Genomic DNA, 56723 nt, shown 5'->3' on the forward strand with positions numbered 1-56723 from the left:
GACCACCCGGCCGGGCGGGAACTCGTCGCGGATGATGCCGAAGCTCAGCGGGAACAGCGCGCCGCCGAGGCCCTGGATCACCCGGGCGACGATGAGCACGGCGATGTTGGGCGCGAGGGCCGCGAGCAGGCAGCCGGCGGCGATCGCGGCCAGCGCCACGAGCAGCGTGCGGTCCTTGCCGATCATGTCGCCGATGCGGCCGAGGAGCGGCGTGGCGACGGACGCGGCGAGCAGCCACGCGGTCAGCACCCACGTCACCGTGCCGGCACTGGTGTGCAGGTCCCGCTGCACGACCGGGAGGACCGGGCTGACCAGCGACTGCAGCATCGAGAACGCCGCGGTCGACGCGGCGAGCACGCCGAAGGTCAGGCGGTACGACGACCTGGTAACTTGAGGCATGCCTCCACAATAGTGGAGGCGAGCCTCCGATAAGGCGGAGATGCGGCGTGCGTCACAGTTTCCGCCCGGCACATCACCCCGGCGCACAGGACCGGACACCCGGCGTGACCCGGGCATCGGTCGCGAGTCCACAACGCAATGAGCCGGACGTCTGAAACCGGTTTTCAGTGCTGTCCCCGAAGATCCCCATGTGTCACGCTCGCCCCCACACCGTCGACACTCCCGCGGAGGCAGATTTTGAGCGGCAATCTCGACGTCGCGCTGAAGAGCGCGATGAACATCGACGGCGCGATCGCCGTCGCGCTCGTTGACTACACCAGCGGCATGACCCTGGGCACGCTCGGGGGCGGGCCCGAGTTCGACATCACCGTGGCCGCGGCCGGCAACACGGACGTCGTGCGGGCCAAGCTGCGCACCATCGAGATGCTCGGGCTCCCCGACCGGGTCGAGGACATCCTGATCACGCTCGACACCCAGTACCACCTCATCCGGCCGCTCGGCTCGGCCGGCGGGCGCGGGCTGTTCCTCTACCTGGCCCTGGCGAAGTCCCGCGCCAACCTGGCGCTGGCCCGCCACCACCTGCGCGGCATCGAAGAGGGCCTGCAGCTGTGACTCTCTTCGGTACTGCGACGCAGGCCGACGGGCTGCCGAAGCGCGACGGGCGGGCGGAGCAGGACTGGGCCGAGTCGGCCACCCCGCCGCTCGGCACCCGGATCGAACCCCTGGCCGCCGCGTTCTCGGCGGTCCGGTCCGAACTGGCCGACCTGCGGCTGCGCGTGCCGGGGGTGCGCGGCTCCGCGGTCGGCGGCGTCGACGGGCTGCTCATCACCCACGATCTGCCCTCCAGCCTGGAGCCGCACGACCTGGCCGCGCTCGCCGCGACCACGTACGGCCTGGGCCGGCAGACCGCGCTGGCGCTCGGCCAGAGCCCGTTCCGCGACGCCACGCTGCGCAGCGAGGGCGGGTACCTCACCGTGTACGCGATCGGCGACCGCGCCCTGCTGGCCGTGCTGGGCGACGACGGCATCAACGTGGCCCGCCTGCACCTCGAGGCCCGCCCCGCGGTGATCCGCCTGGCCGCCGCGCTGCCCTGAGCGAAGCCACGCCGCCGTGCGACCCGGCCGGAGGGCCACGCGGCGGCGATTGGCCCGGTGACGGGGGCCGGGCCCGGTGCATGATGACCGCGTGATCGATTTCGCGGACCTCACCACCCCGCTCGTCGCCGACGCCTGCGTCCGCCTGGACGTGCCCCTGCGGGTGGCGCCCGCCGGGGTGCGGCCGGTCGTGCCCGGCACCGGCCTCGCCGGCCCGGTGCGGCCGGCGAGGCACTACGGCAGCGTCGACGTGTTCCTCGAGGCGTACCGCGACGCCCGCCCCGGCGACGTGCTCGTCATCGACAACGGCGGCCGCGCCGACGAGGCCTGCATCGGCGACCTCACCGTCCTCGAGGCGGCCGCGTCCGGCCTGGCCGGGCTGGTCGTGTGGGGGCTGCACCGCGACACCGCCGAGCTGGTCCAGATCGGCGTGCCGGTGTTCAGCTACGGCGCGCTGCCCGCCGGGCCGCTGCGGGCCGACGAGCGCGAGCCCGAGGCGCTGCGCAGCGCGCGGTTCGGGGCCCACCGGGTCGGCGCGGACGACGTCGTGTTCGCCGACGACGACGGGGTACTCTTCGTCGCCGCCGACCGGGCCGGCGAGGTGCTGGACACCGCCCGGGCGATCCGCGCCACCGAGCGCGAGCAGGCCCGCCGCATCCGGGCCGGGGAGACCCTGGCCCAGCAGACCCGGTTCGCGGACTACCTGGCCCGCCGGGCCGCCGACCCGCGGTACACCTTCCGCAACCACCTGCGCCGGGTCGGCGGGGCCATCGAGGAGTAAGCGCAGGGCAGGACAAAGGGTTTACCGCCGTTGACGGGCACGTGCGTCGATGTGACATTGCCAATCACATTGACGGGCGGCTACGCGCGCAGCCCACGACAGCCGCGCGTACCCCAACGAAGGGAAACCCCATGCGCAAGAGACGGACCCTCGCAGTCGGCGCGGCCATCCTCGCCGTCGCCGCGAGCGTCGTCGCCGGTCCGGCCCCCGCCCAGGCGCTCTCGGTCACCGGCCTGGGCGCGACGATCGCGCTGAACAACTGCTCGGGCTCGCTCGTCCGGTGGCCGCAGTCGGTCGACTCCGACCGGGCGATGCTGCTCACCAACGGGCACTGCTACGAGAACGGCTTCATCAACGCCGGCCAGGTCCTGCAGAACCGCACCAGCAGCCGCACCGGCACCCTGCTCAGCGACTCGGGCGCCTCCCTCGGCACCGTCCGCGCCGACCAGCTCATCTACGGCACCATGACCGGCACCGACGTGGCGCTGTACCGCCTCACCGACACGTTCGCCCAGATCAAGTCGAAGTTCAGCAACACCACCGCGCTGACCGTCGCCGCCACCCACCCGGCCGACGGCACCGCGATGACGATCCCGTCCAGCTACTGGAAGCAGGTCTGGACCTGCAACGTCAACGGCTTCGTGTACCAGCTGCGCGAGGACCAGTGGAGCTGGAAGGACTCGATCCGCTACAACACCGGCTGCCAGACCACCCACGGCACGTCCGGCTCGCCGATCATCCGCTCGTCGGACCGGCAGATCATCGGCATCAACAACACCGGCAACGACGACGGCGCCCGCTGCACGCTGAACAACCCGTGCGAGGTCGACGCCAACGGCAACATCACCGTCACCCAGGGCCAGTCCTACGGTGAGCAGACCTACTGGTTCACCACCTGCCTGAACTCGTCGCGGACCATCGACCTGACCGTCCCCGGCTGCCTGCTCACCGGGGCCAGCGCGCCGGGCAACACGGTCACCGTCACCAACCCGGGCGCCCAGACCGCGACCGTCGGCACCGCGAAGTCGCTGCAGATCAGCGCCACCGACTCGGCGCCGGGCCAGACGCTGACCTACGCGGCGACCGGCCTGCCCGCCGGCCTGACCATCAACGCGAGCACCGGCCTGATCTCCGGCACGCCGACCACCGCCGGCACGACCAGCAGCACGGTGACCGCGACCGACACCACCGGCACCAGCGGCGCCGCCACGTTCTCCTGGACCGTCGGCGGCGGGGGCGGCGGCTGCGGCGGCCAGCTGGTCACCAACCCCGGCTTCGAGTCCGGCACCACCGGCTGGTCCGGCACCACCGGCACGATCGGCCAGTGGGCGTCGCAGGGCCAGGCCGCGCACGGCGGCACCTACAGCTCCTGGCTGCTCGGCTACGGCTCGACGCACACGGAGAGCGTGTCCCAGCCGGTCACCATCCCGGCCGGCTGCACGGCGACGCTGACCTTCTGGGTGCACATCGACTCGGCCGAGACGACCACCAGCACCGCCTACGACAAGCTGACCGTGACCGCCGGCTCGACCACCCTGGTCACCCTGTCCAACCTCAACAAGGCCAGCGGCTACGTCCAGAAGTCCTACAGCCTGACCTCGCTCGCCGGGCAGACCGTAGCCCTGAAGTGGAACGGCACCGAGGACTCGTCCCTGCAGACGTCCTTCGTCATCGACGACGTCGCGGTCACGCTGTCGTAAGAACCGAATTGCCTGGCTCGGGCCGCGTCACCAACTGACCGTTGCTCCCGCCAGACACCGGGCCGGGGCCTGCCCTGAACGGGCGGCCCCGGCCCTGCCAGGCCCGCGGTGCCAAGAACTAAGAATCCTGCGCCTTGCCCGACGTCAGCCGGGCGATGACGAGGGCGACCAGGATGATGACGCCGTAGATCGCCATGAACCACTGCGCGGTGACGCCGGCGAGGGTCAGGATGTTGGTGACCAGGCCGAGCACCAGCACCCCGCACAGGGCGCCGAACATGGTGCCCTTGCCGCCGTCCATGCTGACGCCGCCGATGACCGCCGCGGCGAACACGTTGAAGATCATCTGGTTGCCCTGGCTGGCGGCGATCGAGCCGAGCCGACCGGTCATGAGCAGCCCGGCGAGCGCCGCGAGCAACCCGGCGATCATGAAGACCCCGAACATCACCCGGTCGGTGCGGACGCCGGCGGCCCGGGCGGCGTCGACGTTGCCGCCGATGGCGTAGACGGCGCGGCCGTGGCGGAAATAGCCGAGCACCGCGATGCCGGCCGCGAACAGCACCCCGCACAGCCAGACCGACGCCGGCAGGCCCAACCAGATGGCACTGCCCAGATACGTCACCGACAGCGGCAGGTCGAACAGGCTCTGCCCGCCGGTGATGCCGATCTGCAGACCCCGCAGCGTGGTCAGCATGCCGAGCGTCACGATGAACGCCGACAGCCCGAACCGCAGGATCAGCACGCCGTTGAGCGCGCCGACGAGCACCCCGACGAGCAGGCAGATCGGCACGGCGAGGGCGCTGGACCACTCGGTGCCGATGCCGTGGCTCGCGGCGGGGATGACCAGCGCCACGCCGAGCGCCGGGGCGAGCCCCACGGTCGATTCCAGCGACAGGTCGAACCGGCCGCCGATGAGGATGAGCGTCTCGGCGAGCACCAGCAGCGACAGCTCGCTCTGCTGCTGCAACACGTTGATGAGATTCGCGCTGGTCAGAAACACGGGGTCGACGAGCGCGCCGACGATCAGCAGCAGAATGATCACCGGCACGAGGGTGAAGTCCCGCAATCGGGCCAGCCGCGGCACCGGGCGGCGCCGCGCCGAGGTGGTCGACTCGATTGTGGTGGTCATCGGGATCCTTCCGTGGATGCTCCCGCCTTCCGGCGGGGGAGGAAACGGAACCCCTGCGGAGCGGAACAGCGAAAGCCGATCCGCCGCCAGGGCGGACGGGCGTCCACCCGTGTGGCACCGCAAGGTTCAGTGGTTGGGTTGCTAGGTTGTGCGTCGTGGCCAGGGTCGTGCAGCGGGCGTTCAAGTACCGCTGTTATCCGACGGAGGCGCAGGCCGCACAGCTGGCGCGGACGTTCGGGTGTGTCCGCAAGGTGTACAACTTGGCGTTGGCCACGCGGACGGAGGCGTGGTCGCTGCGCCGGGAGCGGGTCGGCTACAACGCGACCTCGGCCATGCTCACTGCGTGGAAGCAGACCGAGGAGCTGGCGTATCTCAACGAGGTCTCGTGCGTGCCGTTGCAGCAAGCGCTGCGACACCTGCAGGTGGCGTTCACGAACTTCTTCGCCAAGCGTGCCCGGTACCCGAGGTTCAAGAGCAAGAAGGAGTCGCGACGGTCGGCCGAGTACACCACCAGCGCGTTTCGGTGGCGCGACGGCAAACTCATCCTGGCCAAGATGGCCGGGCCGCTGGACATCGTGTGGTCGCGTCCACTGCCGGCGGGTGCGTCGCCGTCCACTGTGACCGTGTCGCAGGATGCGGCCGGGCGCTGGTTTGTGTCCCTGCGTTGCGAGGACGTGGTCGCTGAGGCTCCCGCCACCACCGCTGCGGTCGGGGTCGATGCCGGGCTGGACAGCCTGCTGACCCTGTCCACCGGGGAGAAGGTGACCAACCCGCGGCACGAACGTCGTGATCGGGCACGGTTGGTCCGTGCCCAGCGGGAACTGGCCCGCAAACAGCCAGGCTCCGCGAACCGGGCCAAGGCCCGGCGCAAAGTCGCCCGCGTCCATGCCCGCATCAGCGACCGCCGGCGGGACCACCTGCACAAGCTGTCCACTCGGCTCGTTCGTGAGAACCAAGCGATCGTGATCGAGAACCTGACCGTGCGGAACATGGTCAAAAACCACAGCCTCGCCCGTGCCATCAGCGACGCGGCGTGGCGGCAGTTCCGCACCATGCTGGAGTACAAAGCCGCCTGGTACGGCCGCGAGGTGATCGCCGTCGGTCGCTGGTTGCCGTCCTCCAAGCTGTGCTCGGCCTGCGGTGCGCTGGCCGGGCAGTTGCCGCTGAACGTGCGGTCGTGGACGTGCCGGTGCGGCACCACCCACGACCGGGACGTGAACGCGGCCCGCAACATTCTGGCCGAGGGGCTCTCGGTTGCTGCCTGTGGAGCTGGTGTAAGACCTCAACGGGAGTCCTCCCGGACGGGGCGGTCGGCGGTGAAGCAGGAACCCACTGGGGCGACCCAGGGTCTCCCCTCCCATGAGGGGAGGGGAGAATGTCAAGCGGGGACTCCTTCGACGGCGGCGACCACGTCCGTGTCGCTCCAGCCTGCCTGCAGCTCGGCGGTGACCCGCCCGTGGAACATGACGAGGACCCGGTCGCAGTGGCGCAGGTCGTCGAGCTCGTCGGAGACCATGAGCACGCCGGTGCCCGCGTCCGCGGCGGCCCGCACCGCCCCGAGCAGCGACTCCTTGGAGCGCACGTCGACCCCGGCGGTCGGGTTGATCAGCACCAGCACCTTCGGATCGGTGCTGAGCGCCCGGGCCAGCACGACCTTCTGCGCGTTGCCGCCGGACAGGCTGTTCACCGGCGCGTCGGGGCCCTCGGTGCGGATGTCGTAGCGGTCGATGTAGGACTGGGTGACCGCCCGCCGCCGCCCGGGTGCGATGGCGCCGGCCGGGCCGAGCCGGTCGGCGATCGGCATGGTCGCGTTCTCTGCCACCGACAGCAGCGGCACCAGGCCCTCCCGGTGCCGGTCCTGCGGCACCAGGCCGATCCCGGCCTTGAGCGCCGCCGGCACGCTGCCGGCGGCGACCCTCGTGCCGCCGGCGGTGACGGTGCCGACGCTCGCCCGGCGCAGCCCGCCGACGGTCTCGGCCAGGGACACCTTGCCGCTGCTGCCGGAGCCGGTGACGCCGACGATCTCGCCGGCCCGCACCTCGAGCGACACCGGGTCGTAGGCGCCGTCGAGCCCGAGGCCGTCCAGGCGCAGCGCGGCGCCGGCGGAGGCCGGCCGCGGGGGCCGGGGCGCGACCGAGGTCAGCCCGACCGCCTCGCCGGTCATCGCCGCGACGAGCTCGTCGTGCCCGATGCCGGCCACGGGCCGGGTGAGCACGTGCCGGGCGTCGCGCAGGACGGTGACGGTGTCGCACACGTCGTACACCTCCTGCAGATGATGGGAAATGAAGACCATCGTCACGCCGGAGCCGGCCAGCGCGCGCAGCCGCGTGAAGAGCCGCTCGATCGCCGTGCCGTCCAGCCGGGCGGTCGGCTCGTCGAGGATGATGAACCGGGCCCCCTGCGACAGGGCGCGGGCGATCTCGACGAGCTGCCGCTGCTCGACGTCGAGGTCGCCGGCCAGGGTGGCCGGGTCGACGCCGACGCCGTATTCCTCCAGCACCTCCCCGGCCCGCCGGCGCAGCGCCGGCCAGCGGATCGGGCCGAGGACGGCCTGCCGGTTGAGGAAGAGGTTCTCGGCGACGGTGAGCGCCGGGATGATCGTGGAGCGCTGGAAGACGCAGGCGACCCGCTGCCGCCAGGCGGCGCGGTCGGACGTCGGCGGCGCCGGCTCGCCGAAGAAGCGGATCTCGCCGCCGTCCGGCCGGTGCAGGCCGGTCAGCAGCGACACCAGCGTCGACTTGCCGGCGCCGTTGCGCCCGACGAGCGCGTGCGTCTCGCCGGGCGCGATGCGCATGGTGACCTCGGACAGTGCCGTGGTGGCGCCGAAGCGTTTGGACACGCCGAGCGCCGCCACGGCCGGTTCAGCAGCGGACATCATTTGCCGATCTGGTTTCCCCACAACGCCGTGTCGTCGACGTTGTCCTTGGTGACCAGCGGGGCGGGCAGCTGGTCCTCGAGCACGCCGGCGCGGACCTGCACGATGGTGCTGTCGTGGTCGGTCTTGCCGGGCTGGAACGTCTTGCCCTCCACGGCCGCCTTGGCGTAGAAGAGCGCGTACTTCGCGTAGAGGTCGGCGGGCTGGGAGACGGTGGCGTCGATCTCGCCCTTGCGGATCGAGTCGAACTCCTGCGGGATGCCGTCGTTGGACACGATGAAGATGTGCTTCGGGTCGCTCGGCGGCACGATGAGGTTCTTGGAGCGCAGCAGCTGCAGCGTCGGGGCCAGGAACACGCCGCCGGCCTGCATGTAGATGCCGTTGATGTCCGGGTGCTGGGCGAGGCGGGTCTGCAGGGCGGCCGAGGCCTTGGTGCCCTCCCAGTCGGTCGGCTCGGCGAAGACCGTGATCCCCGGGTACTTCTGCTGCATGCACTCGGCGAAGGCCTCCGAGCGGTCCCGGCCGTTGACCGAGGACAGCGCCCCCTGGAACTCGACCACCTTGCCCTTGCCGCCGAGCTTCTGGCCGAGGAACTCGCAGGCCTGCTGCCCGTAGGCGCGGTTGTCGGCGCGCACCACCATGTAGACGTTGCCCTTGTCGGGCCGGGTGTCGACGGTGACCACGGGGATCTGCTTCTGCTCCAGGGTGGTGAGGGTGGTCGCGATCGCGCCGGTGTCCTGCGGCGCCATCACGATCGCCTTCGCGCCCTGGCTCGTCAATGCCTGGGTGTTCGCGACCAGCTTGGCGATGTCGTTCTGGGAGTTGGTCGGCGTCATCAGGTTGATGCCGCTCTCCTTGGCGTACTGCGGGATGTACTTCGCGTAGGAGTTCCAGAAGTCGGAGTCGGCCCGGGGCAGGTCGACGGCGATCGGCGCGCCGGCCCCGCCGGAGGCGCCCGAGCCCGGCGAGTCGGTGGAGCTGCAGGCGGCGAGCGAGACGACGAGCGCGGCGGCGCAGAGCGGAGGTAGCAGTCTCAGTCTCATCACAGGTCCTCAGGGGGTGTCGGAGGTGTTCCAGATGGGGCCGTCCGGAAACGCGTAGCGGGCGCGGCTCTCCGCCCGCATGGTGGAGCTGAACCCGGGGGCGAGCGGCGCGAGGTAGCGGCCCCCGCGCAGCCGGACCGGGTCGGTGAAGTGCTCGTGCAGGTGGTCCACGTACTCGATGACGCGGTTGCGCATCGAGCGGGACACGGCCACGTAGTCGAACATCGACAGGTGCTGGACCAGCTCGCACAGGCCGACCCCGCCCGCGTGCGGGCAGACCGGCACGCCGAACTTGGCGGCCAGCAGCAGGATCGCCACGTTCTCGTTCACCCCGGCGACGCGGGCGGCGTCGAGCTGGACGAACGAGACCGCCTTGAGCTGCAGCAGCTGCTTGAACACGACCCGGTTCTGTACGTGCTCGCCGGTGGCGACCGGGACCGGGGCGATGCGGCGGGCGATCTCGGCGTGCCCGACCACGTCGTCGGGCGAGGTGGGCTCCTCGACCCACCAGGGGTGGTACGGCGCGAGGGCGCGGACCCACTCCACCGCGGTGTCCACGTCCCAGCGCTGGTTGGCGTCCACGGCGATGCGCACGTGCGGCCCGCACACCTCGCGGGCGATGCGCATCCGGCGCAGGTCGTCGTCGAGGTCGGCGCCGACCTTGAGCTTGATCTGGGTGAAGCCGTCGGCCACCGCCTGCCGGCACAGCCGGGTGAGCTTGTCGTCGTCGTAGCCCAGCCAGCCGGGCGAGGTGGCGTAGGCCGGGTAGCCCTCCGCGAGCAGCGTCGCGATCCGCTCGTCGCGGCCCTCGGCGCCGGGGCGCAGCAGCTCCAGGGCCTCGGCCCGGGTGAGCGCGTCGGTGAGGTAGCGGAAGTCGACCAGGTCGACGAGCTCCTCCGGCGGCATCGAGGAGAGCAGCTGCCACAGCGGCAGTCCGGCCCGCTTGGCCTTGAGGTCCCACAGGGCGTTGACCACGGCCGAGATCGCCATGTGCATGACGCCCTTCTCCGGGCCGAGCCAGCGCAGCTGCGAGTCGTGCACCAGCTCCCGCCACAGCCCGCCGAGGTCGTCGAGCACCTCCTTCACCGGCCGGCCGACCAGATACGGCCGCAGGGCCACGATCGCGGCGGTCTGCACCTCGTTGCCCCGGCCGATGGTGAAGGCGAACCCGTGCCCCTCGTGGCCGTCGACCGCGTCGGTGCGCAGCACGACGTAGGCGGCGGAGTAGTCGGGGTCGGGGTTCATCGCGTCGGAGCCGTCGAGCTGCCGGGACGTAGGGAACCGCACGTCGTAGGTGTCCAGCGACACGAACCGGTTGCTCATCGGCCCCGCCCTCGGTTGATCGTTGCGAATACATCCGATGTTTAGCAGGCGCTCGTGCCGGGGCGCAAGGGTTTTGTCCAGACGGGCAGAAGTACGGCACCCTCTTGACGCGGCGATACCTCGGATGTTCACTATCGTCTCTGAGGGTTGTCCATGGTTCGATGGCGGAGCCGCCGCCGGGACCTTCGGGCGCCGCCCCGCCGCCGTGACGCCGACGCGACGGCAGGGCAATGTGCCGGCCGCGGGGCGCCCCGCGGCCGGCACGCTTGTCTGCCGTGTTACTGGGTGAGCAGGTCGAACTTCTCCCAGGGCCCGATCGCGTCCCGGTTGGCGATCAGCGCCGCGGCACCGCCGTTCTCCGCCGTCACGTACTTGCCGTTGACCGTCGCCTGGAGGCTGGCGCTGCCGTCGGCGTTGCGGATCAGCCGGAACGTCTCCCACGAGCCGGCCGTGTCACGGTTGGCGATGAGCGGGTTGGCCCCGGCGTTCTCGGCGCACACGTACTTGCCGTTCACCCGCGCCTTGAGGGCCACGTTGCCCCCGCCGAGGTCGGCCACGTCGTAGGTCTCCGCCGGGCCCACCGTCGTCGCCTGGGCGATCAGCGGGTTCGCCCCGGCGGTGACGTACAAGGCGTTGGCCTGCGCGCGCAGCGCCGACCCGCCGCCGCCCCCGCCGGTCGTGGCCACCCGCAGCGACGAGATCGCGTCGTTGTTGCCGGTGTTGAGCATGTTCGGGTTGTCGGCGGTGAAGGTCCACGACGTCCCGGTGAAGCCGCTGCCGGCGTACCCGGTCACCGTGTACCCCGACGGCACCCGGATCGACGAGATGCTGTCGTTGGCGATGCCGGCCGCCTGCAGTTGCGCCAGGTCGTAGTTGCCGGCCGGCAGCGTCACCTGGGAGCCGCCGTAGTTGATGTCGGAGTAGAACGTCGGGCCGGTGCCGCCGGTGCCGCCGCCCGGGCCGGTGCCGAGGGTGGAGGCGGTGCCGGACAGCGACTTGACGCCGGTGTTGGCCGAGCCGGTGAGCGTCGTGTGGGTGTACGAGCTCAGCGGCTTCGCCGTGCGCTCCACGACGTAGACCGTGTTGGCGGCGGTGGCGAAGGTGACCTCGCCGGCCGTGGTCGTGGTCAGGATCGCGTTGTCGGCGGCGCGGCGGACCTGGATCTGCGCGGTGCCCCACGGGTTCACCACCCGGGCCTGCTTGCCGTAGAGCGACTTGAGGCCGACGTACTTGGTCTCGTTGCCCTCCCGCTCCGCGGAGACCAGGAAGCCGTCCTTGGCCAGCAGCGTGAACCGGCCGGTGAAGTTCGCGTCGTTCGGCGCGGCCGGGAACACCCGGATCTTGTCGTTGTAGGACTGCAGCAGCGACTCGTTCGTCGCCGCCAGGTGCACGCCGAGGTACTCGAACACGCCGTTGGTGTTGTTGGTCATGCCGTTGGGGTAGTTCTGGTACCGCTGCAGCATGAGCTTCATCCCGCTCAGCGCCTGGTCGCCCAGGCCCAGCCGGGCCGCCTGGACGGCGTCGTTGGCCCACACGTTGCTGTAGGGGTTGGGCCGGGTGTTCCAGCTGTTCAGTGCGGTCTGGTAGTCGCTCGCCCCGATGCCGGTCAGGTCGTAGGGCCAGATCAGCTCGGCGGTGACGTTCTCGCCGTTGCGCTGCTGCACCGCCGGCGGGTCGTAGGCGAGCCACGCGCCGTTGCTCACCTTGTACGGCTCGATGTTGTCGAGCACCTGCTGCCAGCCGGCCCGCAGGCCGGCGTCGAGGCCGAGCTGGTTGCTGACCGCGATGGTGAGCGGGAAGATCAGCCGGACCGCGGCCAGGTCGGTGATCGCGTTCTTGACGTCCCAGTAGGTCTCGTGCGCGTTGGAGCTGGCCATGAAGTAGCGGCCGGTGGACGCGTCGCGGGACAGCTTGGCCTGGTAGAACTTCACCACCTCGCGCATGTAGGGGTAGGCGGTGTTCTGCAGGTAGGCGGTGTCGTTGGTGTACCGGTACTGCAGGTACATGTTGTAGGCAGCCTCGGTGCCGGTCGAGTAGATGTCGTTGACGTAGTCGCTGCCGACCGTGCCGCGGGCGTTGCCGTCCCAGCCCATCGTCTCCGGCGTCCACAGGCCGTCGATGCCGTAGCGGGTCTGCGTGTAGGCCTTCAGCGCGGTGAAGTTGCGGCTGTAGAGCCGGTTCTCGGTGGCGAAGAGGTCGGCGTGGTTCGAGGCGAGCATCGAGTTGTACACGTCGCGCTGGTTCCAGTACCAGTACCCGTTGCTCCACTTGGTGTTGTCCTGCGTCGCGCGGAACACGCCGTTGATGAAGTGGAACGGGTAGTTGCCGGAGCCGCCGGCGGCGATCATGTACGTGGCCAGGTAGTACACGTTCTCCAGGTAGTCGCCCGTGCCGGCGGCGCCGGAGTACTGCACGAACGACCTGGCCCAGAAGGCGTGCCAGAAGTTCTTGTAGCTGGTCAGGTTGGCCGCGTAGCCGGTGTTCCTGGCGGCGGTCAGCTGGCTGCGGGCCTGCGCCACGGAGTCCTGGCCGGGCGAGTTGATCCGGCTCGCGGCGGTGAACCAGATCGTGTAGCTCGCCGACGGCGTGATGTTCAGCCGCACCTGCGTGCCGTTCACCACCTGCGTGCTGTACGAGGCGCCCTCGACCGTGGCGGCGAACGTGTAGCCGAAGCCGTTCGGGTCGGCGATGCCCCGGCTGAACCCGGCTACGCTCGCGTCGCTGAACGTGTTCACGGTCTTCCAGGTGGTCAGGTTCGGCACGTCGCCGCTGTTGGTCACCGAGTTCGGGTCCCACATGCTCAGGTTCAGCGCGGTGGTGCCCAGCCCGGTGCGGGAGTCCTCGACGTGGATGCCCATCACCTCCGAGCCCGGCACGCCGAGCACGGTGACGGTGCGGTTGCTGTCGTACTTCGTGGTCAGCGTCCCGTCGTAGAGCGACAGGCGCTGCTGGTAGGTGGAGTACCCGGTGTCCAGCCCGGGGCTGGTGTTGAGGTTGACCAGCCCGGCGGCGTAGGCGGACTGCTCGGACAGGTCCACGTTGGACACCTGCATGGTGATGCCGCTCTGGTTCCACACCATGGCGCCGGTCCTGCCGTTGCCGACGGTGAGGCCGTACAGCGGGTTGGTCTGCGGGGCGTTGTAGACGATGTCGTGCTTGGACAGGTAGCCGGCGTAGTTCACGTCGAGCGCGCCGGTGCTCGGGTTGAAGGCCTGGTCGGTGGTCGAGGCGGCGGCGCTGCCGCCGTGCGCGACGGCGACGAGCGTGCCCAGCACGGCGGTGGCGGCCGCCAGCAGGGCCAGTCGGCGGGGCTTGCCCACGGTTGCATCTCCTTCTGCGGGTCGCGCGGCGACGCCCGCGGCCCCCGCCCGCCGACCGCGGGGCCGCGGACGTCGTCCGCTGTACGTGACAAGCAGTCAACATGGGACGATTGCGTTCGTCAATGCCGGGCGATGCCGGTTATGTCGCGTTGTCCCGCGAATACATGGGATGACTAACGTGGCCGGGCCGGTATCCGCCGGAGTGGCACGCGCCGCTGGCGAATCACGACCCGCGTAGCGGTGCCTGCGTGACGGCGTCCGCGGGATCCTGGGCCATACCGGCCTGTCCGCGACAGAAAGTCTCCGTGATCATGCCGCCCCTGCTACTGACACCACGGTTTTTCATGATCACGGAGTGTTGATGTACACCCGAGTACGCAAAGTCTCCAGGATCATGAAAAACCGGTGCCGCGGCCAGGGTGAGCATCATGATCACGGAGACTTCTGTCCGCCCCGGCCATGTCTGCCGGAGCTCGACGCGTGATACATCCGGAATGTCCGACCGCGCCGCGCCGCACACCGTCGGCCCTCCGCCCGCGCGGCCTGCGATGGCCCCGGTCCGCCCCACTCCGCCCCCGGTGAGTGCGCCCTGGGTGAGTGCGCCCTGGGCGGCCGCGCGCCCTGGGGGCCGTGCGGCCGGGCGGCCGCGCGGCCGGGTGAGCGGGTCAGTCGCCGAAGGCGGCGCCGGTCTCCAGCAGCGACTTGAGGTCGCTGAGCACCCAGGCCCAGCCGCCGCCCGCGCCCATGTCCTCGAACTCGCCGGCCAGCACGCGGGCCAGGTTCGGCGCGCCGGCCAGCTCGTGCGTGACGGTCAGCGAGGTGACGCCGTCCTTGCCCTCCTTCAGTTCGTAGGTCAGCCGGGTGAAGCCCTCCGCGGCCGTCCCCGGGTCCATGAGCATGCGGAAGGTCTGCACCAGCCGGTGCGGCGGATCGGCCTCGAGCACCTCGCCGTCGACGCCGACCTCGGGCGCCCCGGCGGCGATCATGCCCGGGTTGGACAGCCCGCGGACCGCGCCGCCGGGGCGCAGGTCCAGCTCGGTGGTGCCGCGGTAGCCGTAGCGGCTGTTCCACTCCGGGGAGGTGATCGCCTCCCAGATCCGCTCCGGGGTCGCCTTGATGTAGACCTTGTAAACCTGCGTGCCGCTCATGTGTCGCGCTCCAATTCGGCTTTGAGTTCGAGCAGTGCCGCCGCGTTGTCCGAGGTGTACTTGTCGATCCACCGGTCGTGGATCTGGCGGATCGGCACCGCGTTGAGAAAGTGCAGCTTCTCCCGGCCGTTGCGCCGGGTGACCACGAGACCGGCCGCTTCGAGCACCTTGAGGTGCTTCATCACCCCGAAGCGGGTCATCTCCAGCTCCGACTCGAGCTCGGTGAGCGTGCGGCCGTCACGCGTGAAGAGCAGGTCGAGCAGGAACCGCCGGGTCGGATCGGCCAGCGCCTTGAAGACCCGGTCGTCGTCCTCCACGCCCCGAGCTTATGTGACCAAAAAGTCACGTGTCAAGCCGGTCACCTGCCGGAACGAATCTCCGGCCGTCGTACTGTTGGGCGAATGGGCGTGGTCGCGCGCGAGGCGCGGCGGCGGTGGGCCGTCGTCGCGGCCGGCATCGCCGCGCTCGTCGCCGTGCCGCTGGTGGCCGCCTTCGCGCCGGTCACCGCCCCGCGGGTGGCGCCGGCCGTGCTGCGCGAGCGGATCCTGGCCGCCGCGCGGGGCGCCTACCAGGGCTACGCCGAGAGCCGCGGCTCCCTGGTCCTGCCCGACCTGCCGCAGCTCGGCGACCTCTCCGGGCTGCTGGGCGGTAGCACCAGCATGCGCGTCTGGCGGGCCGGCCCGGCCGCGTGGCGGGTCGCGGTGCTGGACCCGGCGGGGGAGCGGGACTGGTTCCGCACCGCGGGCGGCACCTACACCTGGGACTACGGCCGCAACCTGTGGACCGAGACGGTCGGCGACCCGGCGCTGCGCCCGCCCCAGCCCTCCGACCTGGTGCCGCCCGAGCTGGCCCGGCGCCTGATCGCCGACGCCGGGCCCGGCGCGGCCCTGCGGGCGCTGCCCGCCCGCCGCGTCGCCGGGATCGCCGCCGCCGGGCTGCGGGTGACGCCCGCCGACCCGGACACCACGATCGGCCGGCTCGACGTCTGGGCCGACCCGCGCACCGGGCTGCCGCTGCTGGTCGACGTGGCCGGCGCGTTCACCACCCGGTTCCTGGAGGTCAGCGCGGCGCCGCCGGGCGGTGACGTGCTCGTGCCGCAGGCCGCCGGGTCGGCCGGGTTCACCTCGACCACCCAGTCGGAGGTGACCGCGGCGCTGAACACCGTCGCCCGGGCGAACCTGCCGGGGGCCCTCGCCGGGCGGCCCCGGGCGCCGTCGCCGGTGAGCGCCGTCGCCGTGTACGGCACGGGCCTGTCCCGGTTCGTGGTGGTCGCCGTGCCCGGGCGGCTCGGCGAGCGCACGGTGAGCGCCCTGCGCGACGCGGGCGGCACGCCGGTGGCGGGCGGCTACCTGCTGCGCTCCGCCGTGCTCACCGTCGTGGTCACCCGGCCCGGGCGGCGCGCCTACCTGGTCACCGGATTCGCCTCGCCGGCCCTGCTCACCGCGGCCGCCGCGGAGCTGCGATGAAGCCGCGCGGGGCAGGGGCTGCGACGAAGCGGCGGCAGAGCTGCGACGGAGCCGCGCGGCGGAGCTGCGACGGAGCCGCGCGGCGGAGCTGCGACGCGCGGCGGAGCTACGACGAAGCTGCGCGGCAAAGCTGCGACGAAGCCGCGCGGCGGAGCTGTGACGAAGCCGAAGCCGCGGGGGAGCTGCGATGATCGAGACCGCCGGGCTGACGAAACGCTACGGCCGGGTGCTCGCCGTCGACGGCGTGGACCTGGCGGTGCCGGAGGGCGCGCGGTACGGGCTGCTGGGGCCCAACGGATCGGGCAAGACCACGCTCATCCGGATGCTGCTCGGCCTGGTCTTCGCCACCAGCGGGCGGATCTCGATCCTCGGCCGGCCGGTGCCGCGCCGGCTGCACGAGGTGCTCCCCGACGTCGGCGCCATGGTCGAGGGCCCGGCGGCCTACGGCCACCTGTCCGGCCGGGCCAACCTGCGGCTGATCGACGGCGCCGGGAAGTCGGTGCGGGCCACCCGCCGCCGGCGCATCGAGGACACCCTGGAGCGGGTCGGGCTCGGCGGGGTCGACGCCCGCCCGGTGCGCACGTACTCGCTCGGCATGCGCCAGCGGCTGGGGCTGGCCGCGGCGCTGCTGCGCGCCCCGCGGCTGCTGGTCCTCGACGAGCCGACCAACGGCCTGGACCCGCAGGGCATCCACGAGATCCGCGAGCTGCTGCGGGAGGTCAGCGCGGCCGGCACGACGCTGCTGCTGTCCAGCCACCTGCTGGCCGAGGTCGAGCAGCTGTGCACCTGGGTCGGGATCATGGACCGGGGCCGGCTGGTCGGGCAGGACGAGCTCGCCGCGCTGCGGGCACCGACCGGCCGGGTGGTGCTGCGCAGCCCCGACGCGGAGCGGGTGGTCGCGCTGCTGGACGGGCGGGTCGTGGACCGCGACGGCGACCGGCTCGCCGTGCGCCACCCCGACGCGGCCGAGCTCAACGCCCAGCTGGTGCGGGCCGGCCTGCGGGTGGCCGAGATCGCCACCGAGCGGCGCACCCTCGAGCAGGTGGTCCTGGAGCGGACCGGGGCGGGCAGCGACCGGGTGGTGCGGGGATGATCCGGGTAGGTGCTGAGATGATCCGGGTGGTGCTGGGATGATCCGGGTGGGTGCTGAGCTGATCCGGGTAGGTGCTGAGCTGATCCGGGTGGAGATCGTCAAGCTGCTGCGCCGGCCGCGGACCCTGGTCAGCCTGGCGCTGCTGTGCGCGCTGCCGCTCGCGGTCGCGATCCTGCTGGCCGCCACCCGGATCGGCACCGCCGCCGGGCAGGGGCCGGCGTTCCTGACCGCCGTGCTGGCCAACGGCTCGCTGTTCCCCGCGGCCGCCCTCGCCATCGTGCTGCCGCTGTTCCTGCCGGTGGCGGTCGCGGTCGTCGGCGGCGACGCGGTGGCCGGCGAGGCGAGCAGCGGGATGCTGCGGTACCTGCTCGCGCGCCCGGTCGGGCGGACCCGGCTGCTGCTGGCCAAGCTGGTGTCGCTGGTCGTGTTCGTGCTCGTCGCCGTCCTCGCCGTGGTCGCCAGCGGCTACGTGATCGGCGTGGCGTTCTTCCCGGCCCAGCCCGGCGGGGAGGTGGTGACCTCGGTGTCCGGGCCGGCGCTGACCCCGGGCCAGGTGACGCTGCGGATCGCGGCCGCGACGCTGTACGTGGCGCTGTCCATGCTCGGCGTCGGGGCGATCGCGCTGTTCCTGTCCACGGTCAGCGACTCGGGCCTGGGCGCCACCCTGGGCGCGCTCGCCGCGCTGGTGGCCAGCCAGCTGTTCACCGCGCTGGACGCGGCCGCCCCGCTGCGGCCCTACCTGCCGACCCGCTACTGGCTGGCCTGGATCGACTTCTTCCGGGAGCCGGTGCTCTGGCGCGACATCGAGCGCGGGGTGGGCATCCAGGCCGTCTATGTGGCCGTGTTCCTCGGCCTGGCCTGGGCCAACTTCGCCACCAAGGACGTCACCAGCTGAACCCAGCAAGGACGTCACCGGCTGAACCCAGCAAGGACGCCACCGGCTGAATCCGCCAAGGACGCCACCGGCTGAACCCGCCAAGGACGTCGCCGGCTCAACCGCCAAGGACGGCATCAGCTGAACCGGGGTCAGCAGGGGGCCGGCGGGCCGATCGGGGCCGGGCCGATGGCGTCGAGGACCAGGCCGGTCACGTAGTCGTCGGTCGGCAGCTCGCCGTGGCCGACCTGCCGGCCGGGGCAGAGCGCCTGGATGTCGGCGTCGACCGCGCCGTCGAGGCGGGAGGAGTCGGGCGGTACCACCGTCTGGTCCTGCTCCGACCAGATGCTCAGCCACTGCGGCGGCCGTGGCACCGGCGTGCGCAGCTGGCCGAGCACCGCGCTGCCCGGCGCGAGCTGCCGGCAGGCGGCCGGGCAGGCCCCGGGCAGCGTCGCCGCGCCGGCCGCGGCGAGCCGGGCACCCCGGTGCGGCGAGCCGAGGGTGACGATCCGGCGGGCCTTGCGCACCCCGTCGTGGTCCTGCACCCACAGCCGGGCCACGACCCCGCCGGCCGAGTAGCCGATCACGTCGACCGACGGCGCCCCGCGCAGCGCCTCCCCGGCGGCCGCGTCGAGCGCGTCGGCCTGGGCGGCCAGGTCGCCGGTGCCGCCGTCGGGCAGCTCCACCACGCTGACCGTCCGCCCGGTCGCCCGGATGGTCGCGGCCAGCCGCTGCAGCGGCTGCGCGTCGCCGCCGTAGCCGGGGACCAGCAGCACCGCGCCCGGCCGGTCCTGGGCCGGGATCGGCCGCGGCCCGCGGCGCAGCAGCGCCCGCCCGGCCAACCCGGCCGTGACCAGCACGGCGATCGCGGCGAGCACCGCGAACATGGCCCGGCGGCGTGGACTCATGCCCCATGTGTACCTCGCCGCCTGTAGTTGATGTCTTGACGGCCCACACAATCGGGCGTAAACAAAGGGGAAGCCAAATGAAACGGCGGTGAAACAACACGATGTACGCCGAGGAGCGGCAGCAGGCCATCCTGCGCATCGCCCGTGAACAGGGGCGGGTCGAGGTGGCCGGCCTGGCCGAGGAGCTCAACGTCACGTCGGAGACCATCCGGCGGGACCTGACCATGCTAGAGCGGGCCGGCGTGCTGCGCCGGGTGCACGGCGGGGCGATCCCCGTCGAGCGCATCGGCTTCGAGCCCGCCCTTGCCGCCCGCGACGCCGTGCTCGTCGAGGAGAAGGAGCGCATCGCCAAGCTCGCGCTCGCCGAGGTGCCCGCCGAGGGCGCCATCATTCTCGACTCCGGCACCACCACGATCAAGCTGGCGCACCTGCTGCCGGCCGACCGGGAGCTGACCATCGTGGTCAACTCGCCGGTCATCGCCACCATGCTGGGCACCCGCCCCAACCTCAACGTGCTGCTGCTGGGCGGCCGGGTGCGCGGCAAGACCCTGGCCACCGTCGACGACTGGTCGCTGCGGCCGCTCGCCGACCTCTACGTCGACGTGGCGTTCCTCGGCACCAACGGCATCTCGGTGGAGCGCGGGCTCACGACGCCCGACCCGGCCGAGGCGGCGGTCAAGCGCGCGATGATCCGCGCGGCCCGGCGCACGGTGCTGCTGGCCGATCACACGAAGCTCGGCAACGACTACCTCGCCCGCTTCGGCGAGCTGGCCGACCTGGACCTGCTCATCACCGACAGCCGGGCCGACGCCGACCTCGTCGGCGACGTCGAGGGTGCCGGCGTCCGGGTGGTCCGGGCATGATCGTCACCGTCACGCTCAACCCGAGCCTGGACCGGGCGATGGACATCGGCCGGCTGGCCCGCGGCGAGGTCATCCGGGCCACCGGTGCCCGGCTCGACCCCGGCGGCAAGGGCGTCAACGTGTCCCGGGCGCTGCTGGCCAACGGCGTCGCCTCCCTCGCGGTGCTGCCCTGCGGCGGCGACGAGGGCGGCCAGCTGGTGCGGCTGCTCAAGGCCGAGGGCGTCGAGGTCCTGGCGGTGCCCATCGCCGGCCGGACCCGCTCCAACATCACCCTGGCCGAGCCGGACGGCACGGTCACCAAGGTCAACGAGCCCGGCCCGGCGCTGCTGCGGGCCGAGTTCGAGGAGATCATCGACCGCGTGCTGGCCAGGGCCGGCAGCGCCGACTGGGTGGTGCTGTGCGGCAGCGTCCCGCCCGGCCTGCCCGCCGACGCCTACGCCCAGCTGTGCCGGCGGCTGCGCTCGGCCGGCATCCGGGTCGCCGTGGACACCAGCGGCCCGGCGCTGCGCGAGGCCGCGACCGCCGGGGCGACGCTGCTCAAGCCCAACCGCGACGAGCTCGCCGAGGTCGTCGGCGCGCCGCTGTCCGACCTCGGCGACGTCGTCGCCGCGGCGCAGCAGCTGCGCGCCTGGGGAGCCGGCACGGTGGTGGCCAGCCTCGGGGCCGACGGGGCCGTCCTCGTCGACGCCGAGGGCGTGGTCACCGGCACCTGCCCCGTCGCCCGGCCGCGCAGCACGGTCGGCGCCGGCGACGCGCTGCTGGCGGGGTTCCTCGCCGCCGGCGCCCACGGTGCCGCCGCGCTCGCGGAGGGCCTCGCCTGGGGCGCCGCCGCGGTGAGCCTGCCCGGCAGCCGCATGCCGGGCCCGTCAGACCTGATTCGCCACAACGTCACCATCCACCCCCGGCCGGACGAGCTCCGCCCCCTGCTGCGGTCCGGCCCGCCCTCCTGAAGGAGACACCCCCGTGACGAGCTACACACCTGCGGTAACCGGCTCGGGCTTCCGAGCCTCTGTGCAACGCGTCGGCGGTTACCTCGCCTCGATGGTCATGCCGAACATCGGCGCGTTCATCGCCTGGGGTCTCATCACCGCCCTGTTCATCCCGACCGGCTGGGTGCCCAACGCGCACGTCGCCCAGCTCGTCGACCCGATGATCAAGATCCTGCTGCCGGTGCTCATCGGCTACACCGGCGGCCGGCTGGTGCACGGCCAGCGCGGCGCGGTCGTCGGCGCGATCGCCACGATGGGCATCGTGGTCGGCGCCGACGTGCCGATGTTCCTCGGCGCCATGATCATCGGCCCGCTGACCGCGTTCATCCTCAAGCTGTGGGACGGGCTGATCGAGAACCGCGTCCGCCCCGGCTTCGAGATGCTCGTGGACAACTTCAGCGCCGGCATCATCGGCGGCGCGATGGCCGTCGGCGGCATCTACGGCATCGGCCCGGTCGTGGAGTGGCTCACCAAGCAGGCCGGCCACGGCGTGGACTGGCTGGTCGGCCACGACCTGCTGCCGGTCACCTCGGTCCTGGTCGAGCCCGCGAAGGTGCTGTTCCTCAACAACGCCATCAACCACGGCGTGCTCAGCCCGCTGGGTGTGGCGGAGGCGGCCGAGAAGGGCAAGTCCGTCCTGTTCATGATCGAGTCGAACCCGGGCCCCGGCCTCGGCCTGCTGCTCGCGTTCCTGCTCTTCGGCCCCCGCTCACTGCGCCCCAGCGTGCCGGCCGCGATCATCGTGCAGTTCCTCGGCGGCATCCACGAGATCTACTTCCCGTACGTGCTGATGAAGCCGAAGCTGATCGTCGCCATGATCTGCGGCGGCGCGGCGGGCGTGGGTACCTTCATGGTCACCGGCGCCGGCCTGGTCGCCACCCCGTCGCCGGGCAGCATCTTCGCCTACATGGCGGTGACGCCCAAGGGCGGCTACGTCGGCGTGCTGCTGGGCATCATCATCTCCGCCGCGGTCACCTTCGCCGTCTCGTCGTTGCTCCTGGGCTTCGGCCGGGGGGAGGCTGAGGAGGAGGACGCCGTCCTCGGCCCGGACGAGCAGACCATCGTCAACCCCGACGAGGCCGCCAACGCCCAGGTCAAGCTCAGCCGTCTGGAGGCGTGAGTATGCCGAGCATCAACGGTACCGATATCAAGAAGGTCGTCGTCGCGTGCGACGCGGGCATGGGCAGCAGCGTCATGCTGGCCAGCCAGCTCAAGCGGCAACTGGCCAAGAACTCGGTCACCGTGGAGCACACCCCGGTCAACTCCATCCCGGCCGACGCCGACGTCGTCCTGTGCCACGCGGGCCTCGCCGCCCGGGCCCGGGTCAGCGCGCCGGACAAGGTCATCGTCCCGTTCAAGGTCTTCATCGGTGACCCGGCGGTGACGAAGGTGGTGCAGGCCGTGCAGCGCGGCGGCGAGATCAGTGGGTGACCTGCTCGCCCGGGACGCGATCCGGCTCGATGAGCGGGCCGGATCGCGGGACGAGGCGATCCGCCGCTGCGGCGAGGTGCTGGTCGAGATCGGCGCGGTCGGTCCGGCGTACGTCGACGCGATGCTCGAGCGCGAGCAGAGCGTCTCCACCTACATCGGCGAGGGCGTGGCCATCCCGCACGGCACGCTGCACAGCAAGGAGACGATCCACCGCGACGCCCTGGCCGTGCTGCGCTTCCCCGACGGCGTCGACTGGGACGGCGCCGACGTGCGGGTCTGCGTCGCGATCGCGGCCGCCGGCGACGGCCACGTGGACATCCTCGCCCAGCTCGCCGAGATCCTGATGGAACCCGACCAGGCCGAGCGGCTCCGGGACGCTACCGATCCCGGCGAGGTTCTCGACCTGCTAGTGATGGAGTAGTCGTGAAAGTTGTGCGGTTCCACGCCCCCGGCGACGTGCGCATCGAGGAGGCGGCCGAGCCCACGCCCGGCCCCGCCGACGTCAAGATCCGGGTGCGGGCGTGCTCGACCTGCGGTACCGACGTGAAGATCTTCAATTTCGGCCATCACCACATCGTGCCGCCGCGGGTGATGGGTCACGAGATCGCGGGGGAGGTCGTCGAGGTCGGCTCGGACGTGTCCGGCTGGCAGCCCGGCGACCGGGTCCAGGTCATCGCCGCCATCCCGTGCGGGCGCTGTGCGGAGTGCCGGCGCGGCCGGATGACCGTGTGCCCGAACCAGGTCTCGATGGGCTACCACTTCGACGGCGGGTTCGCCGAGTACATGGTCGTGCCGCACAACGTCCTCGACGTCGACGGGCTCAACCGCATCCCCGACGGGCTGAGCTACGCCGAGGCGTCCGTCGCCGAGCCGCTGGCCTGCGTGCTCAACGGGCAGAACCTCGCCGCCGTCGGCGACGGCGACGACGTGGTCGTCATCGGCTCCGGCCCGATCGGCTGCCTGCACGTGCGGCTGGCCCGGGCCCGCGGCGCCGCCCGGGTGTTCCTGGCCGACCTCAACCGGGAGCGCCTCGACCTCGCCGCCGACCTGGTCCAGCCCGACGCCCGCATCCACGCCGGGGAGACCGACGTCGTCGACGCCGTGCTCAAGCTCACCGAGGGCCGCGGTGCCGACGTCGTCATCACCGCCGCCGCGGCCGGCGCGGCCCAGGAGCAGGCGGTGCAGATGGCCGCCCGGGAGGGCCGGATCAGCTTCTTCGGCGGCCTGCCGAAGGACAAGCCGATCATCGCGCTGGACTCCAACCTGGTGCACTACCGGGAGCTGACCATCGTCGGGGCCAACGGCTCCAGCCCGCAGCACAACAAGGAGGCGCTGCGGCTCATCGCCGACGGCGCCGTGCCGGTGAACGACCTCATCACCCACCGGCTGCCGCTGGACCGCGCGCTCGACGCCTTCGGCATCGTCGCCCGCGGCGAGGCGATCAAGGTCACCGTCGAGCCATAAGGAGGGCAAGCCGTGCCCGAACGTACCGTGGTCGTCGGCTCCGCCAGCGGCCTGCACGCCCGCCCCGCCGCGCTCTTCGTCGCCGCCGCGGCGAAGCTCGCGGTGCCGGTGACCATCCGCACCGAGACGTCGAAGAAGCCGGTGCCGGCCAAGAGCATGCTCGGCGTGCTGTCGCTGGGTGCCAAGCAGGGCACGCCGGTGACGCTCGAGGCCTCCGGCGACGGGGCCGAGGCGGCCCTGGCCGAGCTCGCGGACCTGCTCGCCCGCGACCTCGACGCGCCCGAGCCGGCCGCCGCGGACCTGGACGCCTCCGATGCCTGAGCTGCGCGGGATCGGCGTGAGCCCGGGCCGCGCGGCCGGCCCGGTGCTCCACCTCGCGCCGCCGCCCGCGCTGCCCGCCCCGCCCGCCGTGGCCGACGCCGCGGCGGAGCGGGACGCGGTCCGGCGGGCCGTCGCCCTCGTCGCCGAGGACCTGACCCGCCGGGCCGACGCCGCCGCCGACGGCACGGCCGCCGAGGTGCTGCGGGCACAGGTGCTCATGGCCACCGACGAGGCGCTCGTGGACGCCGCCGACGAGGCGATCGAGGCCGGCTCCGCCGCGCCGCACGCCCTGGCGGCGGCGCTCGCCGAGCACCGGGCGGCGTTCGAGGCGGCCGGCGGATACCTCGCCGAGCGGATCAGCGACCTCGACGACCTCCGCGACCGCCTGGTCGCGGCCTGTCTGGGCCTGCCGATGCCGGGCGTCCCCGCGCCCGGGCACCCGTTCATCCTCGCCGCCCGGGACCTGGCCCCCGCCGACACCGCCGGCCTGGACCCGTCGGTCGTGCTGGGTCTCGTGACGGCCGAGGGCGGACCGACGTCCCATACGGCGATCCTGGCCCGCACGCTGGGCATCCCAGCGGTGGTTCGCTGCCCGGAAATTTCTGACATATCGGATTTGACGGTCGTCGCCCTCGACGGGGGTTCCGGCGTTGTGTCGGCCGGCATCTCGGACGTGGACGCCGCAGCGGTGAACGCCGCCGCGGCGGCCCTGCGGAGCCGGCGGTCGGGTGACGAGGGTCCGGGACGGACCGCCGACGGGCACCCGGTCGCGCTGCTGGCCAACATCGGCTCCGCCCGCGACCTGATCACCGACGTGGAGGGGGTCGGGCTGTTCCGCACCGAGCTGCTGTACCTCGACCGGACCGAGGCGCCCGGCGAGCAGGAGCAGGTCGAGGCGTACACGGCGGTCTTCGCCGCCCTGCCCGGCCGCAAGGTCGTCGTGCGCACGCTCGACGCGGGCGCCGACAAGCCGCTGCCGTTCCTGCGCCTGGCCGACGAGCCCAACCCCGCCCTGGGCATCCGCGGCCTGCGCGTCGCCCGCCGCGCCCCGCAGGTCCTCGCCACCCAGCTCGCCGCCATCGCGACCGCGGCCGCCGCCACCGACGCCGACGTGTGGGTGATGGCCCCGATGGTCGCCACCGCCGCGGAGGCGGCCGAGTTCGCCGCCGCCTGCCGGGCCCACGGCCTGCCCACCGCCGGGGTGATGATCGAGGTGCCGGCGGCCGCGCTGCGCGCCGGCGTGATCCTGCGCGACGTGGACTTCCTGAGCATCGGCACCAACGACCTCAGCCAGTACACGTTCGCCGCCGACCGCATGTGCGGCGACCTCGCCGAGCTGCTCGACCCCTGGCAGCCCGGGCTGATCGCGCTGATCGCCGCCTGCGCCACCGCCGGCGCCGAGGCGGGCAAGCCGGTCGGCGTCTGCGGCGAGTCCGCGGCCGATCCCGATTTCGCCCTGGTACTGACCGGACTGGGCATCTCCAGCCTGTCCATGGCCCCGCGCAGCATCCCGGCGGTCCGCGAGGCCCTCGCCGCCCACACCCTCGACGAGTGCCGCCAGATCGCCAAGGCCGCCCTGGCCGCCGACACCCCCGAGGCGGCCCGGGCCGCCGTCCACCTCCGCCCCGTCGCCTGAGCGGGGCGGCAACCGGCCGCGCCCCGTGTGACTCTGAACGGTGTGCAGCCGCCCGCCGTGATCGACCTCGACCGCCCCGTCCCCGCGTCACCTCCGCGGCGGCGGGGCGGCCGGCGGCCGGCCGCCGGGCTGCTCCTCGCGGGCGTGCTGGTGCTCGCCGCCGGCGCGCAGCGGATGCCGGCGCCGGACCCGGTGGTGCGGCTGTCCGGCATCGGGGTCGGCGACATCCGGGTCGACGGCCGTGCCGTCTACCTGGTGCGCCGGCCCGATGTGGACCGGGCGTTCGTGGAGGCGTACCGGATGCCGGGCGGGACACCGCGATGGGTCCTGCCGGTCCCGGTCGCCGCGCACATCGCGGCCGTCGAGGGCGACCGGGTGGTGCTGGCCGTGTCCGAGCCGGGGCGCCCCTGGGCGTCGGCGCTGGTCGGTCGCGACGCCGGCACCGGGGCGCAGGTGTGGCGGCGGACCGGGCACGAGCCGTCGGCCTACGGCACGGCGGGCGCCTCCGGCGTGCTGGTCACCGACGTCTACCCGCCCGGCGGCGACCCCCGGGAGCAGCTGCGGCGGCCCGCCTCCCGGATGGCCGGCGTCGACATCCGCACCGGGGAGCTGCGGTGGTCGCTGGACACCCCGGCGGACACCATGCGGGACCTCGTGTTCACATCGGCCGGCCGCTTCGGGATCGCCGAGCTCGACCCCGGCGGCACCCTGCGGATTCGCGGCGCCGAGTCGGCCGAGGTGGTGCGGACGGTCCGGCTGGACCTCCCCGACCGGGTCGGCGGCTTCTTCATCTTCGGCGACCGGCTCCTCGCCTACCGCTCGGGGCTGGGCAGCTTCCTGGCCAGCGCCGTGTTCGACCTGGCCACCGGGCGGCGGCTGTGGCAGCGCACCGACGAGCCGGACGGCATCGCCCTGTGGTTCTGCGGCGGGCTGCTGTGCACCGGCACCGGGCTGGAGATCGCCGCGCTGGACCCGGACACCGGCCGCGAGCTGTGGCGCCTCGACGGCTGGACCGGCCTGAGCCGGCTCGACGACCGGCACATGCTGGCCACGCGGCGGTACGCGGACGTCAAGGACCCGTGGCTGAGCACGATGGTCGTCGACGCCGCGACGGGCCGGACGGTCCGCCGGTTCGACGGGTGGGACGTGCTGGACGTGGACCCCGCGCGCGGTGTGCTGGTGGCCGGCCGCGCCCCGGCGGGACCCTCGCTGATCGGGTGGCTCGACGGCGCCACCGGTGCCGTGCGGGTGATCGGCCGGGCGGCGGAGCACTGGTCGACGCCGCCGCTGTGCGTCGCCGGGCAGGTCTTCGTCGCCTGCCGCTCCGGGGACGTCCGGGTCTGGGCGCTGCCCCATTGAATCCGGCGCGCCGGTTCTCTATGGTGTGCCGTACCACCCCTGATCGACAACTTTCGATCGGCGGGTCGATGGAACGTTTCAATCCAGGTGGCGGCCTGGAGCTCGACCCCACTCTGGAGGGTTCATGCACCGACTCCTGACCGCCCTCGTCCTGCTCGCCGCCGCCGCCGTCGCGCTGGCCGCGCCGGGCCCGGCGCACGCCGCCTACCAGACCACCGTCACGAACTTCGACGCCGCCGGCCACCAGGTCGTCCGGCTCGACACCCGCGGCAACGCCGTGGACGCCCACGACGGGCACATCGCCGTCTTCGACGGCGTCCACTACCTCTACGGCACCGCCTACGACTGCGGCTACCGCTGGCAGCAGGCGGGCACGCCGTTCTGCGGCTTCAAGGTGTATACCTCCAGCGACCTGGTGCACTGGATCGACCGCGGCTACCTGTTCGACGCGACCACGGGCACGTGGCAGTCCCGCTGCAACGGCAACACCTACGGCTGCTTCCGCCCGCACGTCGTGCGCAACGCCTCGACCGGGCAGTACGTGCTGTGGATCAACGTGTACGACAACAGCGTCGGCTACCGCGTCTTCACCGCGAGCTCGCCGACCGGCCCGTTCACCGAGGCGCCGGTGCCGACCCTGGCCGTCAACAACACCGCGCCGGTGGGCGGGGTCAACAACGGCGACCACTCGGTCCTCGTCGACGACGACGGCACGGCCTACCTCGCCTACACCGACTGGCGCAGCTCCGGCGACATCGTCGTCGAGCGGCTCAACGGCACCTACCTGTCCGGCACCGGCAGCTATACCCGGCTGCACCAGTCCGCCACCGAGGCGCCGGCGCTGTTCAAGCGCAACGGGACGTACTACATCACCTACTCCGACCCGAACTGCGGCTACTGCGGCGGCACCGGCACCTCGTACCGGACCGCGACCAGCCCGCTGGGCACCTGGTCGGCGGCCACGAAGATCACCACGAACTCGTGCGGCGGGCAGCCCGCGTTCGTGTCGGCGATCCCGACCACCTCCGGCACGACGTACCTCTACGCCAGCGACCTGTGGAACAACGCCAACCCCAACGAGGCCCTGGCCAACTATTTCTGGGCCCCGCTGAGCTTCGGCACGGGCGGCGCCATCGGCTCGATCACCTGCTCGGCCACGTTCTCGCTCGACCTCAGCAGCGGCGGTGCCGGCGGCCAGCAGCCCTCGCCCGACACCGACCAGGCCGACGGCGCCGCCGGCTTCCAGTCGTGGTGCGACATCGGCCGGACCATCGCCCGCGTGCAGACCTTCGTCCCGGCCCGGTCCGGCACCCTCACCTCCGCGTCCTACGCCACCTACCAGAGCGGCAACCCGGACGCCGGCCTCGAGGTGGCCGTCTACCAGACCAACGCCGCGTTCCAGCCCACCGGCGCCGCCCTGTTCGACACGGTGCTGCCCACCTACTCGATCGGCTGGGCGCCGCGGGACGCCACCGTCTACCCGAACATCCCGGTCACCGCGGGCGCGCGCTACGGCATCGTGGTGAAGTCGGCCAACACCGCCGGCTGCTACGGCCTGCTCTACAGCGACGCCTCGCCGTACCCGGGCGGCGGCGAGGCCTACAGCAGCGACACCGGCGCGACGTTCCGCGCCGAGTCCGGCCGGTCGGCGAAGTTCACCACCACCGTCAGCGGCCGGGCCGCCCTGCCCGCCGGCCAGGTCCCGGCCGGGTTCACCCGCTGCGCCGGCGAGTTCGGCGTCTGCACCGTGCCCGTGCCCTCGGTCGTGGCCTACGGGGCGGGCACGCTCGTCTACCAGACCGTCCCCGCCGGGACCGTGCCCTGCACCACCGCCGCCTTCGGCACCGACCCGGCCTTCGGGACGGTGAAGTCGTGCTACGTGGCCGCGGCGGGCGGCCCGCCCGGCTACACCCGCTGCGCGGGCGAGAACGAGACGTGTCCGATCAGCGGCACCCGCACCGTGGCCTACGGGGCCAACGGCGCCTACGCCTACCGCTCCGTGACCGGGTCGACGCCCTGCTCCAACGCCGTTTTCGGCGACGCCTTCCACCTGGTCGTGAAGGCCTGCTACAGCGCGCCGTGACGGTCGGGTCCCCGACACCGGCGGCCAACCCTTGGGGCCGGTGTCGGGGATCGCCCCCAATGTCGCGCACCCCGCCGGCCGATTGACTGATGTCATCGCCCGGCCGCACCCCGCGGCCGGGATCGGCTGGTGAGGAGTAGCGAGATGTCATCGCAACGGAACTGGTCACGCTGGGCGCTGCGGGCCGGCGTGGCGGTCCTGGGCGCGGCCGCGGTCGTCGCCGTAGGCGTCATGTCGGCGACCGCGGGCAAGGAGGGGCCGCGCGGGACGCCCGCCGCGGCGGGGCCGACCGGCAAGGTGCCCGCGGGCTTCGCCTCGTGGACGGAGGTCATGGCCCTGCAGGACCGGCTCAACCGCGCGGGCGAGCGGGTGCTGGCCGCCGCGCACGGCGAGGGCGGCGAGGGCTTCGGCGCGATCGTCGCCGACCCGGAGCAGCGCAAGCTGCAGGTGTACTGGAAGGGCACCGTGCCGGCGCCCGTCGAGCACCTGTTCGGGCAGCTGCGGGCGGACGTGCCGGTCGAGGTGCGGCCGGCCCGCTACAGCGCCGCCGAGCTGCGCGGCGAGATGGACCGGCTGCTGGCCGACCCGGCCGCGCAGCCGCTGCGGATCAGCTCGGTCGCGCCGCTGGCCGACGCGAGCGGCCTGCACATCGGCGTCGAGCGGACGGCCACCGTGGCGGCCCAGGCCACGGCCGCTGCCGCCGTCCGGGTGCCGGTGCAGTGGGAGTACGAGGCCCGCACGGCGCTCGCCGCGGACCGGTGGCACGACACCGCGCCGTTCTGGGGCGGCTCGATGATCGAGAGCAACATCGGCACGTGCACCAGCGGGTTCGCCGTCTCCGTCGGCGGCCAGAAGCGGCTGCTCACCGCCGGTCACTGCGTGGACGGCCAGGACCTGATCGCCACCGGCTCGACGCAGTTCACCTTCGGCGAGCCGCGGCAGAACATCGGCTTCGTGCAGAGCAAGGACGCCCTCCGCGACGTCGCGACCTTCCAGGCCAACTCGGACGGGAAGATCTACACCGGGCCGAACACGGCGAACACGAGCTTCTTCGCGCACGTGGTCGGCACCCAGGAGAGCTTCAAGGGCAACTTCGTGTGCGTCAGCGGCGCGCTGTCGGGCGCGCAGTGCCCGGACGTGAAGGTCACCCTCGTGGACGAGTCGTTCACCACCACCACCGGCCAGAGGTTCGAGCACATGGTGCGGGCGGAGTCGCAGAGCCACAGCGCCGTCGGCGGCAACGGTGACAGCGGGGCACCGGTCTACGTGGTCACGACGGGCGCGTTCAACGTGCTCGCGATGGGCACGTTCAGCGCCACCCGCACGGGCCCGGCCTTCGACGTGCCGTGCCCGGGTGTGCCGGCCGGCTCCGGCCGCTCGTGCTCGTGGTCGATCGACTACGCGCCGATCAACGGGTCGCTGGCGGCGCTCGGGGCGTCGATCATCACCGGGTGAGCCGGTGGTCAACCGATCGGGCGGGGAGCCGGCACCGGCTCCCCGCCCTCCGGCCATCCGTTGACGATCTCCGCCATCGCGCGCCGGTCGGTGACCCGCAGCTTGCGGTACACGCTGCTGAGGTGCACCTCGACGGTCTTGGGCGTGACGAACAGCCGCTGCGCGATGGCCCGGTTGGAGTGGCCTAGCGCGGCCAGGCCGGCGACCTTGTACTCGCTCGGGGTGAGCACCCGCGGCCCGGACCGGTCCCGCCCGGCCGCCCGCGCCCCGGCCGCGCGCAGCTCGGCGCGGGCCGAGCGGGCCAGCACCGTGGCGCCGCACACCTGCGCCAGCTCGAGCGCCTCGGCCAGGTGGGTGCGGGCGTCGGCCCGCCGGCCCGCGCGGCGCAGCGCCGAGCCGAGGTCGCGCAGCGCGGTCGCGTGCTCCAGCCGGGCCGGCGACGGCGCCAGGATCGCGGCCGCCTCGGCCAGCCGGTCCAGGCCCTCCGGCCCGCCGGTGAGCAGGCCGAGCACCCGCAGCGCGTGCCCGGTGGCGCGGGGCGCGCCCCAGCGGCGGGCCCGGCGCAGGCTCTCCGCGGCCAGCTCGCGGGCCTCGGCGGAGCGGTCGAGCAGGTGCAGCGCGAGGGCCGCCCGGGTGCGCCACGGCACGAACGCCGGGTTGTCGAACCCGTGCCGGGCGAAGGACTCCCCGGCGGCCAGCGCCGACGCGGCGGCGTCGGCGTGGCGCTCCCGCGCGTGGTGCAGCGCCGCCCGCGCGTCGAGGTAGAGGTACCAGGGCCCGATCGGCGGCGCCGGGTCGGGCACGCCGATCCAGCGCATCGTCGCCGCGGCCTCGTCGAGGCGGCCCTGCTCGATCAGCGTCAGCATGAGGTACGGCCCGGCGAACGGCCGCCCGGCGCCGATCCCGGCGACCTCCGCCGCCCGGATGGCGCCGCGCAGGTCGGCCTCGGCCTCGGCCAGCTGGCCCCGCCAGTACCAGCCCATGCCGCGGAAGGTGAGCACGCCGGTGAGCGCGAACTGCGAGCCGGTGCGGTGCGCGGCGGCGACGGCGGCGTCGAGCAGGCCCATCGCGCCGGGCCGGTCGGCGGCCAGGAGTGTCGCCCAGCCGCCGTGCAGGGCCGCGTCGCCGAGGGCCTCGCGGACCAGCAGGCCGTCGCCGATGCCCCGCTCGGCCCGGGGCACGCCGCCCGGGTCGCCGGCCATGCCGTCGTGCATGGCGAGCACGCAGTCGAGCATCCGCCCGCCGGCGGACTCGTGCGGGGGCAGGTCGCGCAGGGCGGCCAGCTCTGCGGCGCGGGCCGGTGCGCCGTGGCGGGTGAAGTACATCGCCATGTTGACCCGGGTCGCGATCAGCCGGCGGCGCAGCTCCTCGTCGTGCGCGGGCACCCAGCCCTCGGCCCGGGCCAGCAGGGCGAGGGCCTCGTCGTTGCGGCCGGTGTACGACAGGGCGCGGCCGAGGGTGTAGGCGATGACGGCCCGCGGCCGCGGCTCGGCGGTGAGGTCGAGGGCCTCGCGCAGGTAGGCGACGCCGGCGCCGACGTCGACGAGGGTGGACGCGGTGCCGGCCCGGGTGAGCAGCTCCAGCCGCGCCTCCCGGCCGGCCGGCTCGGCGAGGCAGCGCTCGAGGTAGGCGACGGCCGCGTCGGGCGCGCCCCGGCCGAGCGCCCCGTCCGCCGCCCGGCGCAGGGTCCGGGCCGACTCCGGGTCGCCGTCGGCCGGGATGCGCAGCAGGTGCGCGGCGCCCCGCTCGGCGGGGGCGCCGCCGGCGGCGAGCAGCCGGGCCGCCCGCCGGTGCCAGTCGGCCTTGCCGGCGAGGCCCATGCCCTCGTACACGGCCGTGCGCACGAGCGGGTGGACGAACTCGTAGCGCCCGGACGCGCCGCCGCCGGGCAGCGGCGGCAGGGCGCCGCCCTGTTCGGGGCCGGCGCCGGCCCCGCCGCGGGCGGAGGCGCCGTCCGCGGGCAGCGGCCGCGGGATGTCGGCCCGTTCCAGGTCGGTGACGTCCCCGAAGCGGGCGGGGGTGCCGTCGGCGGGCAGCGGGCGCAGGATGTCGGCGCGTTCCAGGTCGGCGACGGCGGCCAGGGCGGCCGGCAGCCCCACGCCGGCCAGCTCGGCGGCGGTCGCGAGGGTCGCCTCGCCGCCCAGCGTCGCCACCGCCCGGGCGACCCGCACGCCGGCGTCGGGCAGCCCGTCGAGCCACAGCCGCACCCGGCGGCCGACCGCGTCGGTGCGCAGGCCGGCGATCCGTTCCGCGTTGCCGGCGGTGGCGGCGATGCCCCGCAGCTGCACGGTCTCGGCGAGCTCCCGCAGCAGCAGCGGGTTGCCGCCGGCCGCGGCGTGGCAGGCGGCGAGGAAGGCCGGGTGGGCGGTGCCCGGCAGCAGCGCCTGCAGCACCTCGGCCCCGGCCGGCGGGCTCAGCGGCGTGAGCGGCAGCACCCGGCACGCGTCGTCGGCGCTGATGAGGTCGAGCAGCTTGCGCGGGGCGTCCGGCTCGCCCGGGCGGGCCGACCCGGCCACGAGCAGCCGCAGGCCGTCCAGGCGCGGCAGCAGGTACGCCAGGAACCGCAGCGACGCCTCGTCGGCCCAGTGCAGGTCGTCGCAGAACAGCGCCAGCGGCCGGCCCTTGCACGCGTTGGCGACCAGCCAGTAGAGGCTGTGCAGGCTGGCGAAGTCCCCGGCCGCCGGCGCGCCGCCGACCGTGTCCAGCACCGCCGCGGCCGGCGCCGCCGCCCCGGCGAACAGCGCCGCCCGCCGGCGCGGATCCAGGGCGGACAGCGCCGGCTCGGCGAGCTGCCGCACGACGCCGAAGCCGAACTCCCGCTCCAGCTCCGCGCCGCGCGCGGACAGCACCGCGAAGCCGGCCCGGGCGGCGACCCGCCGCGCCTCGGCCAGCAGCCGCGTCTTGCCCAGCCCCGCCGCCCCGGCCACCAGCACGAACCGGCCGGACCCGGCGCCGGCCGCCGTCGCCGCCGCGGCGAGGGCCTCCAGCTGGTCGTGCCGCTCCAGCAGCGGGCGGTCCGGTGCGGCATTCGTGCTCATCGCTGTCAGCCTAAGACCCCTGTCTAGCAACTTCCGGTTGCGCAACGCACCGGGCCGGCGTAGGGTTTGGTGCAACCGAAGGTTGCAGGAGGGGTCATGGAGTTCGGGACCATTGAGCGCGAGGTCTTCATCGAGGCGTCGCCCGAGGTCGTCTTCGAGGTGGTGAGCAGCCCAGAGCACCTCAAGCAGTGGTGGCCGGACGACGCGCACTACGACATGACGCCCGGTGCGCCAGGGGAGATCGTGTTCGGCGACCGCGACGCCGGCGGGGCGGTGGTGTCGTTCACCGTCGTCGACGCGCGCCCGCCGACGATGTTCGCGTTCCGGTGGACGCACCCGGCCGGCGAGCCCGCGGCCGAGGGCAACTCGCTGCTGGTCACGTTCGACCTGGCCCCGTCGCGGGGCGGCACGCTGCTGAAAATGACCGAGACCGGCTTCCGCGAGATGGGCTGGGAGGTCGCGCTCCTGGAGCAGCAGTACCGCGACCACGTCACCGGCTGGGACTTCTACCTGCCGCGGATCGCGCCCTACGTGGTGCGGCTGGGGGCGCGGCCGTGAGCGCCGCGGTGGCCGAGCCGGTCGACGACGAGCTGTGGTCCGCGATCGGCGACCCGACCCGGCGGCGGATGCTCGACCTGCTGCTCGCCGACGGCGGCGGCACGGCGACCACGCTGAGCCGGCAGGTGCCGGTCACCCGGCAGGCGGTCGCCAAGCACCTCGCCGTGCTCGACCGGGCCGGGCTGGTCCGGTCGGTGCCGGCCGGGCGCGAGCGGCGCTACCGGGTGGACGACGCCCAGCTCGCCAGGGCGGTGGCCCAGCTGTCCGCGGTCGGCGCGGCCTGGGACGCCCGGCTGCGGCGGATCAAGCGGATCGCGGAGGCGATGCAGCGCAGTACCGAACCATCAGGAGGATGACGGTGGAGTTCATGTACCACTGCAGCACCAAGTGGGCCTCCTACCTCATGAGCCTCAAGTCCCTGGTCGAGACCGGCGCGGGCGCCCCGTCCCCGCGTGACGTGCAGCTCAGCGACCGGCACTGAGCAGGGCCGCGACGACGCCGCCGACCATGGCGAAGGCGACGACCCAGGCGACGAACAGCGCCGGGTGGTGCCAGCGCGGCACGGGCGCCGGGCCGGCGGCGCCGGCCCGGCGCAGGGCCTCGGCGGCCTCGGCGGCGGCCGGGCGCCGGGCCGGGTCGGTCTGCAGCAGCGCCAGCAGCAGCGGGGTGAGCGGGCCGGCCAGCACCGGCGGGTCGGGCGGGTCCGACCGCACGGCGGCGAGCTGCTCGGCGGCGGTGGGGCGGAAGAACGGCGGGCGGCCCTCCACGCTGAAGTACAGCGTCGCGCCGAACGACCACAGGTCGCCCGGCGCGCTCGACTCGCCGTCGCGCAGCCGCTCGGGCGCCACATAGGCCGGCGACGCCACCAGCGGGCCGGCCTCCGGCGCGGCGTCGAGCAGGGCCACCCCGAAGTCGCCGAGCAGGATCCGCCCGTCGCCGGCGACCAGCACGTTGTGCGGCTTCACGTCGCGGTGCAGCACGCCCGCGGCGTGGGCCGCGCTCAGCCCGGCCAGCACCGCCTGGCCCACCCGGGCCGCCTCGGCCGGGGCGAGGGGCCCGTCCTCGCGGACCACCGTCTCCAGGTCGCGGCAGGCGACGTACTCCATGACGATCCAGGCCCGGCCCTCGCCGAGCAGCACGTCGTAGACGCGCACCACGTTCGGGTGGGCCAGCCGGGCCGCCGCCCGGGCCTCCTGCACGCTACGCGTCCACAGCGCCGCGGTGATGCCGGGCACGGGCAGGATCTCCTTGACCGCCACCCGGCGATCGAGGAGGTCGTCGTGGGCGAGCCACACCCGGCTCATGCCGCCGGTGCCGATGATCTTCTCCAGGTGGTACCGCTTCATGTGAAGGCTTCGTGGCCGGCGCCCCGGGCGGATTGCCCGGCGGCGTCCGGCGGTACCGAAGCCAGGGAAACCACGGCGGCCGGGGGCAGGTCGACGGCGATCAGCGTGCCGCCGCCCGGGTTGCCGGCCGCCACGATCGTGCCGCCGTGGCGGGCCACCACCCGCTGGCAGATCGCCAGGCCCAGCCCGGTGCCGGCGTAGCCGCGGTCGGCGTGCGCCCGGTGGAACGAGGTGAACACGCGGGAGCGCTGGTCGGCCGGGATGCCGATGCCGCGGTCGGCGACCACGATGCGGACCCCGCCGGCCCGGGCCTCGGCGCCGATGCGCACCTCGGCGGTGTGTTCGGGGGCGGTGTACTTCAGCGCGTTGCCGATGAGGTTGTCGAACAGCTGCCGGAACATCCCCGGGTCGGCCCGCACCACCGGCAGCGGCCCCCGCTCGATCGCGGCGGCGGCGGCCTCGCCGCGCTCCGCGGCCACATCCTCGACCAGCCGGTCCAGGTCGACCGGGGCCAGGTGCAGCGGCGCGTCCCGGGCGGTGGCGTAGGCGAGCAGGTCATCGATGAGCCGCCGCATCCGCTCGACGCCGCCGCGCACCCGCGCGACGAGCCGGGCCGGCTCGGGCGCGACGGCCGCGTCCCAGGTGTCGGCGAGCAGCTCGGCGTAGCCGGCGATGGTGGCCAGCGGCGCCTTGAGGTCGTGCGCGGCGATGCCGGCGAACGCGGCCAGCTCCGCCTCCCGCTCGCGCAGCGCGGTCACGTCGTAGCCGGTGGCGACCGCGCCGGCGATCGCACCGTCGGCGCCGCGCAGAGGCCGCGCGTCGACCAGCAGGTGCCGGTCGGCGCCGCCGGGCGTGCGCAGCAGCATCTCGTGCTTGTCGACGGTCTCGCCGCGCAGCGCCCGGGCGAGCGGGTGCGGCCCGTCGGCGGCGTCGCGGACCGCGTCGAGCTCCGCGATGGTGCGCGGGTCGCCGCCGCCCGGCCGCCGGCCCCGGGCGGGCCGGTTGAGGTGCACGATGTCGCCGCGGGCGTCGCAGGTGAGCACCGCGACGTCGACGGCGTCGAGGACCTGGGCGAGGTACTCGCTCTGCGCCCGCAGCCGCAGCCGGGCCTGCCCGGCCGCCTCGAGCCGGGCGTTGATCGCGGCGGCGAGCGCGCGGACCTCCGGCGGCCCGGTCACCGCCGCCCGGGCCGTGTCGTCGCCGCGGCCGAGCCGCTCGAAGACGCTCTGCAGGTTGCGCAGCGGGTCGACGAGGTGCCGGCGGGCGTTGCGGCCCAGCCGCAGCGCGATCCCGGCCGAGGCGAGCGCGATGAGCGCGAGGGCGGCCTCCAGGGCGAGCCCGGCGGCGCGGAACCGGCCGGCGTCGGCCCGGCGGCGGGCCTCGACGGCGGCGTCGACGGCCCGGTTGGCCGCCCGGAACCGGTCGAACAGGTCCCGGCCGGCGTCGTCGCCGGCACCGGGGGCGCCGGGCGGGACGGACGCGGCCGGGATCGCGAAGCGGACGAGCCAGCGCTGGGCGGCCTCGTCCTGGCGCTGCAGGGCGGCCCGCACGGCCGGGTCGTCGTAGCGGCGGGCGTCGCGCAGGGCGAGCGGGTAGTCGCCGGCGCCGCGCCGGTAGGGCTCCAGCCGGGCCGGGTCGCCCGTGCCGCGGTAGTCGCGCACGCCGGTGTCGGCGTCGGTGAGGTCGGCCAGGATCCGGTGGTTGGCGGCGGCCGCGGCGGCGTTGCCGGCCAGTGCCCGGTCGAGCCCGTCCAGCAGGAACCGGCCGGCGAGCAGGCGGGCGACGCCGAGCGACAGCAGCACCACGACCAGCCAGGCGAACTGCCGGCGCAGGGTCACCGCGATTGGCTTCGGCACGCATCACCCCCCGGGCGACACTTACCGTAACTCGATCACTGCGCAGGGCGATCCTTTTTGGGGAGTTTCGAGACGACCCAGCGGTACGACTCGTCCAGCGCCTCGAGGATCTCCTCGTCGGGGATGGCCCCGCCCAGCCGCAGGGTGTTCCACCCGCTGCGGCCGATGTAGGCCATCGCGGTCGCCTCGCCGGGGTAGCGGTGCAGCCACTCGTCGGCCGCCTCCCGGGTCGGCGCGCACTTGAGCCCGACCGCGTCCGCCCCGACGAACGCGAAGATCTTCGGCCCGACCTTCGCCACGACGTCGCCCTCCCACGGCTCGTCCCGCCAGGCGCCGGGCTTGGCCAGACAGTGCGTGAGCAGCTCATCCCTGGTCATGACCGCCGACGCTACCGCAGCCGGGCCGGCGCCGGGCGGGGCCGGGCACCCCCGCGCGGGGGGTGCCCGGGTGGTGCCGTCAGGAGCCGATCAGCAGGCCGTAGTCGGCCATCGCCATGGCGATGTCGGACTGCGCCCAGAACCGGTGGAACGTGAAGGTCGGGGCCGGGCCGGTGCCGTTGAGGTACGCCTGCACGGCCGGCCAGCTCGGGTCGCTCTTGTAGAAGGACCGGATGTCCAGGAACGACTTGCCGGGGGCGATCACGTCGCCGTTGGGCATGACGCCGCTGTAGCCGGACGGGATGTAGAGGCCCTGCTGGTTGCTCGACGACCACACGTCGTCGAACCGGTTGTAGTCGGTGCGGGTCTCCGGGATGCCCACGCCCTGCGCGTCGGCGTGCAGCCAGATGCCGTCGAGCAGCTTCTTGGCCGTGGTCTTGGCCGGCGCGTTGTTCGCCTTGGCGCCGTAGTAGGTGAGCAGCCGCGCGTAGGCGGCGGCGACACCCACGTCGGTGCCGGTGCTGACCACCGAGACGTGCAGGTTGGTGTTGGCGGCCGGGCTGGCAGGGTTCCAGGTGGCCGGGGCGCCGGTCCAGGACAGCGTGTCGGGGATCTTGAAGTCGCCGGTCGAGGTGAACGACGTGTTCGCGATCGCCCAGCTCACCCACTTGTCCAGCAGCGCCTTGGCCTTGACGTCGCCGGTCGCGTAGTAGTACTCCGCGACCCGCTCCACGGACCAGGCCTGGAAGCCGAACCACTGGTTGGACGGCGGGTCGTGGTACACCGGCTGCACGTCGTAGAACATGCCGTAGAACGTCGGCGTGCCGGCCGGGGGAGCGGAGTAGTTGCCGCCCCAGCTGTTCGTCGCGCCGCCGGCGAAGGCGCCCTCGGACGACTGCAGCCACTGGTAGAACTCCAGCTGCCGGCCGAGGCTGGTCTGCCAGTCGGCCTTGGCGGTCGGCGACCTCGGGGTCAGCGCCGCCACGTTCGACAGCGCGTAGGCGGCCAGGGGGTTCTGGTAGCCCTGGTGGTTGTGGCTGGAGCCGATCCGCCAGGACCACTGCCCGCCCAGGTCGCCGCCCCAGGCGTAGTACCACGACAGCAGGTAGGCCGAGGAGTCCTTGCCGGTGCCGGCCGGGCAGGCGGTGGAGGTGCAGCCGGGCTTCTTGAAGTACTTGTCGTACATCGCGTAGCGCAGGTAGTCACCCATCTTCGCGGCCTTGGCGACGGTCGCCGCCACGTCCGCCTGCTTGTTCTGCGCGGTCGCCCACTGCAGCGCCCAGTAGGCCGCCTCGACCGCGCGGGCGTCGGCGTCGGGGGCGTCGGTGTAGCGCCACTGCTTGGCCGGGGTGCCGTCGATGAACAACGGCAGGTAGCCCCCGTTGGCCTTGGCGCCGTAGGCGAACGTCTCGCAGGACGGGTGGGCGACGGTCTCCCACACCGACTCCTGCGGGCCGCGCTGGTAGGTGTTGATGTAGCTCACCTTGGAGCCGGGCTGCGGGGTGCAGGAGCTGTAGCCGTAGACGTTGTCCACGTCCTCCAGCCAGTGCATGCCGTAGACGTCGGTGTTGCCGTAGGTGGAGACCAGCTCGCTGTAGATCGGGTCGGCGCCCACCTTCACCGAGGAGTCCAGGTGCCCGCCCTGCTGCGGGTACAGGCTCGGCTCGGCCGCCTCGGGCGCGTAGTCGGCCGGGTCGGACGCGTTGTAGTTGTTGGTGGTCTGGTTGGCGTGGATGGGGATGATGTACTTCTCCATCGTGTCCCACGCCTTGTTGAACGGGGCCCAGTCCTGCTTGACCCGGCCGTACTGCGCCTCCAGCCAGAGCCAGAAGCTGAACGCCTCCGACGTCGTCTCGTGGCCCCAGTCGGGCGCCTCGACGACGAGGGTCTCGATGGCGTGGTAGGGCACGCCCTCGCCGGAGAAGTACCCGCTGCTGTGGATCTTGTTGTACTGCTCCAGGAACCGCTGCACGTAGACGCCGCCGGCCACGTCGTCGTCGCTCTCGTTGGCGGTGACGGACGCCGACGCCCAGCCGGTGGCGGTCAGGCCGATCGTCGCGGTGCCGTTGGTGCTGTCCGCGTCCTGGGCGGCGGCGACGGTGACCGTCTGGGCGGTGTTCCAGTTGGCGGTGGTGAACGTCAGCGCCGCCGGGGTGGCGGTGATGTCGGTGTCGCCGGTCCGCGCGACGGCCACGGTCACGTTGCCCGTGGGCGCCTGGTTGAGCTTGACCGACAGCGGCGTGGAGCCGCCCTCGGGCACGGTCAGCACGCTCGGGGTGGCCACGATCTGCGGCCCGGTGACCGGGTCGACGAAGACCGGCACGGCGGTGGAGGTGCCCACCGCGCCCCGGCTGTCGTAGGCCTTGGCCTGCAGGCTGTAGGCCGCGGTCTGGGCCGGCACGCCGGCCCAGTCGTAGGTGAACGGCGCGGTGGTGTCCGTGCCGAGCAGCAGCCCGTCGTGGTAGAACTCGACCTTGGCGATGGTGTCGCCGGTGTCGGGGTCGGTCGCGCTCGCCGCCATGGAGATCGTGGCCGGGGCGGTGTAGCGCGTGTTCGCCGCCGGGGCGGTCAGCGTCACGGCGGGTGACTGGTTCGGCCCGGTGCAGGCGACGCCGTTGAGGGCGAAGTCCGTCGGGTCGGCGTTGGTACCGCTGTACGCCGCGTTGAAGCCCGGGTTCACGGTCCCGTTCGCCGGCAGGCTGCCGTTCCACGGGGCGTTGCGGATCGTCACCGCGTTGCCGGTCTGGGTGTAGTCGCCGTTCCAGCTCTGCTGCAGCTGCTGGTTCCCGGCGAAGTGCCAGGTGACGTTCCAGGTGCTCAGCGCGTCGCCGAGGTTCTTGACGACCAGGTCGCCGGTGAAGCCGGTCGGCCACTGGCTGCGCACGGTGTAGGTCACCTGGCAGCCGGCGGCGGCGTGGGCGGTGCCGGCCGGCAGGGCGGCCAGGCCGCCGGCGACGAGCACGCCGACGGCCAACGCGCGGAGCCGGCGACCCGGCCCGCGTCTGGGATTGGACATGACGCTCCTTTGAAAGTTTCGTACCGGTGGGCGGGCATCGGACAGCGCAATGGCGGTGTTCCGTCAGGCCATTGCTGGCAGTGCCCCCAGCGGCTCCCAGACGCGAGGTGGCGACGATTCTGGCATGGGAGCGCTCCCGCGACAAGGGCGCTACGGTCACGACACCCATCGATCCCCCGGAGGTGATGCCGAACCACCCCGATTCGCGGCTCCCACGCGAAGCCGGGCGCGGCGGGCGTGCGGCTGCAGCGCCGCCGGCCGCGCCCGGCCCCGATCCGATACCACCCGGTGACGGGTTAGTTCCGCCGGTTTCGGGTTAGTTCAGCCTCATCCGACCGGAAGGGGGTCGTCATGGTCCGACCCATCACAGACCTGGAAGGGCATCCGGACATCGTCGAGTTGCGCCAGCGCTACGACCAGGTGTCCGAGACGCCGGTAGCGCGCATCACCGACGGGGCCCTCGTGCTCGCCGGGATCTACCTGGCAATCTCCCCGTGGGTGGTGAGCTTCCCACCCTTCGAGGCCAACCTGTCCGCGAACAACTTCATCTGCGGCGTCGCCGTGGCGCTGCTGGCCGCCGGGTTCGCCGTCGCCTACGGCCGTACCCACGGCCTGGCCTGGGTGCCCGCGGTCATCGGCGTGTGGACGATCGTCGCGCCATGGGTCATCCAGCGCGGGTACGCCACCGGCGGCGCGATCGCCAGCAACGTCGTGATCGGCGCGATCATCCTGGTGCTGGCGCTGGCCGCGATGCGGCCCGGCATGCTGGCCGGCAAGAAGAACGCGAGGAGGACCACCGGCCAGTACACCGGCGGCGGCGACCGCGAGCGTGGTCTCGGCGACCGTGACCGTGACCGCGACCGCGAGCGTGGTCTGGGCGACCGCGACCGTGAACGCGGCTTCGGCGACCGCGAGCGGGGGTTCGGCGACCGTGACCGGGACCGCGGCTACGGCGAGCGAGGCGGCGGGATCGGCGAGTCGACCACCGGGCCCCGGTGAGCGCAGACCGGCTGGGCCCTCCCGGGCTCAGCCGGTCTCGCCGTCGATGCGCTGGCGCAGCAGGTCGGCGTGGCCGTTGTGCCGGGCGTACTCCTGGATGAGGTGCAGGTACACCGCGCGCAGCGACATCGGCCCGCGCAGGACGTCGTCGAACGCGTCGTCCAGCGCGACCTCCGCGACCGCCTCGCGGGAGGAGCGCCACTGCGCCAGCAGCCGCTCGTAGTCCCGCTCCGCCTGGCCCGGGTCCACCTCGTCGAACGCCGCGTCCTTCGCGTCCGGGCGGCGGTAGTAGTACTGGACCTCGCGGCCGTGGAAGCGGGCGTGGAACCACTCCAGCTCCACGTCGGTGAGGTGCCGCACCAGCCCCAGCAGCGACAGCGTCGAGGGCGGCACCGCCGCCTCGGCCAGCTCCGCGCCGGTCAGCCCGGTGCACTTGCCCACCAGCACGGCGCGCTGCCAGTCCAGGAACCCGGCCAGCAGCGTCCGCTCGCCGGCGACGAGCGAGCCGCCGAACGGCGGCGGCGGGGGAGCGATCCAGGTCATGCGGGCGATCTTTCCACGCTCGCCGGTCCGCTGCGCGACGGCGGCCCGGACGTGGCAACGTATGCGCCATGGCGAACCATCCCCGCGCAGGGCAGCCGGCGCAGCGCTCCGATCTCGTCGACGTGCCGCACCTGATCACCAGCTACTACGCCGTGCACCCCGACCCGGCCGACCCGGCCCAGCAGGTCGCCTTCGGCACGTCCGGTCACCGCGGCTCGAGCCTGCGCGGCTCGTTCAACGAGGACCACATCGTCGCCACCAGCCAGGCCATCGCCGACTACCGGGCGGCGCAGGGGTACACCGGCCCGCTCTTCCTCGGCCGGGACACCCACGCCCTGTCGGAGCCGGCCACGGTCAGCGCGCTGGAGGTGTTCGCCGCCAACGACGTCACCGTGCTCGTCGACAGCCGGGACGGCTACACCCCCACCCCGGCCCTGTCGCACGCGATCCTCACCAACCGCCACCGCGGCGCCGACGGGGTCGTCGTCACCCCCTCGCACAACCCGCCCGAGGACGGCGGGTTCAAGTACAACCCGCCCAACGGCGGCCCGGCCGACACCGACGTGACGAAGTGGATCCAGGACCGGGCGAACGAGTTGCTGCGCTCCGGGCTGAAGGAGGTGCGCCGGGTGCCCTACGCGCGCGCCCTGGCCGCGCCCGGCACCCAGCGGTACGACTTCCTCGCCGGCTACGCCGACGACCTCGGCTCCGCCATCGACCTCCCGGCGATCGCCGCCGCCGGGGTGCGCATCGGCGCCGACCCGCTGGGCGGGGCGAGCGTGGCCTACTGGGCGTACGTCGCCGAGCGCTACGGGCTGGACCTGACGGTGGTCAACCCGGTCGTCGACCCCGCCTTCGGGTTCATGACCCTGGACTGGGACGGCAAGATCCGCATGGACTGCTCGTCGCCGAACGCGATGGCCTCGCTCATCGGCCGCCGCGCCGACTACACGGTCGCCACCGGCAACGACGCGGACTCCGACCGGCACGGGATCGTCACCCCCGACGCCGGGCTGCTCAACCCCAACCACTTCCTCGCCGTGGCCATCGACTACCTCTACCGCAACCGCGACGGCTGGCCGGCCGCCGCCGCGATCGGCAAGACCCTGGTCTCCTCGTCGATGATCGACCGGGTCGCCGCGGACCTGGGCCGCACCCTGGTCGAGGTGCCGGTCGGGTTCAAATGGTTCGTCCCCGGCCTGCTCGACGGGTCGGTCGCCTTCGGCGGCGAGGAGAGCGCCGGCGCGTCGTTCCTGCGCCGCGACGGCTCGGTGTGGACCACCGACAAGGACGGCATCCTGCTGTGCCTGCTCGCCTCCGAGATCATCGCCCGGACCGGGCGGACGCCGAGCGAGCACTACCGCGACCTGGTCGCCCGGCACGGCGAGCCCGCCTACGCCCGCCTCGACGTCGCCGCCACCCGCGAGCAGAAGGCGGTGCTGGGCAAGCTCGCACCGGAGCAGGTGAGCGCGACCGAGCTGGCCGGGGAGCCGATCACCGCGAAGCTGACCGCGGCCCCGGGCAACGGGGCCGCGATCGGCGGGCTCAAGGTCGTCACCGCGTCGGGCTGGTTCGCCGCCCGGCCCTCGGGCACCGAGGACGTCTACAAGGTCTACGCGGAGTCGTTCCAGGGCCCCGAACACCTCGCCCGCATCCAGCAGGAGGCGCAGGCGGTGGTGTCCGAGGCCCTGGGGGGCTGAGCGCGACGGTGCCGGTCAGGCCACCGCCCGGTCCTGGGCGGCGGCCGGCCGGGTGCCGGTGCCGTGCGTGCTGGGCCGCTTGAAGGCCCGCTGCAGCTGCACCACGATCGACCAGGTGACCTCGGCGACCGGCCGGGCGCCGTTGACCTGGATGAGCAGCTCCCGCTGGGCGTAGTAGTCCAGCAGCGGGCGGGTCTTCTCCTCGTAGACCTTGATCCGGTGGCGGATCACGTCCTCGGTGTCGTCGGCGCCGCGCGCCCGGGCCAGCAGCCGGCGCAGCAGCTCCTCCTCCGGCACCTCGAGATGGATGGCGATCTGGACGCCGACGCCGAGGCTGCCGGCGGTCTGGTATGCCGCCTCGGCCTGCTCGACCGTGCGCGGGAAGCCGTCGAGCACGTAACCGCCGGTCTCGCTGGCGGCCAGCACCGGCTTGCGCAGCATGTCCATGATGATCGCGTCGGGCACCAGCTCGCCCTTGTTCACCAGGTCCTCGACCGTCTTGCCGATCGTGGTGCCCTCGGCGATGTGCCGGCGCAGGAGGTCACCGCTGGCGATGTGGGTGATCCCGAACTGCTTGGCGATCTGTTCGGCCTGGGTGCCCTTCCCGGAACCCGGTGCCCCCACCATGAGAAGTCGTTTGGCCCGCGGTGCCGCCGACTGCATCGTCATCTGCACACCCCTTCGTATGCCCGCCCATCGGCCCGCCGCCGATGGTCCAGCATCCCATCTCGATGTCGGGTGCGCGCTGTGGGGCAGCTGTGAGTTTCGGCATTCCCGGCTGGGTGTTTCGTACCCCACCAGCCGGGAATGTCCGAACGTCGCGGCGCGTTGAAACCTTACCGGGTCCCCAGCAGGTCGACCACGAACACGAGCGTCTCGCCGGGCTTGATGGCCCCGCCGGCGCCGCGGTCGCCGTAGCCCAGGTGCGGCGGGATGACGAGCTTGCGGCGGCCGCCGACCTTCATCCCGGCCACGCCCTGGTCCCAGCCGGCGATGACCTGACCCCGGCCGAGGCCGAAGTCGAACGTGCCGCCCCGGTTCCACGAGGCGTCGAACTCGCGGCCGGTGGACAGCGCCACGCCCACGTAGTGGACGCTGACCTGCTGGCCGGGGCGGGCCTCCGGGCCGTCGCCGACAGTGATGTCCTCGATGACCAGGTCGGCCGGCGCCGGGCCGGCGGGCAGGGTCACTTCGGGTTTGCTCAACGCCATGCGCTTGACTCCTTCGTTACGAAACGTCGCCTCCATCCTGCCTCATCGCGTCGTACCGTCGGCGCATGCGTCCCGTCCGGACCGCGCTGCGGCTGGTGACGGCCGGCGCCGGGCTGCAGGCCGGGCAGGCCGCCGTCGCCGGCTGGCTGCTGCTGCGCTACCCAGGTCTCGTGGACCGCCTCGGCCCATGGACGCGCGACGAGGCCCTGCTCATCAACACGGTGTACCTCCACCTCACCGGCGCGTTCGTGCTCGCCGCGGGCCTGTCGGTGCTGCTCGCGGGCGCGGCCCTGGCGGTGCCCCGGCGCACGCCGTACACCCGCGCCCTGGTCGGCACGGCGCTGCTGCTGGTCGCCGTGGCGCTCATGATCGGCGTCGTCTACAGCCCCGACTCGGTGCTGCTGAGCGACGGCGAGCTCCAGCAGCGGCACCTGCAGCCGCTGCTGCCGCTGTGGTTCACCGTCGCGCAGGCCGTCGCCTTCATCGGCGTGATCGCCTGCTCGGCCCTTGCCATGGTCCGGCTGAGCCGGGCCGAGGCCGACGAGTATTACCACCTCGGCGGCCCCCGGCCGGCCTGGAAGGGGTTCACCTCGTGGCTCGATGTCGAGATCCGCGGGGCCGGCTCCGACCAGGGTGCATGACGAACCGTTCACCGTGGCTGGGCCTGGCCGTGCTGGCCCTGCCCGCCCTGCTGGTCTCCATCGACGTCTTCGTGCTGCTCCTGGCGCTGCCGCGGATCGGCGCCGACCTGCACGCGAGCAGCACCGAACAGCTGTGGATCCTCGACGTCTACGGCTTCCTGCTCTCCGGGTCCATGATCACGATGGGTACGCTCGGCGACCGCATCGGCCGGCGCCGCATGCTGCTGATCGGCGCGGCCGCGTTCGGCGCCGCGTCGGTCGCCGCCGCCTACAGCGGCGGACCGGTCATGCTCATCGCCGCCCGGGCCGTGCTCGGCATCGCCGGCGCCACCCTCGCCCCGTCCGCCCTCGCCCTGATCAGCGGCCTGTTCCCGGACCCGCGCCGGCGGGGCCTGGCGATCGGGGTGTGGATGGTGTGCTTCATGAGCGGGGCGATCATCGGCCCCGTCGTCGGCGGGCTGCTGCTGCAGCACTTCTGGTGGGGTTCGGCGTTCCTGCTCGGGGTACCACCGATGATCCTGCTCCTGGTGCTCGGCCCGATCCTGCTGCCCGAGCAGCGCCACCCCGGCGCCGGCCGGTTCGACCTGCCCAGCGTGGGGCTGTCCCTGGCGGCGATCCTGCCCGCGGTCTACGGCGTGAAGGAGCTCGCCCGCGACGGGTGGCGGCCGGTCCCGCTGCTCGCGCTCGCCGCGGGCCTGGCGTTCGGCGCCGTGTTCGTGCGCCGCCAGCGCACCCTCGCCGACCCGCTGCTCGACCTGCGCCTGTTCGGCGACCGCGGGCTGAGCGCGGCCCTCGCCGCGATGTCCGTCGGCACCATGATGACCGGCGCGATGATGGTCTTCGTCACCCAGCACCTGCAGCTCGTCGACGGCCTGTCGCCGCGCGCCGCCGGCCTGTGGATCCTGCCCGCCGCCGTGGCCAGCGCGCTGAGCTTCCAGGTCGCGCCGCTGCTGGCCCGGCGGGTACGCCCCGGCCGGCTCATCGCCGGGGGCCTGCTGGTGAGCGCGCTCGGCGCCCTCTGCGTCCCGTTCGTCCCGGCCGGCGCCGGCCCGCTGCCGCTGGTCGCCGCGTTCGTGGTCAGCAACCTCGGCATGGGCCCCACGGTCACCCTGGCCACCGGGATCGTGCTCGGCGCCGCCCCGCCCGAGCGGGCCGGCGCCGCCGGGGCGCTCAACGAGGTCAGCGGCGAGTTCGGCTACGCCCTCGGCATCGCGCTGCTGGGCAGCCTCGGCACCGCCGTGTACCGGGCGGTGGTGGACCTGCCGCCCGGGCTGCCCGCCGCCGCGTCCGGGGCCCGCGACACGGTGACCGCCGCGGCGGACGCGGCCGCGGTGCTGCCGCCCGCGACCGCGGAGGCGGTGCTGCACGCCGCCCGGGCCGCGGCCACCACCGGGCTGCACGTCGTCGCCGTGGTCTGCGCGGCCGCGCTGGCCGCCCTCGCCGTGGCGGCCGGGCGGCTGCTGCGCCACCTGCCCCCGCTCGGCGGCGAGGCCTCGCTTGGCGGCGAGCCCTCGCTTGGCGGTGAGGCCCCGGCGGCGGACGAGGACGGCGGGCGAAACACCACCGCCGCGAAAGCGCGCTAGGTTCAAACGGTGACAGTGACGCCAGACCAGCCCTTGGACCTTCCCCGCACGGTGGGCGAGCTCCGCGCGAGCGGGCACCGGTTCCGCACCGTGAAGCAGGAGCTGCGCGAGAACCTGCTCGCCCGGCTGCGCTCCGGCGAGCCCCGCTTCCCCGGCATCGTCGGCTACGACGACACCGTGCTGCCCGAGCTGGAGCGGGCCATCCTGGCCGGGCACGACCTGGTCCTGCTCGGCGAGCGCGGGCAGGGCAAGACCCGGGTCATCCGCGGCCTGGTCTCCCTGCTCGACGAGTGGACCCCGGTCATCGCCGGCTCGGAGCTCAACGAGCACCCGTTCGAGCCGATCACCCCGGCCTCCCGGCGGCTGGCCGCCGAGGCCGGCGACGCTCTGCCCGTCGACTGGCTGCACCGGTCGCTGCGCTACGGCGAGAAGCTCGCCACCCCCGACACCAGCGTCGGCGACCTCATCGGCGACGTCGACCCGATCCGGGTCGCGCAGGGCCGCACCCTCGGCGACCCGGAGACCATCCACTTCGGACTCGTGCCGCGCACCAACCGCGGCATCTTCGCCGTCAACGAGCTGCCCGACCTCGCCGAGCGGATCCAGGTGTCGCTGCTCAACGTGCTGGAGGAGCGCGACATCCAGGTCCGCGGCTACCAGCTGCGGCTGCCGCTGGACGTCCTGCTGGTGGCCAGCGCCAACCCGGAGGACTACACCAACCGGGGCCGGATCATCACGCCGCTCAAGGACCGCTTCGGCGCCGAGATCCGCACGCACTACCCGCTCGACCTCGAGCTGGAGATGGATCTGGTCCGCCAGGAGGCCCAGCTCGTCGCCCAGGTCCCCGACCACGTCGTGGAGGTCCTGGCCCGGTTCACCCGGGGGGTTCGCGAGTCGCCGTCGGTGGACGCCCGCTCCGGCGTGTCGGCCCGCTTCGCCATCGCCGCCGCCGAGACCGTCGCCGCGTCCGCGCTGCGCCGGGCCGGGCTGCTCGGCGAGGAGACGCCGGTGGCCCGCATCGGCGACACCGTCTCGGTGACCAGCACGCTGCGCGGCAAGGTCGAGTTCGACAGCGGCGAGGAGGGCCGCGAGATCGAGATCCTCGCCCACCTGCTGCGCACCGCCACCGCCGACACGTTCCGCAGCCGGCTCGCCGGCCTGGACCTGTCCGGCTTCACCGACCTCGTCGCCGAGGGCCAGGTCATCGAGACCGGCGAGCTGGCCGGCGCCGACGAGATCCTGGGCCAGGTCGGCACGGTGCCCGGCCTGGCCAAGGTCCTCGACCGCCTCGGCCTCGGCGACGCGCCCGGCCGGGGCGAGGCCGCGGCCGGCGTCGAGTTCGCGCTCGAGGGCCTGCACCTGACCCGCCGGCTGTCGAAGGACCTCACCGACGACGGCCGCACCGTCTACGGAGGCTGACGTGCGGCACAACCGGTTCCGATACGGCGCGTGGCGCGGCGGGCCCGACCCGCTCGCCCCGCCCTACGACGTGCGCGCCGCCGTCGACCAGGTCGGCGCCGAGGTGCTCGACGGCGGGAGCCTCCGCGACGCGCTGCGCAACCTGCTGCGCCGCGGGCCGCAGGGCGGGCGGGGCCTGGACGACCTGCTCGCCCGGGCCCGCCGGATGCGCCGCGAGGCGATGCGCCGCGGCGCCCTCGACGGCGCCGTCACCCGCGCCCAGCAGCTGCTCGACCAGGCCCTCGCGGCCGAGCGGGACGCCCTGGCCCGGCAGGACACCGACGCGGCCCGCTTCGCCGAGGCGCAGCTGGACGCGCTGCCCCGCTCCACCGCGCGGGCGGTGTCGGAACTCGCCGAGTACGACTGGACCTCGCCCGAGGCCCGCCAGCTCTACCAGCAGATCCTCGACCAGCTCCGCCAGGAGGTCGTCGAGCAGCGCTTCCAGGGTATGCAGCGGGCGCTGCGCGACCCCGAGGCGCAGGCGGCCATGCGGGAGATGCTGCAGGACCTCAACGCCCTGCTGGCCAAGCACGCCCGCGGGGAGAACACCGACGACGCGTTCGCCGAGTTCATGAACCGCCACGGCGACTTCTTCCCGGAGCAGCCGGCCAACGTCGACGAGCTCATCGACGCCCTGGCCCGCCGGGCCGCGGCCGGGGAGCGGATGATGCGCTCCCTGTCGCCGCAGCAGCGGGCCGAGCTCGAGCAGCTCATGGCCCAGTCCCTGGGCGACCTGGCCGGGCAGTTCGCCGAGCTGTCGGACAACCTGCGGGCGCTGCGGCCCAACCTCAACTGGGGCCGCGGTGAGCGGGTGCGCGGCGAGCGCGACCTCGGCTACGGCGAGGCGGCCGGCGCGCTGGAGGAGATCGGCGACCTCGACGACCTGCTCGACCAGCTCGGCCAGGAGCACCCGGGCGCCACCCTCGACGACGTCGACGTGGAGGCGGTCGAGCGGCAGCTGGGCCGGGCCGCCGCCGACGACGTGCGCCGCCTGCGGGAGCTGGAGCAGCAGCTGCGCCGGCAGGGCTGGGTGACCCGGGGCGCCGACGGGCTCACGCTGAGCCCCAAGGCGCTGCGCCGGCTCGGCGGCACCGCGCTGCGCACCGTCTTCGGCGACCTGCACGCCGGCCGGCAGGGGCAGCACGACCTGCGCGACGCCGGCGCCGCCGGGGAGCTGACCGGGGCGTCGCGGCGCTGGCAGTATGGCGACGAGCAGGCCATCGACGTGGTCCGCACGATCGGCAACGCGGTGCGCCGCCAGGCCCGGGGCGGCAGCGCCACGTTCCCGATCGGCCTGGACGTCGAGGACTTCGAGATCGCCGAGACCGAGCGGCGGGTGTCGGCGGCGGTGGCGCTCTGCGTCGACCTGTCGTTCTCGATGATGGCCGACGGCCGGTGGGGCCCGATGAAGCAGGCCGCGCTCGCGCTGTCGCACCTGGTCGCCACCCGCTTCCCGCAGGACGCGCTGCAGATCATCGGCTTCGGCCGGTATGCCTCCCGGCTGTCGCAGGAGGAGCTCGCCGCGGTCGAGCCGGACATGGTGCAGGGCACCAACCTGCAGCACGCGCTGAAGCTCGCCGCCCGGCACCTGCGCCGGCACCCCGCGTCCGACCCGGTGGTGCTCGTCGTCACCGACGGCGAGCCGACCGCCCACCTGCTCGACGACGGCAGCTCCTACTTCATGTGGCCCTCGACCAGGGAGACGGTCGTGGCCACCGTGCACGAGGTCGACCAGCTGACCCGCTACGGCGCGGTGCTCAACTTCTTCATGCTGGGCGAGGACCAGGGCCTGCGCCGGTTCGTCGACGCGGTGGCCCGGCGCAACGGCGGCCGGGTGTTCACCCCCGACGCCGACGACCTGGGGCGCTACGTGGTCAGCGACTACATCCGGGCGCGCCGGGGCCGCCGCGGGTGATCCGTGTTTGCCACCCGTGGGGGACGGGGTACCAGATCCACGTAGATCGGTACCCATCCTCCCGGGGAGCTGAGATGATCATCCTAGGTTTGATCCTGTTTCTGGTCGGCCTGTTCCTGCACGTCGGCATCATCGAGACGATCGGCATCGTGCTGCTGATCGTCGGCGCGGTGCTGTGGATCCTCGGTGCGGTGGGCCGTCCGATCGCCGGCCGCCGGCACTATTGGTGACCCTCTCCCGGTGGCGCGTCTCCCGCGACCTGTGATGACGCGTCACCGGCGCGTTCGGTGAACGTGGTCCCGGCGACTTGCTGGTGACGTGGTCACCGGCGGCTTGTTTGGTGACGTGTCACCGGCGGCCGAACCATCGGCGTTTTCTGGGCCCATCCGCCGGCGTGGCGGGTGGGCCCGGCTCGTCCCGCGGGCCGGGCGCCTCCGCGCCGTCGTCCAGCACGCGGCGGGCGAGCGCCGTCACCTCCGGTACCATCTCCGGGGTCGTCAAAACGAGCGCGGCGAGGGAGTTCCGGATCGTCACCGCGCGGTCCCGTGACTGCCGGGCCGCGTCCAGGAACCGCTCCGCGATCGCGTCGCGGACCGCGCCCCGCCCGGCCGGGTCCACCCAGGCGGCGACGACCAGCGCGAACGCGGCCGCCTCGGTGGACCAGTCCTCCACGCCGAAGACGATGCCGGTGAGCACCGCCCGGGCCCGGGCCGTGTCGCCGGGCTCGGCCCCGGCCCGCAGCTGCTCGCAGTGCAGCAGCCCGAGGCACGCGTAGGCCTGCGCGGCCCGCTCGAACAGCCCGTCGGGCAGCCCGTCGCCGGCCGGGGCCGGCGGGTGGACCAGCAGCGAGATCAACTCGTCGGCGCCGAGCCGGCCCAGCGGCAGCGCCCGGTCGTAGGCGGCCACCGGGTGCGGCCAGAACGGCCCGGCCACCCCGGCGAGCAGGGCCAGGGCCGCCTCCGACGGCGGCGGCACGGCCGGGCGGGCGGCCAGGCCGTCGTAATGCCACAGCACCCGCGCCCCGGGCCGCTGCGCCCGCACCAGCTCCGCGGGCGGCTCCCCGGCGATGCGCATCCGCAGCCCCGGCGCCTCGCGCCGCAGCAGCGCGAGCGCGCTGGGCACCTCCAGCGCGGACAGCGCCAGCTCGCCGTCCAGCCCGGCCCGCTGCTCGCGCGGGATCTGGTGCAGCACGTTCACGCACGCCTCGGACGGCCCGGTGACCATCGACAGCCACGCCCGGCCGCGGCAGGCGCCCTCGAGGTCGGTGTGCTCGTGGCTGGTCACCGGGTGCGCGCGGATGAAGTCGACCAGGCCGACCAGGTGCACCACGTCGCCGTCGCGCTGGAAGCGCAGCCGGGCCGCGGTGTGCACGGCGCAGTCGTAGTCCGGGGCCTGGCGGGTCGCGGCGTCCAGCAGCGCCACCGCCTCGTCGAGCCGGCCGGCGTCGGCCAGCCAGTTCGCCATGTCGGCGCAGAGGTCCAGCTCACCGGGCTGGGCCTGCCACGCCTGCCGCATGACCTGCAGCGCCGGGTCGAGGCGGCCGTCGGCCTTCAAGGCGTAGGCATACCAGACCGCGGTGAGCTTGTCCGGCCGCAGCCGGTGGCCGTGCGCGCCCCAGCGGACCGCGTCGGCCAGCGCCCCGGGCGCCACCGCGGTGAACCGGCGGGCGAGCCCCGCGGCGGCGCCGTGCAGCAGCGCGCTGCCCGGGTGGGCGGCGGTGGCCCGGCGGGCCAGGTCGAGATACACCTCGTTGGCCCGGGCGACCGCCCGCCCGGCCGGGTCGCCGAGGCTCGGCATGACCGCCACGAACACCCGGGCCAGGTCGTCGGGGTCGAGCCGGCGCGGCTCCAGCGCCCGCACCCAGCTCACGTCGGCCCACGGCTGCGCCGCGTCGAACCGGGTGGCCTGCGCCAGCATCAGCAGCCCGCCCATCGGGTCGTGCCGGCCCTGCAGGTGGGCCCGGGCCACGACGGCGCCGATGAACGCCGGCTGCTCGACCGGGAACAGCTCCAGCGCGCCCTCGTCGCCGGCCCGCGCGACCAGCGCGGCGAGCAGCTCGTGCGCCTCCGGCAGGCCCGGCGCCCAGGCGATCGCCCCGGCCACGTGCCCGGCGGCGTGGGCGAGGTCGCCCTCGGCCAGGGCGATGCGGGCCAGCGCGAGCTCGCCGTGCGCCTGTGCCGTGGGGTTGTCCTGCTGCTCTGTCACGGCGTGAGGGTATTGCGTCCGGGTACCGTCCGGCTGCCCCGCCGCTGCCCTTTCGGACGGTTGCCGGCCCTGGCTTTTCGGGCGGTTGCCGACCCGGCGCAGTGAGGGTTGCCGATGCCCGGTAGCGTGCTCGGCATGACCGCCGTCACTGCCGCCGTCCCGGTCCGGCCCGTCCGGGAGCTGCTGCCGCATCTGATCTGGGAGGCGGTGCTGCTGCTCGGCGCCGTCGCCGTCACCATCGGGCTGGCCGCGGAGAACTCGCACGTGTTCGGCCGCCCCGCGTGGTCCAACCTGGCCATGACCGGCTTCGCCGCGCTCGCCCTGGCGCTGTCGCTGCGCACCGGCACCCCGAACCTCGCCATCGCGTCGATCGCCGGCCTGACCGGCTGGATCTACGCCGACCAGAACATGGTCCTGGGCGTGCTCGCCGCGCTCGGCATCGGCATCGTGCTCGCCCTGCCGACCGCCCTGCTCGGCGTGCCGGCCTGGGCGGTGACCCTCGCGGGCGGCGTCGTGGTCCAGATGATCGTGGCCGGCGCCTCGGACGGCAACCTGATCCCGCTGCGCGACGCCGGCGACACCGCCTTCGGCCCGTGGGTGGCGGCGTTCGTGGTGCTGTCCATCGGCGGCGGCGTGCTGTTCGCGGTGCCGGCGGTGCGCCAGTTCCTGTCCGCGAACCGCCCCGCGGCCGGCGAGGCGGGCGCCTTCACCGTCCCACGGCTCGTGGGAGCCTTGGTCGGCGTCGTCGGCTCGTCGCTGCTGGCCGCGGTGGCCGGCATCGTGCAGACGCAGGCCATGGCCTCCGCCGGCCCCGTCTACAGCACCAACCTGCTCATCTACGCCTTGGCCGCGGTCCTGCTCGGCGGCGTGTCACCGTTCGGCCGCCGCGCCGGCATCCTCGGCGTGGTGCTGGGCGTGGTGATCGTGTCCTTCACCCAGCTCTGGATGAACCTCTCGGCGGCCCAGTCGTGGCAGGCGCTGCTGACCATCGGCCTCTACGCCCTGGTCGGCGCCGTCGTCGTGGGCGTGCTCGAGCTGCTCGGCCGCTTGTTCTCGCCGCTGGTTCCGATGGCGGTGGTACCCCCGGCGCCCGCCCCGTTCGCCCCTCCGCCGCCCGGCTACCCGGCGGTCTCCGCCCCTCCGTCTCCGGGCTACCCGCCCGTCGGCGCCCCTCCGCCGCCCGGCTACCCTGCCGCACCTCCGCCCGCGGGCTACCCGCCGGTCGGCGCGCCTCCGCCTCCGGGTTATCCCGCGGTCGGCGCTCCCCAGGCTGCGGGTTACCCGGCGGTCGGCGTGCCCCCGCCGGCCGGGCAGCCGGTGGGGCCCCCGCCGGTCCCCGCTCCGGCCCAGCCCGCTTCCGGGCCGCCTTCCGTCCCCGGCCCGGCCGTGCCCCCTGCCCCAGGCCTCGCCGCGCCTCCTGCTCCGCCCGGCCCGTCGGTGCCTCCTGCTCCGCCCGGGCCGGTGCCGGGCTCGTCGCCGGAGTCCTGACCGCCGGTGCCGTCCGGCCCGGCGGCTGCGCCACCTGCGCGCTGCGCGCCGCCGGGCCCGACTCGGGTAGCGCCGGTGTGGCCGAAGCGTGCTGCCGGGCTGGCCAGCGTGGTGGCCGAGCTGGTCGGGCCGGCGGCTGCGGCGTCTGTGCTGTCTGTGCCGCCGGGTCTGACTTGGGTGCCGCCGGGGCGGCCGGCGTGCTGGCGGGGTTCTGCTGGAGCGGCACGTCGCCGTGTCTGCGTCTCGTCCCTTCCCGTCTTATCCCTTCGCGTCTCGTCCCTTCCCGTCGCGGGGCGCAGCGCATCGACCGGAAGTCTCCGTGATCATGCGCAACTGCCGCCGGCACCAACGGTTTTTCATGATCACGGAGCGTTGATGTACCCCTGTGTACCAAGACTCTCCGTGATCATGAGAAACCCGCGGTTCGGCCACCGCGAGCAGCATGAGCACGGAGACATCCGTCCGGTCCGGCCATACCAGGGGAGGTTTCGCCCGGCGGGAGATATATCCGCAGAACATCTGCCCGGCCGGCGCTCGAACTGACATATACGAAATGTCGGATAAATCCGGCCACGGAGTGGCTGGATTTATCCGGTCCTCGCATCGCGGACCTGCCCGCCGACGGAGGCGGGGCGCCGGCGTGACGCCCCGCCGCGGCGATCTAGATGCCGTGTTCGCCGCTGAGGGCGGGGTGGATCTCGCCGGGGGCGGTGTACCAGGCGGCCGGGTCGTCGGACAGGGCGCGTTCGATGCGCAGCCGGGCGAAGGGCTTCATCGGGGGCAGCGCGTCCGGGGCGAACCAGCGCATGTCGGTCGACTCCTCGTCGTTGACCCGGGCCTCGCCGGCGACGTGGTGGCAGCGGAACCAGAGGCTGAGGTAGTCGCAGCGGTCGCCGTTGGGGTAGGTGACCGCGTGCATCGCGGCGCCGACCAGGCGTTCGACGGCGACCTCGATGCCGGACTCCTCGCGGACCTCGCGGACGATGGCGTCGGCCGGCTGCTCGCCGGGGTCGACCATGCCGGCCAGCAGCGACCAGCCGCCGGTGTCCGTGCGCCGGCCGAGCAGCAGCTCGCCGGCGTCGTTGAGGATCACCGCGCTGACGCCGGGCACGAGCAGCAGGTCGTGCCCGACGTGGTTGCGCAGGTTCTTCAGATATTCAGACATCCCCATGAGCGGGGACCTTAGCGGACGTGTCCGCGTCCGCGGCGGCGACCAGGACCGGGCCCTCGCCGACGCCGACGGTGACCGTGTCGCCGGGCTTGATGCCGGCGGCCGCGGGGCTGGGCAGGTCCACGATGGCCTCGTCGCCGTCGCCGAGCCGGACCGACAGCCGGGTCAGGGCGCCGTGGAAGGTCCGCACGACGACGAGGGAGGTGCCGGACTCCGACGCGGTGAGGGTCATCGCCTCGGGGCGCACGAGCACGACCACGTCGCCGGTGGTGGACTCGCTGCCGGCGGCGACCGGGCGGTCGGCGCCCAGGACCCGGACGGTACCGTCGCCGCCCAGAACGCCCGGGAGACGGTTCATGGTGCCGACGAACTCGCCGACGAACGGGGTGGCCGGGCGGTGGTAGAGCGTGTCGGGGTCGGCCAGCTGCTCCAGCTTGCCGGCGCGCATGACGCCGACCCGGTCGGCGACGCTGAGCGCCTCGGCCTGGTCATGGGTGACGAACAGGGTGGTGATGCCGAGCCGCTGCTGGATGCGCCGGATCTCGTCGCGCAGCTGGACGCGGACCTGGGCGTCGAGGGCGGACAGCGGCTCGTCGAGCAGCAGCACCCTGGGCTCGATGGCCAGGGCCCGGGCCAGGGCGACGCGCTGCTGCTGGCCGCCGGAGAGCTGGTGGGGGTAGCGCTTGCCGACCTGGCCGAGGCCGACGAGCTCGAGCAGGTCGGCGGCGCGCTTGCGCCGGGCGGCGCCGTCCACCCCGCGCACGCGCAGGCCGAAGGCGACGTTGTCGGCGGCGGAGAGGTTCGGGAACAGGCTGAACGCCTGGAACACCATGCCCATGTCCCGTTTGTTGGGCGCCAGGCCGG

General features: G+C 73.7%; 48 protein-coding genes and 2 pseudogenes (2 of these 50 only partly in view). 30 read left to right on the plus strand and 20 right to left on the minus strand.

Features of this window, described 5'->3' with window-relative positions; translation table 11 throughout:
- Positions 1 to 399 carry the 5' portion of an MFS transporter gene (locus tag ACQPXD_RS27615; RefSeq protein WP_432824218.1) on the minus strand. The gene continues 189 nt to the left of window position 1, outside the view, so the window shows 399 of its 588 coding nt (coding positions 1–399); it begins with the start codon at positions 397 to 399; its stop codon lies beyond the left edge, outside the window.
- A 273-nt stretch (positions 400 to 672) separates the two neighbouring features.
- On the opposite strand from ACQPXD_RS27615, the gene ACQPXD_RS27620 reads away from it, so the two are divergent.
- The 4 genes from ACQPXD_RS27620 (at position 673) to ACQPXD_RS27635 (ending at position 3974) form a co-directional block, all read left to right on the plus strand.
- Positions 673 to 1011, plus strand: coding sequence for a hypothetical protein (locus ACQPXD_RS27620; RefSeq protein ID WP_432843974.1), 339 nt, complete (start codon positions 673 to 675; stop codon positions 1009 to 1011).
- Positions 1008 to 1493 carry a roadblock/LC7 domain-containing protein gene (locus ACQPXD_RS27625; RefSeq protein ID WP_432824219.1) on the plus strand — a complete coding sequence of 162 codons (486 nt, stop codon included), beginning with the start codon at positions 1008 to 1010 and terminating at the stop codon, positions 1491 to 1493. The genes ACQPXD_RS27620 and ACQPXD_RS27625 overlap by 4 nt, the downstream gene beginning before the upstream one ends.
- Positions 1494 to 1584: 91 nt before the next feature.
- Positions 1585 to 2274, plus strand: coding sequence for an RraA family protein (locus ACQPXD_RS27630; RefSeq protein WP_432824220.1), 690 nt, complete (start codon positions 1585 to 1587; stop codon positions 2272 to 2274).
- A 131-nt stretch (positions 2275 to 2405) separates the two neighbouring features.
- Positions 2406 to 3974 carry a putative Ig domain-containing protein gene (locus tag ACQPXD_RS27635; protein WP_432824221.1) on the plus strand — a complete coding sequence of 523 codons (1569 nt, stop codon included), beginning with the start codon at positions 2406 to 2408 and terminating at the stop codon, positions 3972 to 3974.
- A gap of 118 nt (positions 3975 to 4092) precedes the next feature.
- Here ACQPXD_RS27635 and ACQPXD_RS27640 read toward each other — a convergent pair whose 3' ends face one another.
- Complete coding sequence (locus ACQPXD_RS27640; protein WP_432824222.1) at positions 4093 to 5103, minus strand: ABC transporter permease; 1011 nt, start codon at positions 5101 to 5103, stop codon at positions 4093 to 4095.
- A gap of 167 nt (positions 5104 to 5270) precedes the next feature.
- Between ACQPXD_RS27640 and ACQPXD_RS27645 the strand changes: the two are divergent.
- Positions 5271 to 6284: pseudogene (locus ACQPXD_RS27645) on the plus strand (RNA-guided endonuclease InsQ/TnpB family protein); the annotation flags it as partial.
- A 197-nt stretch (positions 6285 to 6481) separates the two neighbouring features.
- On the opposite strand, the gene ACQPXD_RS27650 reads toward ACQPXD_RS27645, so the two are convergent.
- The 6 genes from ACQPXD_RS27650 to ACQPXD_RS27675 form a co-directional block, all read right to left on the minus strand.
- Positions 6482 to 7981 (minus strand): sugar ABC transporter ATP-binding protein, encoded by a 1500-nt coding sequence (locus tag ACQPXD_RS27650; RefSeq protein ID WP_432824223.1) that lies wholly within the window; start codon positions 7979 to 7981, stop codon positions 6482 to 6484.
- The gene (locus ACQPXD_RS27655; protein ID WP_432824224.1) at positions 7978 to 9021 is read right to left on the minus strand and encodes a sugar ABC transporter substrate-binding protein; all 1044 of its coding nucleotides are present in this window, start codon (positions 9019 to 9021) and stop codon (positions 7978 to 7980) included. The genes ACQPXD_RS27650 and ACQPXD_RS27655 overlap by 4 nt, the downstream gene beginning before the upstream one ends.
- 9 nt (positions 9022 to 9030) lie before the next feature.
- Complete coding sequence (locus ACQPXD_RS27660) at positions 9031 to 10344, minus strand: L-fuconate dehydratase (RefSeq protein ID WP_432824225.1); 1314 nt, start codon at positions 10342 to 10344, stop codon at positions 9031 to 9033.
- Positions 10345 to 10622: 278 nt separating this feature from the next.
- Entirely contained in the window at positions 10623 to 13664 is a 3042-nt protein-coding gene (locus tag ACQPXD_RS27665) for a glycosyl hydrolase family 95 catalytic domain-containing protein (RefSeq protein WP_432824226.1), read from the minus strand.
- Between the two features lie 665 nt (positions 13665 to 14329).
- Complete coding sequence (locus ACQPXD_RS27670; RefSeq protein WP_432824227.1) at positions 14330 to 14812, minus strand: SRPBCC family protein; 483 nt, start codon at positions 14810 to 14812, stop codon at positions 14330 to 14332.
- Positions 14809 to 15129, minus strand: a complete 321-nt coding sequence (locus ACQPXD_RS27675; protein ID WP_432824228.1) for an ArsR/SmtB family transcription factor — start codon at positions 15127 to 15129, stop codon at positions 14809 to 14811. The genes ACQPXD_RS27670 and ACQPXD_RS27675 overlap by 4 nt, the downstream gene beginning before the upstream one ends.
- A gap of 84 nt (positions 15130 to 15213) precedes the next feature.
- On the opposite strand from ACQPXD_RS27675, the gene ACQPXD_RS27680 reads away from it, so the two are divergent.
- The 3 genes from ACQPXD_RS27680 to ACQPXD_RS27690 all read left to right on the plus strand — a co-directional run bounded on the left by ACQPXD_RS27680 (position 15214) and on the right by ACQPXD_RS27690 (position 18266).
- Entirely contained in the window at positions 15214 to 16278 is a 1065-nt protein-coding gene (locus tag ACQPXD_RS27680; RefSeq protein ID WP_432824229.1) for a hypothetical protein, read from the plus strand.
- A 187-nt stretch (positions 16279 to 16465) separates the two neighbouring features.
- Positions 16466 to 17371, plus strand: a complete 906-nt coding sequence (locus ACQPXD_RS27685) for an ABC transporter ATP-binding protein (protein WP_432824230.1) — start codon at positions 16466 to 16468, stop codon at positions 17369 to 17371.
- A 46-nt stretch (positions 17372 to 17417) separates the two neighbouring features.
- A complete protein-coding gene (locus tag ACQPXD_RS27690; protein WP_432824231.1) occupies positions 17418 to 18266 on the plus strand; it encodes an ABC transporter permease in 849 nt (282 codons plus the stop codon).
- 131 nt (positions 18267 to 18397) lie between these two features.
- Here the strand turns inward: ACQPXD_RS27690 and ACQPXD_RS27695 are convergent, their stop codons facing one another.
- Complete coding sequence (locus ACQPXD_RS27695; protein WP_432824232.1) at positions 18398 to 19153, minus strand: esterase/lipase family protein; 756 nt, start codon at positions 19151 to 19153, stop codon at positions 18398 to 18400.
- Between the two features lie 101 nt (positions 19154 to 19254).
- Between ACQPXD_RS27695 and ACQPXD_RS27700 the strand changes: the two genes are divergently transcribed.
- The 11 genes from ACQPXD_RS27700 to ACQPXD_RS27750 all read left to right on the plus strand — a co-directional run bounded on the left by ACQPXD_RS27700 (position 19255) and on the right by ACQPXD_RS27750 (position 30754).
- Positions 19255 to 20016 (plus strand): DeoR/GlpR family DNA-binding transcription regulator, encoded by a 762-nt coding sequence (locus tag ACQPXD_RS27700; RefSeq protein WP_432824233.1) that lies wholly within the window; start codon positions 19255 to 19257, stop codon positions 20014 to 20016.
- Positions 20013 to 20966: a 1-phosphofructokinase gene (gene pfkB / locus ACQPXD_RS27705; RefSeq protein WP_432824234.1), complete on the plus strand. Its 954-nt coding sequence runs from the start codon at positions 20013 to 20015 to the stop codon at positions 20964 to 20966. The genes ACQPXD_RS27700 and pfkB overlap by 4 nt, the downstream gene beginning before the upstream one ends.
- A gap of 13 nt (positions 20967 to 20979) precedes the next feature.
- Entirely contained in the window at positions 20980 to 22125 is a 1146-nt protein-coding gene (gene mtlA, locus ACQPXD_RS27710; RefSeq protein ID WP_432824235.1) for a mannitol-specific PTS transporter subunit IIC, read from the plus strand.
- A 2-nt stretch (positions 22126 to 22127) separates the two neighbouring features.
- Entirely contained in the window at positions 22128 to 22436 is a 309-nt protein-coding gene (locus tag ACQPXD_RS27715; RefSeq protein ID WP_432824236.1) for a PTS lactose transporter subunit IIB, read from the plus strand.
- Positions 22429 to 22857, plus strand: a complete 429-nt coding sequence (locus ACQPXD_RS27720; protein WP_432824237.1) for a PTS sugar transporter subunit IIA — start codon at positions 22429 to 22431, stop codon at positions 22855 to 22857. Before ACQPXD_RS27715 ends, ACQPXD_RS27720 begins: the two co-directional genes overlap by 8 nt.
- A gap of 2 nt (positions 22858 to 22859) precedes the next feature.
- Positions 22860 to 23900, plus strand: coding sequence for a zinc-dependent dehydrogenase (locus ACQPXD_RS27725; RefSeq protein WP_432824238.1), 1041 nt, complete (start codon positions 22860 to 22862; stop codon positions 23898 to 23900).
- A 12-nt stretch (positions 23901 to 23912) separates the two neighbouring features.
- On the plus strand, positions 23913 to 24221 hold the full coding sequence (locus ACQPXD_RS27730) for an HPr family phosphocarrier protein (RefSeq protein ID WP_432824239.1): 309 nt from the start codon (positions 23913 to 23915) through the stop codon (positions 24219 to 24221).
- Positions 24214 to 25857: a phosphoenolpyruvate--protein phosphotransferase gene (gene ptsP / locus ACQPXD_RS27735; protein WP_432824240.1), complete on the plus strand. Its 1644-nt coding sequence runs from the start codon at positions 24214 to 24216 to the stop codon at positions 25855 to 25857. The genes ACQPXD_RS27730 and ptsP overlap by 8 nt, the downstream gene beginning before the upstream one ends.
- A gap of 42 nt (positions 25858 to 25899) precedes the next feature.
- Positions 25900 to 27216, plus strand: coding sequence for a PQQ-binding-like beta-propeller repeat protein (locus ACQPXD_RS27740; RefSeq protein ID WP_432824241.1), 1317 nt, complete (start codon positions 25900 to 25902; stop codon positions 27214 to 27216).
- Positions 27217 to 27340: 124 nt separating this feature from the next.
- Positions 27341 to 29299 carry a family 43 glycosylhydrolase gene (locus ACQPXD_RS27745; protein WP_432824242.1) on the plus strand — a complete coding sequence of 653 codons (1959 nt, stop codon included), beginning with the start codon at positions 27341 to 27343 and terminating at the stop codon, positions 29297 to 29299.
- Between the two features lie 144 nt (positions 29300 to 29443).
- Entirely contained in the window at positions 29444 to 30754 is a 1311-nt protein-coding gene (locus ACQPXD_RS27750) for a hypothetical protein (protein ID WP_432824243.1), read from the plus strand.
- A gap of 8 nt (positions 30755 to 30762) precedes the next feature.
- Here the strand turns inward: ACQPXD_RS27750 and ACQPXD_RS27755 are convergent, their stop codons facing one another.
- Positions 30763 to 33792, minus strand: coding sequence for an AAA family ATPase (locus ACQPXD_RS27755; RefSeq protein WP_432824244.1), 3030 nt, complete (start codon positions 33790 to 33792; stop codon positions 30763 to 30765).
- Between the two features lie 96 nt (positions 33793 to 33888).
- On the opposite strand from ACQPXD_RS27755, the gene ACQPXD_RS27760 reads away from it, so the two are divergent.
- From ACQPXD_RS27760 to ACQPXD_RS27770, 3 genes and pseudogenes are all read left to right on the plus strand, one after another.
- Positions 33889 to 34350 (plus strand): SRPBCC family protein, encoded by a 462-nt coding sequence (locus ACQPXD_RS27760; protein ID WP_432824245.1) that lies wholly within the window; start codon positions 33889 to 33891, stop codon positions 34348 to 34350.
- Between the two features lie 68 nt (positions 34351 to 34418).
- Positions 34419 to 34706, plus strand: a complete 288-nt coding sequence (locus tag ACQPXD_RS27765) for an ArsR/SmtB family transcription factor (protein WP_432843976.1) — start codon at positions 34419 to 34421, stop codon at positions 34704 to 34706.
- A gap of 2 nt (positions 34707 to 34708) precedes the next feature.
- Positions 34709 to 34831 (plus strand): annotated as a pseudogene (locus ACQPXD_RS27770) (SRPBCC domain-containing protein); the annotation flags it as partial.
- Here the strand turns inward: ACQPXD_RS27770 and ACQPXD_RS27775 are convergent.
- The 4 genes from ACQPXD_RS27775 to ACQPXD_RS27790 all read right to left on the minus strand — a co-directional run bounded on the left by ACQPXD_RS27775 (position 34815) and on the right by ACQPXD_RS27790 (position 40945).
- Positions 34815 to 35696 carry a serine/threonine-protein kinase gene (locus tag ACQPXD_RS27775; protein WP_432824246.1) on the minus strand — a complete coding sequence of 294 codons (882 nt, stop codon included), beginning with the start codon at positions 35694 to 35696 and terminating at the stop codon, positions 34815 to 34817. The pseudogene ACQPXD_RS27770 and the gene ACQPXD_RS27775 sit on opposite strands and share 17 nt — an antisense overlap.
- On the minus strand, positions 35693 to 37552 hold the full coding sequence (locus ACQPXD_RS27780) for an ATP-binding protein (protein ID WP_432824247.1): 1860 nt from the start codon (positions 37550 to 37552) through the stop codon (positions 35693 to 35695). The genes ACQPXD_RS27775 and ACQPXD_RS27780 overlap by 4 nt, the downstream gene beginning before the upstream one ends.
- Before the next feature lie 35 nt (positions 37553 to 37587).
- Complete coding sequence (locus ACQPXD_RS27785; protein WP_432824248.1) at positions 37588 to 37929, minus strand: MmcQ/YjbR family DNA-binding protein; 342 nt, start codon at positions 37927 to 37929, stop codon at positions 37588 to 37590.
- Between the two features lie 79 nt (positions 37930 to 38008).
- Entirely contained in the window at positions 38009 to 40945 is a 2937-nt protein-coding gene (locus tag ACQPXD_RS27790) for a glycoside hydrolase family 48 protein (RefSeq protein ID WP_432824249.1), read from the minus strand.
- A gap of 351 nt (positions 40946 to 41296) precedes the next feature.
- Between ACQPXD_RS27790 and ACQPXD_RS27795 the strand changes: the two genes are divergently transcribed.
- Complete coding sequence (locus tag ACQPXD_RS27795) at positions 41297 to 41944, plus strand: SPW repeat protein (protein WP_432824250.1); 648 nt, start codon at positions 41297 to 41299, stop codon at positions 41942 to 41944.
- Positions 41945 to 41971: 27 nt separating this feature from the next.
- Here the strand turns inward: ACQPXD_RS27795 and ACQPXD_RS27800 are convergent, their stop codons facing one another.
- Entirely contained in the window at positions 41972 to 42487 is a 516-nt protein-coding gene (locus ACQPXD_RS27800; RefSeq protein ID WP_432824251.1) for a DinB family protein, read from the minus strand.
- 68 nt (positions 42488 to 42555) lie between these two features.
- Here ACQPXD_RS27800 and pgm point away from each other — a divergent pair, with 68 nt between their 5' ends.
- Complete coding sequence (gene pgm, locus ACQPXD_RS27805) at positions 42556 to 44187, plus strand: phosphoglucomutase (alpha-D-glucose-1,6-bisphosphate-dependent) (protein WP_432824252.1); 1632 nt, start codon at positions 42556 to 42558, stop codon at positions 44185 to 44187.
- A gap of 15 nt (positions 44188 to 44202) precedes the next feature.
- On the opposite strand, the gene ACQPXD_RS27810 is transcribed toward pgm, so the two are convergent.
- Together ACQPXD_RS27810 and ACQPXD_RS27815 are read right to left on the minus strand one after the other, a co-directional pair.
- Positions 44203 to 44856, minus strand: a complete 654-nt coding sequence (locus tag ACQPXD_RS27810; RefSeq protein WP_432824253.1) for an adenylate kinase — start codon at positions 44854 to 44856, stop codon at positions 44203 to 44205.
- 167 nt (positions 44857 to 45023) lie between these two features.
- A complete protein-coding gene (locus tag ACQPXD_RS27815) occupies positions 45024 to 45398 on the minus strand; it encodes an FKBP-type peptidyl-prolyl cis-trans isomerase (RefSeq protein ID WP_432824254.1) in 375 nt (124 codons plus the stop codon).
- 65 nt (positions 45399 to 45463) lie between these two features.
- Between ACQPXD_RS27815 and ACQPXD_RS27820 the strand changes: the two genes are divergently transcribed.
- From ACQPXD_RS27820 to ACQPXD_RS27840, 5 genes are all read left to right on the plus strand, one after another.
- Positions 45464 to 46039, plus strand: coding sequence for a hypothetical protein (locus ACQPXD_RS27820; protein ID WP_432824255.1), 576 nt, complete (start codon positions 45464 to 45466; stop codon positions 46037 to 46039).
- The gene (locus ACQPXD_RS27825; RefSeq protein WP_432824256.1) at positions 46036 to 47622 is read left to right on the plus strand and encodes an MFS transporter; all 1587 of its coding nucleotides are present in this window, start codon (positions 46036 to 46038) and stop codon (positions 47620 to 47622) included. The genes ACQPXD_RS27820 and ACQPXD_RS27825 overlap by 4 nt, the downstream gene beginning before the upstream one ends.
- Positions 47623 to 47631: 9 nt before the next feature.
- A complete protein-coding gene (locus ACQPXD_RS27830) occupies positions 47632 to 49041 on the plus strand; it encodes a sigma 54-interacting transcriptional regulator (protein WP_432824257.1) in 1410 nt (469 codons plus the stop codon).
- A 1-nt stretch (position 49042) separates the two neighbouring features.
- Positions 49043 to 50995 carry a vWA domain-containing protein gene (locus ACQPXD_RS27835; protein ID WP_432824258.1) on the plus strand — a complete coding sequence of 651 codons (1953 nt, stop codon included), beginning with the start codon at positions 49043 to 49045 and terminating at the stop codon, positions 50993 to 50995.
- Between the two features lie 74 nt (positions 50996 to 51069).
- Entirely contained in the window at positions 51070 to 51225 is a 156-nt protein-coding gene (locus ACQPXD_RS27840; RefSeq protein ID WP_432824259.1) for a DUF6131 family protein, read from the plus strand.
- Between the two features lie 118 nt (positions 51226 to 51343).
- Here the strand turns inward: ACQPXD_RS27840 and ACQPXD_RS27845 are convergent, their stop codons facing one another.
- Positions 51344 to 53200 (minus strand): tetratricopeptide repeat protein, encoded by a 1857-nt coding sequence (locus tag ACQPXD_RS27845; RefSeq protein ID WP_432824260.1) that lies wholly within the window; start codon positions 53198 to 53200, stop codon positions 51344 to 51346.
- A 135-nt stretch (positions 53201 to 53335) separates the two neighbouring features.
- Between ACQPXD_RS27845 and ACQPXD_RS27850 the strand changes: the two genes are divergently transcribed.
- Positions 53336 to 54688 carry a hypothetical protein gene (locus ACQPXD_RS27850; protein ID WP_432824261.1) on the plus strand — a complete coding sequence of 451 codons (1353 nt, stop codon included), beginning with the start codon at positions 53336 to 53338 and terminating at the stop codon, positions 54686 to 54688.
- A 661-nt stretch (positions 54689 to 55349) separates the two neighbouring features.
- On the opposite strand, the gene ACQPXD_RS27855 is transcribed toward ACQPXD_RS27850, so the two are convergent.
- Both ACQPXD_RS27855 and ACQPXD_RS27860 read right to left on the minus strand, forming a co-directional pair.
- Positions 55350 to 55853 (minus strand): NUDIX hydrolase, encoded by a 504-nt coding sequence (locus ACQPXD_RS27855; RefSeq protein WP_432824262.1) that lies wholly within the window; start codon positions 55851 to 55853, stop codon positions 55350 to 55352.
- Positions 55846 to 56723, minus strand: the 3' portion of a protein-coding gene (locus tag ACQPXD_RS27860) for an ABC transporter ATP-binding protein (RefSeq protein WP_432824263.1). It continues 208 nt past the right edge of the window; the window shows 878 of its 1086 coding nt (coding positions 209–1086); its start codon lies off the right edge, out of view; it ends in the stop codon at positions 55846 to 55848. The genes ACQPXD_RS27855 and ACQPXD_RS27860 overlap by 8 nt, the downstream gene beginning before the upstream one ends.

The sequence above is a fragment of the Dactylosporangium sp. CA-092794 genome (assembly GCF_050948465.1).
Classification (GTDB): Bacteria; Actinomycetota; Actinomycetes; order Mycobacteriales; family Micromonosporaceae; genus Dactylosporangium.

Coding starts and splice junctions, on each gene's coding strand:
- ACQPXD_RS27620 (WP_432843974.1), top strand. CDS start 673: ATGAACATCGACGGCGCGATCGCCGTCGCGCTCGTTGACTACACCAGC.
- ACQPXD_RS27635 (WP_432824221.1), top strand. CDS start 2,406: ATGCGCAAGAGACGGACCCTCGCAGTCGGCGCGGCCATCCTCGCCGTC.
- ACQPXD_RS27640 (WP_432824222.1), bottom strand. CDS start 5,103: ATGACCACCACAATCGAGTCGACCACCTCGGCGCGGCGCCGCCCGGTG.
- ACQPXD_RS27650 (WP_432824223.1), bottom strand. CDS start 7,981: ATGATGTCCGCTGCTGAACCGGCCGTGGCGGCGCTCGGCGTGTCCAAA.
- ACQPXD_RS27655 (WP_432824224.1), bottom strand. CDS start 9,021: ATGAGACTGAGACTGCTACCTCCGCTCTGCGCCGCCGCGCTCGTCGTC.
- ACQPXD_RS27660 (WP_432824225.1), bottom strand. CDS start 10,344: ATGAGCAACCGGTTCGTGTCGCTGGACACCTACGACGTGCGGTTCCCT.
- ACQPXD_RS27670 (WP_432824227.1), bottom strand. CDS start 14,812: ATGAGCGGCACGCAGGTTTACAAGGTCTACATCAAGGCGACCCCGGAG.
- ACQPXD_RS27680 (WP_432824229.1), top strand. CDS start 15,214: ATGGGCGTGGTCGCGCGCGAGGCGCGGCGGCGGTGGGCCGTCGTCGCG.
- ACQPXD_RS27685 (WP_432824230.1), top strand. CDS start 16,466: ATGATCGAGACCGCCGGGCTGACGAAACGCTACGGCCGGGTGCTCGCC.
- ACQPXD_RS27695 (WP_432824232.1), bottom strand. CDS start 19,153: ATGAGTCCACGCCGCCGGGCCATGTTCGCGGTGCTCGCCGCGATCGCC.
- ACQPXD_RS27700 (WP_432824233.1), top strand. CDS start 19,255: ATGTACGCCGAGGAGCGGCAGCAGGCCATCCTGCGCATCGCCCGTGAA.
- pfkB (WP_432824234.1), top strand. CDS start 20,013: ATGATCGTCACCGTCACGCTCAACCCGAGCCTGGACCGGGCGATGGAC.
- ACQPXD_RS27715 (WP_432824236.1), top strand. CDS start 22,128: ATGCCGAGCATCAACGGTACCGATATCAAGAAGGTCGTCGTCGCGTGC.
- ptsP (WP_432824240.1), top strand. CDS start 24,214: ATGCCTGAGCTGCGCGGGATCGGCGTGAGCCCGGGCCGCGCGGCCGGC.
- ACQPXD_RS27745 (WP_432824242.1), top strand. CDS start 27,341: ATGCACCGACTCCTGACCGCCCTCGTCCTGCTCGCCGCCGCCGCCGTC.
- ACQPXD_RS27750 (WP_432824243.1), top strand. CDS start 29,444: ATGTCATCGCAACGGAACTGGTCACGCTGGGCGCTGCGGGCCGGCGTG.
- ACQPXD_RS27755 (WP_432824244.1), bottom strand. CDS start 33,792: ATGAGCACGAATGCCGCACCGGACCGCCCGCTGCTGGAGCGGCACGAC.
- ACQPXD_RS27760 (WP_432824245.1), top strand. CDS start 33,889: ATGGAGTTCGGGACCATTGAGCGCGAGGTCTTCATCGAGGCGTCGCCC.
- ACQPXD_RS27765 (WP_432843976.1), top strand. CDS start 34,419: ATGCTCGACCTGCTGCTCGCCGACGGCGGCGGCACGGCGACCACGCTG.
- ACQPXD_RS27775 (WP_432824246.1), bottom strand. CDS start 35,696: ATGAAGCGGTACCACCTGGAGAAGATCATCGGCACCGGCGGCATGAGC.
- ACQPXD_RS27785 (WP_432824248.1), bottom strand. CDS start 37,929: ATGACCAGGGATGAGCTGCTCACGCACTGTCTGGCCAAGCCCGGCGCC.
- ACQPXD_RS27790 (WP_432824249.1), bottom strand. CDS start 40,945: ATGTCCAATCCCAGACGCGGGCCGGGTCGCCGGCTCCGCGCGTTGGCC.
- ACQPXD_RS27795 (WP_432824250.1), top strand. CDS start 41,297: ATGGTCCGACCCATCACAGACCTGGAAGGGCATCCGGACATCGTCGAG.
- ACQPXD_RS27800 (WP_432824251.1), bottom strand. CDS start 42,487: ATGACCTGGATCGCTCCCCCGCCGCCGCCGTTCGGCGGCTCGCTCGTC.
- pgm (WP_432824252.1), top strand. CDS start 42,556: ATGGCGAACCATCCCCGCGCAGGGCAGCCGGCGCAGCGCTCCGATCTC.
- ACQPXD_RS27810 (WP_432824253.1), bottom strand. CDS start 44,856: ATGACGATGCAGTCGGCGGCACCGCGGGCCAAACGACTTCTCATGGTG.
- ACQPXD_RS27815 (WP_432824254.1), bottom strand. CDS start 45,398: ATGGCGTTGAGCAAACCCGAAGTGACCCTGCCCGCCGGCCCGGCGCCG.
- ACQPXD_RS27820 (WP_432824255.1), top strand. CDS start 45,464: ATGCGTCCCGTCCGGACCGCGCTGCGGCTGGTGACGGCCGGCGCCGGG.
- ACQPXD_RS27825 (WP_432824256.1), top strand. CDS start 46,036: ATGACGAACCGTTCACCGTGGCTGGGCCTGGCCGTGCTGGCCCTGCCC.
- ACQPXD_RS27840 (WP_432824259.1), top strand. CDS start 51,070: ATGATCATCCTAGGTTTGATCCTGTTTCTGGTCGGCCTGTTCCTGCAC.
- ACQPXD_RS27850 (WP_432824261.1), top strand. CDS start 53,336: ATGACCGCCGTCACTGCCGCCGTCCCGGTCCGGCCCGTCCGGGAGCTG.
- ACQPXD_RS27855 (WP_432824262.1), bottom strand. CDS start 55,853: ATGTCTGAATATCTGAAGAACCTGCGCAACCACGTCGGGCACGACCTG.